Origin of the sequence: Flavobacterium sp. RHBU_3 (assembly GCF_046613565.1) — a bacterium.
In the GTDB taxonomy this organism is placed as follows: Bacteria; Bacteroidota; Bacteroidia; order Flavobacteriales; family Flavobacteriaceae; genus Flavobacterium.
In genome coordinates this window covers 173,015-230,182 of the sequence record NZ_JBKJHC010000002.1, presented here as the reverse complement: position 1 = coordinate 230,182, position 57,168 = coordinate 173,015, and the positions used below count along the sequence as shown (strand labels likewise).

General features: G+C 43.5%; 57 protein-coding genes, 2 tRNA genes and 1 pseudogene (2 of these 60 only partly in view). 41 read left to right on the top strand and 19 right to left on the bottom strand.

What is annotated here, in order from left to right:
- From rnc to pyk, 3 genes are all read left to right on the top strand, one after another.
- A protein-coding gene (gene rnc, locus ACLI1A_RS03370) for a ribonuclease III (RefSeq protein WP_411406477.1) crosses the window boundary here: on the top strand, positions 1-31 show its final stretch. It extends 716 nt beyond the left edge of the window; 31 of the gene's 747 nt are visible here — the last part of the coding sequence; its start codon lies off the left edge, out of view; it ends in the stop codon at positions 29-31.
- 118 nt (positions 32-149) lie between these two features.
- Complete coding sequence (locus ACLI1A_RS03365; protein WP_411406080.1) at positions 150-629, top strand: IPExxxVDY family protein; 480 nt, start codon at positions 150-152, stop codon at positions 627-629.
- Positions 630-633: 4 nt separating this feature from the next.
- Positions 634-2,064, top strand: coding sequence for a pyruvate kinase (pyk, locus tag ACLI1A_RS03360; RefSeq protein WP_411406078.1), 1,431 nt, complete (start codon positions 634-636; stop codon positions 2,062-2,064).
- A gap of 58 nt (positions 2,065-2,122) precedes the next feature.
- Here pyk and ACLI1A_RS03355 read toward each other — a convergent pair whose 3' ends face one another.
- The 6 genes from ACLI1A_RS03355 to rseP all read right to left on the bottom strand — a co-directional run bounded on the left by ACLI1A_RS03355 (position 2,123) and on the right by rseP (position 6,730).
- Positions 2,123-2,716: a short chain dehydrogenase gene (locus ACLI1A_RS03355; RefSeq protein WP_411406076.1), complete on the bottom strand. Its 594-nt coding sequence runs from the start codon at positions 2,714-2,716 to the stop codon at positions 2,123-2,125.
- A 12-nt stretch (positions 2,717-2,728) separates the two neighbouring features.
- On the bottom strand, positions 2,729-3,637 hold the full coding sequence (locus tag ACLI1A_RS03350) for an NAD(P)/FAD-dependent oxidoreductase (protein ID WP_411406074.1): 909 nt from the start codon (positions 3,635-3,637) through the stop codon (positions 2,729-2,731).
- A 75-nt stretch (positions 3,638-3,712) separates the two neighbouring features.
- Positions 3,713-4,585 carry an AraC family transcriptional regulator gene (locus ACLI1A_RS03345; protein ID WP_411406072.1) on the bottom strand — a complete coding sequence of 291 codons (873 nt, stop codon included), beginning with the start codon at positions 4,583-4,585 and terminating at the stop codon, positions 3,713-3,715.
- A 201-nt stretch (positions 4,586-4,786) separates the two neighbouring features.
- Positions 4,787-5,218, bottom strand: a complete 432-nt coding sequence (locus ACLI1A_RS03340; RefSeq protein ID WP_411406070.1) for a GIY-YIG nuclease family protein — start codon at positions 5,216-5,218, stop codon at positions 4,787-4,789.
- Positions 5,195-5,268 (bottom strand) — tRNA-Asn (locus tag ACLI1A_RS03335). Before ACLI1A_RS03335 ends, ACLI1A_RS03340 begins: the two co-directional genes overlap by 24 nt.
- 124 nt (positions 5,269-5,392) lie before the next feature.
- The gene (gene rseP, locus ACLI1A_RS03330) at positions 5,393-6,730 is read right to left on the bottom strand and encodes an RIP metalloprotease RseP (RefSeq protein WP_411406068.1); all 1,338 of its coding nucleotides are present in this window, start codon (positions 6,728-6,730) and stop codon (positions 5,393-5,395) included.
- Positions 6,731-6,932: 202 nt separating this feature from the next.
- Between rseP and ACLI1A_RS03325 the strand changes: the two genes are divergently transcribed.
- The 8 genes from ACLI1A_RS03325 to ACLI1A_RS03290 all read left to right on the top strand — a co-directional run bounded on the left by ACLI1A_RS03325 (position 6,933) and on the right by ACLI1A_RS03290 (position 16,250).
- Positions 6,933-8,000: an NADH:flavin oxidoreductase/NADH oxidase gene (locus ACLI1A_RS03325; protein ID WP_411406066.1), complete on the top strand. Its 1,068-nt coding sequence runs from the start codon at positions 6,933-6,935 to the stop codon at positions 7,998-8,000.
- A 152-nt stretch (positions 8,001-8,152) separates the two neighbouring features.
- On the top strand, positions 8,153-9,193 hold the full coding sequence (locus ACLI1A_RS03320; protein WP_411406064.1) for a Gfo/Idh/MocA family oxidoreductase: 1,041 nt from the start codon (positions 8,153-8,155) through the stop codon (positions 9,191-9,193).
- A 24-nt stretch (positions 9,194-9,217) separates the two neighbouring features.
- Positions 9,218-9,592, top strand: coding sequence for a DUF1304 domain-containing protein (locus ACLI1A_RS03315; RefSeq protein ID WP_411406062.1), 375 nt, complete (start codon positions 9,218-9,220; stop codon positions 9,590-9,592).
- Between the two features lie 7 nt (positions 9,593-9,599).
- The gene (locus ACLI1A_RS03310; RefSeq protein ID WP_411406060.1) at positions 9,600-10,550 is read left to right on the top strand and encodes an aldo/keto reductase; all 951 of its coding nucleotides are present in this window, start codon (positions 9,600-9,602) and stop codon (positions 10,548-10,550) included.
- Between the two features lie 227 nt (positions 10,551-10,777).
- A complete protein-coding gene (locus ACLI1A_RS03305; RefSeq protein WP_411406058.1) occupies positions 10,778-11,764 on the top strand; it encodes a 2-hydroxyacid dehydrogenase in 987 nt (328 codons plus the stop codon).
- 33 nt (positions 11,765-11,797) lie between these two features.
- Positions 11,798-13,561: a MutS-related protein gene (locus tag ACLI1A_RS03300; RefSeq protein WP_411406056.1), complete on the top strand. Its 1,764-nt coding sequence runs from the start codon at positions 11,798-11,800 to the stop codon at positions 13,559-13,561.
- 196 nt (positions 13,562-13,757) lie between these two features.
- Positions 13,758-14,975 (top strand): MFS transporter, encoded by a 1,218-nt coding sequence (locus tag ACLI1A_RS03295; RefSeq protein WP_411406054.1) that lies wholly within the window; start codon positions 13,758-13,760, stop codon positions 14,973-14,975.
- Between the two features lie 279 nt (positions 14,976-15,254).
- On the top strand, positions 15,255-16,250 hold the full coding sequence (locus tag ACLI1A_RS03290) for an aldo/keto reductase (protein WP_411406052.1): 996 nt from the start codon (positions 15,255-15,257) through the stop codon (positions 16,248-16,250).
- A gap of 57 nt (positions 16,251-16,307) precedes the next feature.
- Here ACLI1A_RS03290 and ACLI1A_RS03285 read toward each other — a convergent pair whose 3' ends face one another.
- A complete protein-coding gene (locus ACLI1A_RS03285; protein WP_411406051.1) occupies positions 16,308-16,874 on the bottom strand; it encodes a hypothetical protein in 567 nt (188 codons plus the stop codon).
- A 90-nt stretch (positions 16,875-16,964) separates the two neighbouring features.
- Between ACLI1A_RS03285 and ACLI1A_RS03280 the strand changes: the two genes are divergently transcribed.
- From ACLI1A_RS03280 to ACLI1A_RS03260, 5 genes are all read left to right on the top strand, one after another.
- Complete coding sequence (locus ACLI1A_RS03280; RefSeq protein ID WP_411406049.1) at positions 16,965-18,017, top strand: glycosyltransferase family 9 protein; 1,053 nt, start codon at positions 16,965-16,967, stop codon at positions 18,015-18,017.
- An 84-nt stretch (positions 18,018-18,101) separates the two neighbouring features.
- Positions 18,102-18,173, top strand: a tRNA-Arg gene (locus ACLI1A_RS03275).
- 146 nt (positions 18,174-18,319) lie between these two features.
- Complete coding sequence (locus ACLI1A_RS03270) at positions 18,320-18,631, top strand: hypothetical protein (RefSeq protein WP_411406047.1); 312 nt, start codon at positions 18,320-18,322, stop codon at positions 18,629-18,631.
- Between the two features lie 13 nt (positions 18,632-18,644).
- Positions 18,645-19,352, top strand: a complete 708-nt coding sequence (locus ACLI1A_RS03265) for a hypothetical protein (RefSeq protein ID WP_411406045.1) — start codon at positions 18,645-18,647, stop codon at positions 19,350-19,352.
- 150 nt (positions 19,353-19,502) lie between these two features.
- Positions 19,503-19,808: a rhodanese-like domain-containing protein gene (locus ACLI1A_RS03260; protein ID WP_411406043.1), complete on the top strand. Its 306-nt coding sequence runs from the start codon at positions 19,503-19,505 to the stop codon at positions 19,806-19,808.
- Positions 19,809-19,878: 70 nt separating this feature from the next.
- On the opposite strand, the gene ACLI1A_RS03255 is transcribed toward ACLI1A_RS03260, so the two are convergent.
- A complete protein-coding gene (locus tag ACLI1A_RS03255; protein WP_411406041.1) occupies positions 19,879-20,451 on the bottom strand; it encodes a lipoprotein signal peptidase in 573 nt (190 codons plus the stop codon).
- Between the two features lie 267 nt (positions 20,452-20,718).
- Here ACLI1A_RS03255 and ACLI1A_RS03250 point away from each other — a divergent pair, with 267 nt between their 5' ends.
- The 17 genes and pseudogenes from ACLI1A_RS03250 to ACLI1A_RS03170 all read left to right on the top strand — a co-directional run bounded on the left by ACLI1A_RS03250 (position 20,719) and on the right by ACLI1A_RS03170 (position 36,410).
- The gene (locus tag ACLI1A_RS03250) at positions 20,719-21,207 is read left to right on the top strand and encodes a GbsR/MarR family transcriptional regulator (RefSeq protein ID WP_411406039.1); all 489 of its coding nucleotides are present in this window, start codon (positions 20,719-20,721) and stop codon (positions 21,205-21,207) included.
- A 44-nt stretch (positions 21,208-21,251) separates the two neighbouring features.
- Positions 21,252-22,397, top strand: coding sequence for an efflux RND transporter periplasmic adaptor subunit (locus ACLI1A_RS03245; protein WP_411406037.1), 1,146 nt, complete (start codon positions 21,252-21,254; stop codon positions 22,395-22,397).
- Between the two features lie 18 nt (positions 22,398-22,415).
- Positions 22,416-25,577, top strand: coding sequence for an efflux RND transporter permease subunit (locus ACLI1A_RS03240; RefSeq protein ID WP_411406035.1), 3,162 nt, complete (start codon positions 22,416-22,418; stop codon positions 25,575-25,577).
- A gap of 16 nt (positions 25,578-25,593) precedes the next feature.
- On the top strand, positions 25,594-26,991 hold the full coding sequence (locus tag ACLI1A_RS03235) for an efflux transporter outer membrane subunit (protein ID WP_411406033.1): 1,398 nt from the start codon (positions 25,594-25,596) through the stop codon (positions 26,989-26,991).
- Positions 26,992-27,157: 166 nt separating this feature from the next.
- Positions 27,158-28,207 carry a PA0069 family radical SAM protein gene (locus tag ACLI1A_RS03230; protein ID WP_411406031.1) on the top strand — a complete coding sequence of 350 codons (1,050 nt, stop codon included), beginning with the start codon at positions 27,158-27,160 and terminating at the stop codon, positions 28,205-28,207.
- Positions 28,208-28,302: 95 nt separating this feature from the next.
- Entirely contained in the window at positions 28,303-28,722 is a 420-nt protein-coding gene (locus ACLI1A_RS03225; protein WP_411406029.1) for a DUF1801 domain-containing protein, read from the top strand.
- Positions 28,723-28,764: 42 nt separating this feature from the next.
- Positions 28,765-29,190 carry a VOC family protein gene (locus ACLI1A_RS03220; RefSeq protein WP_411406027.1) on the top strand — a complete coding sequence of 142 codons (426 nt, stop codon included), beginning with the start codon at positions 28,765-28,767 and terminating at the stop codon, positions 29,188-29,190.
- Positions 29,191-29,215: 25 nt separating this feature from the next.
- On the top strand, positions 29,216-29,458 hold the full coding sequence (locus ACLI1A_RS03215) for a hypothetical protein (protein ID WP_411406025.1): 243 nt from the start codon (positions 29,216-29,218) through the stop codon (positions 29,456-29,458).
- 12 nt (positions 29,459-29,470) lie between these two features.
- Positions 29,471-29,851: pseudogene (locus tag ACLI1A_RS03210) on the top strand (hypothetical protein); the annotation flags it as partial.
- 102 nt (positions 29,852-29,953) lie between these two features.
- Positions 29,954-30,688 carry a protein phosphatase 2C domain-containing protein gene (locus tag ACLI1A_RS03205; protein ID WP_411406023.1) on the top strand — a complete coding sequence of 245 codons (735 nt, stop codon included), beginning with the start codon at positions 29,954-29,956 and terminating at the stop codon, positions 30,686-30,688.
- Between the two features lie 85 nt (positions 30,689-30,773).
- A complete protein-coding gene (locus ACLI1A_RS03200; RefSeq protein WP_411406021.1) occupies positions 30,774-32,318 on the top strand; it encodes a glycine--tRNA ligase in 1,545 nt (514 codons plus the stop codon).
- A 107-nt stretch (positions 32,319-32,425) separates the two neighbouring features.
- Positions 32,426-32,908: a hypothetical protein gene (locus tag ACLI1A_RS03195; RefSeq protein WP_411406019.1), complete on the top strand. Its 483-nt coding sequence runs from the start codon at positions 32,426-32,428 to the stop codon at positions 32,906-32,908.
- A gap of 237 nt (positions 32,909-33,145) precedes the next feature.
- Positions 33,146-33,583 carry a hypothetical protein gene (locus tag ACLI1A_RS03190; protein WP_411406017.1) on the top strand — a complete coding sequence of 146 codons (438 nt, stop codon included), beginning with the start codon at positions 33,146-33,148 and terminating at the stop codon, positions 33,581-33,583.
- A 129-nt stretch (positions 33,584-33,712) separates the two neighbouring features.
- Entirely contained in the window at positions 33,713-34,099 is a 387-nt protein-coding gene (locus ACLI1A_RS03185; RefSeq protein WP_411406015.1) for a hypothetical protein, read from the top strand.
- Positions 34,100-34,255: 156 nt separating this feature from the next.
- The gene (locus ACLI1A_RS03180) at positions 34,256-34,804 is read left to right on the top strand and encodes a hypothetical protein (RefSeq protein ID WP_411406013.1); all 549 of its coding nucleotides are present in this window, start codon (positions 34,256-34,258) and stop codon (positions 34,802-34,804) included.
- Between the two features lie 342 nt (positions 34,805-35,146).
- On the top strand, positions 35,147-35,881 hold the full coding sequence (locus ACLI1A_RS03175; protein WP_411406011.1) for a hypothetical protein: 735 nt from the start codon (positions 35,147-35,149) through the stop codon (positions 35,879-35,881).
- Between the two features lie 124 nt (positions 35,882-36,005).
- Positions 36,006-36,410: a hypothetical protein gene (locus tag ACLI1A_RS03170; RefSeq protein ID WP_411406009.1), complete on the top strand. Its 405-nt coding sequence runs from the start codon at positions 36,006-36,008 to the stop codon at positions 36,408-36,410.
- Positions 36,411-36,428: 18 nt separating this feature from the next.
- On the opposite strand, the gene ACLI1A_RS03165 is transcribed toward ACLI1A_RS03170, so the two are convergent.
- Together ACLI1A_RS03165 and ACLI1A_RS03160 are read right to left on the bottom strand one after the other, a co-directional pair.
- On the bottom strand, positions 36,429-38,714 hold the full coding sequence (locus ACLI1A_RS03165; RefSeq protein WP_411406007.1) for a two-component regulator propeller domain-containing protein: 2,286 nt from the start codon (positions 38,712-38,714) through the stop codon (positions 36,429-36,431).
- Between the two features lie 326 nt (positions 38,715-39,040).
- Positions 39,041-40,186: a cystathionine gamma-synthase gene (locus ACLI1A_RS03160; protein ID WP_411406005.1), complete on the bottom strand. Its 1,146-nt coding sequence runs from the start codon at positions 40,184-40,186 to the stop codon at positions 39,041-39,043.
- Between the two features lie 110 nt (positions 40,187-40,296).
- Here ACLI1A_RS03160 and ACLI1A_RS03155 point away from each other — a divergent pair, with 110 nt between their 5' ends.
- The gene (locus ACLI1A_RS03155) at positions 40,297-41,091 is read left to right on the top strand and encodes a DUF3298 and DUF4163 domain-containing protein (RefSeq protein ID WP_411406003.1); all 795 of its coding nucleotides are present in this window, start codon (positions 40,297-40,299) and stop codon (positions 41,089-41,091) included.
- A 121-nt stretch (positions 41,092-41,212) separates the two neighbouring features.
- On the opposite strand, the gene ACLI1A_RS03150 is transcribed toward ACLI1A_RS03155, so the two are convergent.
- Positions 41,213-41,668 carry a DinB family protein gene (locus ACLI1A_RS03150; protein WP_411406001.1) on the bottom strand — a complete coding sequence of 152 codons (456 nt, stop codon included), beginning with the start codon at positions 41,666-41,668 and terminating at the stop codon, positions 41,213-41,215.
- A gap of 200 nt (positions 41,669-41,868) precedes the next feature.
- Between ACLI1A_RS03150 and ACLI1A_RS03145 the strand changes: the two genes are divergently transcribed.
- A complete protein-coding gene (locus ACLI1A_RS03145; protein WP_411405999.1) occupies positions 41,869-43,416 on the top strand; it encodes an aldehyde dehydrogenase family protein in 1,548 nt (515 codons plus the stop codon).
- Between the two features lie 64 nt (positions 43,417-43,480).
- On the opposite strand, the gene ACLI1A_RS03140 is transcribed toward ACLI1A_RS03145, so the two are convergent.
- The 5 genes from ACLI1A_RS03140 to ACLI1A_RS03120 all read right to left on the bottom strand — a co-directional run bounded on the left by ACLI1A_RS03140 (position 43,481) and on the right by ACLI1A_RS03120 (position 47,589).
- Positions 43,481-43,747 carry a hypothetical protein gene (locus ACLI1A_RS03140; RefSeq protein ID WP_411405997.1) on the bottom strand — a complete coding sequence of 89 codons (267 nt, stop codon included), beginning with the start codon at positions 43,745-43,747 and terminating at the stop codon, positions 43,481-43,483.
- A gap of 131 nt (positions 43,748-43,878) precedes the next feature.
- Positions 43,879-44,874 (bottom strand): acyl-ACP desaturase, encoded by a 996-nt coding sequence (locus ACLI1A_RS03135; RefSeq protein ID WP_411405995.1) that lies wholly within the window; start codon positions 44,872-44,874, stop codon positions 43,879-43,881.
- A 6-nt stretch (positions 44,875-44,880) separates the two neighbouring features.
- On the bottom strand, positions 44,881-45,615 hold the full coding sequence (locus ACLI1A_RS03130; RefSeq protein ID WP_411405993.1) for a lysophospholipid acyltransferase family protein: 735 nt from the start codon (positions 45,613-45,615) through the stop codon (positions 44,881-44,883).
- 259 nt (positions 45,616-45,874) lie between these two features.
- Positions 45,875-46,285 (bottom strand): BrxA/BrxB family bacilliredoxin, encoded by a 411-nt coding sequence (locus ACLI1A_RS03125; RefSeq protein WP_411405991.1) that lies wholly within the window; start codon positions 46,283-46,285, stop codon positions 45,875-45,877.
- Positions 46,286-46,449: 164 nt separating this feature from the next.
- Complete coding sequence (locus ACLI1A_RS03120; RefSeq protein ID WP_411405989.1) at positions 46,450-47,589, bottom strand: lycopene cyclase family protein; 1,140 nt, start codon at positions 47,587-47,589, stop codon at positions 46,450-46,452.
- Positions 47,590-47,730: 141 nt separating this feature from the next.
- Here ACLI1A_RS03120 and ACLI1A_RS03115 point away from each other — a divergent pair, with 141 nt between their 5' ends.
- Positions 47,731-48,885: an ATP-binding protein gene (locus ACLI1A_RS03115; protein ID WP_411405987.1), complete on the top strand. Its 1,155-nt coding sequence runs from the start codon at positions 47,731-47,733 to the stop codon at positions 48,883-48,885.
- A gap of 151 nt (positions 48,886-49,036) precedes the next feature.
- On the opposite strand, the gene ACLI1A_RS03110 is transcribed toward ACLI1A_RS03115, so the two are convergent.
- Positions 49,037-51,187 (bottom strand): choice-of-anchor J domain-containing protein, encoded by a 2,151-nt coding sequence (locus ACLI1A_RS03110; RefSeq protein WP_411405985.1) that lies wholly within the window; start codon positions 51,185-51,187, stop codon positions 49,037-49,039.
- A 104-nt stretch (positions 51,188-51,291) separates the two neighbouring features.
- Between ACLI1A_RS03110 and ACLI1A_RS03105 the strand changes: the two genes are divergently transcribed.
- Positions 51,292-52,020, top strand: coding sequence for a metallophosphoesterase family protein (locus ACLI1A_RS03105; protein WP_411405983.1), 729 nt, complete (start codon positions 51,292-51,294; stop codon positions 52,018-52,020).
- A 1-nt stretch (position 52,021) separates the two neighbouring features.
- Here ACLI1A_RS03105 and ACLI1A_RS03100 read toward each other — a convergent pair whose 3' ends face one another.
- A complete protein-coding gene (locus ACLI1A_RS03100; protein WP_411405981.1) occupies positions 52,022-52,750 on the bottom strand; it encodes a hypothetical protein in 729 nt (242 codons plus the stop codon).
- 167 nt (positions 52,751-52,917) lie between these two features.
- Here ACLI1A_RS03100 and ACLI1A_RS03095 point away from each other — a divergent pair, with 167 nt between their 5' ends.
- The gene (locus tag ACLI1A_RS03095) at positions 52,918-53,202 is read left to right on the top strand and encodes a hypothetical protein (protein WP_411405979.1); all 285 of its coding nucleotides are present in this window, start codon (positions 52,918-52,920) and stop codon (positions 53,200-53,202) included.
- Positions 53,203-53,317: 115 nt separating this feature from the next.
- On the opposite strand, the gene metG is transcribed toward ACLI1A_RS03095, so the two are convergent.
- Positions 53,318-55,378: a methionine--tRNA ligase gene (gene metG / locus ACLI1A_RS03090; protein WP_411405977.1), complete on the bottom strand. Its 2,061-nt coding sequence runs from the start codon at positions 55,376-55,378 to the stop codon at positions 53,318-53,320.
- Positions 55,379-55,605: 227 nt separating this feature from the next.
- Here metG and ACLI1A_RS03085 point away from each other — a divergent pair, with 227 nt between their 5' ends.
- From ACLI1A_RS03085 to ACLI1A_RS03075, 3 genes are all read left to right on the top strand, one after another.
- Positions 55,606-56,502, top strand: a complete 897-nt coding sequence (locus ACLI1A_RS03085; RefSeq protein WP_411405975.1) for a S66 peptidase family protein — start codon at positions 55,606-55,608, stop codon at positions 56,500-56,502.
- Positions 56,502-56,861 carry a YraN family protein gene (locus ACLI1A_RS03080; RefSeq protein ID WP_411405973.1) on the top strand — a complete coding sequence of 120 codons (360 nt, stop codon included), beginning with the start codon at positions 56,502-56,504 and terminating at the stop codon, positions 56,859-56,861. The genes ACLI1A_RS03085 and ACLI1A_RS03080 overlap by 1 nt, the downstream gene beginning before the upstream one ends.
- A 78-nt stretch (positions 56,862-56,939) precedes the next feature.
- Positions 56,940-57,168 carry the 5' end (the start) of an aspartate kinase gene (locus ACLI1A_RS03075; protein ID WP_411405971.1) on the top strand. 434 nt of this gene lie beyond the right edge of the window, so only the first 229 of its 663 coding nucleotides appear in the window; its start codon is at positions 56,940-56,942; its stop codon lies beyond the right edge, outside the window.

Sequence of the window (57,168 nt, the reverse complement as noted above, 5' to 3'; positions counted from 1 at the left end):
CGCATTTCAGAAAAAAATTAACAAAAATTAAATTAAGTTTCGATTATCCTAAAACGTTTTCGTGCTGAAAATAGCATAAACTTAATTTTAAGATTATTTTTTATAATTTTTAAGTCATATATTTACGACTTATTTGGAGTGTTAGTACTATGGCTATCCATAAGTTATTAATTGATGATTTTGAAAGTGCCGATTATACACTAATCGCAATACATTCATCGTTAGAAGACTACCGGTTAGCTTATTTTGTAAACAAGGAACTTGAAATTAAGCTGGAAAGATGCCCTAACGACCTGGGTGTGAAACAAAAAGAAGGATTGGCTTTGTTTTCACGTTATTTTTTCGACTTCGAGGATCAGGATGAGGCCTGGCACCTTATACAGAACAAAACCAGTATTAGCCCTGTCCAGACAAGCAATGTGTCGCTTTTTAGCGCAGATGGGTTTGACTTTAACTACAGCGCATTTTTTTTGCCGGAACTAAAAACGGCCGATTATGTACTAAAAGTAGAGAATGCTGCCGACGCTGATTCTACCATAGTACAGCAGCTGCTGAAGATAAAACAGGTAACCACTGCCTACACTGTAGACCACTATAAACTAAAATCGAAGAACAACTTAATTTTTTAAGAGAATGCCGACAAACAAGAAAACTAAAATTGTGGCCACGCTGGGTCCTGCGTGTAGCACCAGGGAAGTTATCAAGAACATGATAGACGCTGGTGTAAACGTATTCAGGATCAACTTTTCACATGCTGATTATGCTGACGTACAAGAGCGTATAGACATTATCCGCGGCCTTAACGAAGAGTTTGGCTACAACACATCAATACTTGCCGACCTGCAGGGGCCAAAACTGCGTGTGGGTGTAATGAAGGAAGACGTGGTGGTAAACCCGGGCGATATCATTACCTTCCAGACTGCCGAGGATGTTCCGGGTACTGCCGAAAGGGTATACATGAACTACAAGGCGTTCCCTAACGACGTAAACCCAGGCGAAAGAATACTGCTTGACGACGGTAAACTTATATTTGAAGTTGTTGAAACTGACAAAACTGCCGAAGTAAAAACAGTTGTTATACAAGGTGGCCCGCTTAAATCTAAAAAAGGTGTAAACCTTCCTAACACTAAGGTATCGCTTCCTGCACTTACAGAGAAAGACATCCGCGATGCTATCTTTGCCATTAAAGCACAGGTAGACTGGATAGCGCTTTCATTTGTACGTACACCTCAGGATCTTGAAGACCTTCGTGTACTTATCGATGAGCACTCAGACCATAAAATTCCTATCGTAGCTAAAATAGAAAAGCCGGAAGGTGTAGAAAACATAGATAAGATTGTAGCTTACTGCGACGGCCTTATGGTAGCGCGTGGCGACTTGGGTGTGGAAATGCCTGCTCATGAGGTACCACTTATCCAGAAAAAGCTTATCAACCGTGCTAAAACTGCACGTATCCCTGTAATTGTGGCTACACAGATGATGGAAACCATGATTACAAGCCTTACACCTACACGTGCCGAGGTAAACGACGTAGCTAACTCTGTAATGGACGGTGCTGACGCGGTAATGCTTTCGGGTGAAACATCGGTAGGTAACTACCCTGTACAGGTTATTGAGAAAATGACACAGATCATTGAAGCTGTAGAAGATTCTCCACTAATCACAGTACCGCAAAACGTACCTACAGTACGTACTAAGCGCTACATTACTAAATCTATATGCTACCACGCTGCTCAAATGGCAGGTACCATACAGGCAAAAGCTATTTGTACGCTTACAAACAGCGGATACACTGCATTCCAGATTTCTGCCTGGAGGCCAAACTCTCGTATCCTTGTGTTTACAGACAACAAGAAAATTATTACCCAGCTTGGCCTGCTATGGGGTGTTACAGCTGTATACTACGACAAATCACTTAGTACTGATGAAACCGTAGTAGACGTAAACGCTATAGCTGTAGAAAAAGGTATTGTAGAAAAAGGTGATATCGTTATCAACCTTGCTGCTATGCCGGTTGCCGACCGCGGTATGGTGAATACCCTAAGGGTTTCTGAAATTGAATAGTATAATCAACACTGTTGATGTATATAGTAATGGCTGCCCGTGGGCAGCCATTTTTGTTTTATACTTTTATAACCTCGCCTGTTGCCGGCCCGAATATGCTTTTCCTAAACGCGTATTCCAGGTTTTTCATGGTTGTGGGTGCCTCGCCCGGAAAGTACGGAAAATAATGCGGAGAGTTCTCTATAACGCCCGGTGCTACCGCATTTATCCTTACTCCCCTGTTAAGTTCAATGGCAGCACCACGCACAAATCCTTCAACGGCTCCGTTTGCTGCAGAGGCGTTGGCAAAATTGCGCTGCGGCGTATAGGTTAAAGCACCCGTTATAAGCGTAAAAGAGCCACCAGGATTAACGTAATGTTGCCCAATGAGCACAAGGTTTACCTGCCCCATCATTTTGCCCTCTACCCCTATCCTGAATTTTTCATCATTCAGGGTTTCCCATGGCCCTACATAGGTTGGGCCCGCAGTACATACCAGCGCATCAAACGACCCTACCTGATTGTACATATTTTCTATAGATGCTACCGATGTAATATCTACAATAACATCGCCGCTACGCGAACCGGCAGTTACGATTTCGTGTTCCGTTTTAAGTTGCTCCACCAAGTATTGGCCCATGGTACCCGATGCGCCTACAATAAGTATTTTCATGTATAAATCTGTTTAGTAATTCTCAAAAATTAGTTCCTTACTGGCGCTGATTCCAGCCATGGTACCGGTAAAAACCGCGTGCGCCACCGCCCTCATAGGCCCCGAATTATCGCCACAGGCAAAAACACCCGGCACTGTGGTTTGTTGCATAGGGTTAATCATAATATATCCTTCGGGTGTAATTTCACAGCCCAGTTTTTCAGGTAAGCCGCAATGCTGCTGAAAGGGTGCGCGTATGTAGGCCGCTTTTACCGGAATAGATGTGTTATTGTGAAACACTATTGCCGAAATATAACCTTCGTTGTGCAAAATATGCGAAACCTCAGCTTCAGCCACACCTATGTTTTGCTGTTCTAAGAACTGCCATTGCTCCTCTGAAAAATCAGCACTCCCGTTAGTAACTATCACCAAATCATCCGTCCAGTTGCGTATTAATTTTGCCACCTCAAAGGCCGTATCACCGTTATTAAGTATGGCAGTTGGTACCCCCTTAACCTCGTATCCGTGGCAATACGGGCAGTGTAATACCGATATACCCCAACATTCAGCAAGTCCAGACACATCGGGCAAAATGTCTTTTATCCCTGTTGCAAAAATCAGCTTGTGTCCTAAAAATGTTTCACCACCTTCGAGTGTTACGGTAAATCCGTCAGCCGTCTTTACGGCATCTGCAACCTTATCACCAAAAAAAGCCACAGTAGGATATGCCAGCACCTGCTCTTTTGCTGTTTTAGCTATTTCTACGGGAGTTTTTCCGTCGTTAGTAAGGAAGTTGTGCGAAAATGGCGTTTGTCTGTTACAGGGCAGTCCTGAGTCCAGCACAAGCACGCTTTTTAATGCACGCCCCAGCGCCATGGCAGCAGAAAGGCCGGCATAGCTGCCGCCAATGATTATTACATCATAAATGTTATTATTTTTCATAGGAATTACTTTTGTAAAACAGTTCAGCAAAAGTAATATGGCCTATAACCAATAATGCAGGACAATAATGGAGTACTACAGGACTTCTTTAAAGTTGTTTCGAAAGGCTTCGGGTGTATATCCTGTATGCTTCCTGAAAAACCGTATAAAATACGATACATCTTCGTAGCCCAGGCTAAAAGCGATATGGTTTACCTGGTTTACAGTAGCCAGCAATTGCCTTTTGGCTTCAAGGACAATTGTACCTGTCATAAGTTCGGAAAAGGTTTTACCCAATGTTGCCTTTATCACAGCGTTTAACTGGTATTGGGTAAGATTCATTTTATCGGCATAAAAACCCACCTGCTTGTGCTCCGCAAAATGAATATTTACCAGATTGAGCAGCTCTTCCAGCTTTAAGCGGTTATAATCGCTACCGCCTTGTTTACAATTACCGCAATTACACCCCTGCCTGAATAAATCGATAAACAAAATATCAAGCCATGAGCGTATGGCCTGCGGGTGTAGCGCTTCTTTAGCGGAACATTCGTTGTAAATACCCTGCAAGATCCCAAATGTATTGACCCACCTGTCGTCATTCAGCTTGCAATAAGTGCGATTACCTAAATGGTTCAGCACCTCTTTTACAGATTTTTCCTGAGGGTTGTAAAAAGCACTGTCAAACTGCATCAGGTAGCCCGTGGTACCGCTTTTTAACTGAAGTTTGTGTACCTGCCCCGGACGCATGAAGAAAACCGAACCGGGCGTTACAGGATATGAAATAAAATCAACAACATGTTCGCCGCTGCCCTGATGTATTACCAATACAAAATAAAAACTGTGCCGATGGAGCTCCTGTAAAAAAGACCCTCCGGAAAGCACCTCTTCAATTTTGCGAATACTAAAGTTGCCAAAGAATTCGGGTTCCTTCACTATTCCGGTAATATGTCGCACAAGTATTTTATCCATACTGCTAAGGTATGTTTTATTATAGAATATGTCGCAACAGTATTCCGAATGAGTAAGCTGCTACTTACAACAAGATAAACAAAGCATATCTTTCTTTTAAAAGGGCAAATAAAAATGGAAAGACCTAAAAACAAAAAAGCTCCCCCTCTTGGGCTCGGCCAACCCCGATAGCTATCGGGGCTCTGATTAACAACAGATGCTCTAACCAACTGAGGAATATTTTTTCAGTAACTTATCCCGAATATCGGTGTACTTTATTAGGTTTTGCACATACACTTTACTTTTCATTGCCTTAATATGTTTTTCTATCGCTAAAGCCTGTTTCTTTGTTTCACAGCTAAGAGTAAACACTATTTCCCAGTCATCCGCCTTTGCTGTAAATTTTCTTGCCTCGGCATTATTGTAAAAATCCATCCGGACATCAATATCCGAGGTATAACCTATGTAATAGCGGTTCAGTTTTTTTGAAGAAAGGATATATACAATATGATTTTGCACAGATTGGTTGTGAAGTAAGACAAAAAAGCATAATACTAAAGTAGTAAAAATAAAGAAACTCATAAAACCAATATAAAACAAAAAAGCCAGTCTTACGACTGGCTTTAAAAGCTCCCCCTCTTGGGCTCGAACCAAGGACCCTCTGATTAACAGTCAGATGCTCTAACCAACTGAGCTAAGGAGGAAACTGTATATTTTTAGTTTCTGAAAAATCGCTATTTTTAAGAGCTTTCGGCGACTTAGTGTGTTGCCTTTATTGCGGTGCAAATATACACCCATTTTTAAATTCCGCAAACATTTTTTTAAAATTTATGCAAAGAATTTTTCCTTCACTAAAATCCACACATCCTTACCGATAACCAACACCATGAGACTAAGCAAAATAACCATCCCTACAGTCTGTACCACACCGGCCGCTTTATCTGAAAGTTTTTTCCCTGTTATCATCTCAGCAATGGTAAAAATGGCATGACCGCCGTCTAATCCCGGTATTGGCAATAGGTTCATAAACGCTAATGCCACCGAAAAGAACGCCGTAAAGTTCCAGAAAAATTCCCAATCCCATGTAGTAGGCAGCTTGCTGGCTATGCCCACCACACTTTGCACCTGTGTGTATGCGCCGGTATTAGGGCGCAGAATAAGCTTAAACTGCTTTATGGTATAGTACAGCTTAGAGTACGACTCATCCATAGCGGCAGGTATAGCACCAAAGAAACTGTACTTTTCTGTAACCAGTATATCTTTTTCATACGGTGCTCTCTGCACCATGCCTATAGTACCGGTAGAGTCTACACCTGTAGTTATATCCAGTTTTTCACCGGCTCTTTTAATATTAAGTACAAGCTTACCTTTTTTATGCTTGAAGGCTTCTTCACTCACCTGAGCCATATAGCGTAGCGGCTTACCCTCCACTCCTACAATGCTGTCTCCTTTTTTAAGCCCAGACTTTACTGCAAGCCCTTTAGGCAGCAGGCTGTCCACAACCGTTTGGGTTGCCTTCAGATGCATAAAATCACGCCCCTCCTTTTCAAGAATGTCGTGCAGGCTTTTATCATTAAGGTGAATGGTTACTTCTTTACCATCGCGTAATACTTTTATTTCATCTCCCAGCAGTACGTCCAGCTGCATACGGTCAAATTGAGGCTGAAATTTACCGTCTACGCTAAGTATTTTATCGCCATCCTTAAACCCGGCAGCAGTACCTATAGGGCCAAAGGCAAGGCCGTTTTTCATTACGGCTTCGGTACTGGCATATTTTTTCCCGTAGGTACAAAACACCATCGTATAGATAAACCAGGCCAAAAGCAGGTTTACTATAATACCACCCAGCATTATCAACAGTCTTTGCCATGCCGGCTTAGAACGAAACTCCCACGGTTGTGGTTCGCTTTTCATGGCCTCGGTATCCATACTTTCGTCTATCATACCGCTCAGCTTTACGTAGCCTCCCAGCGGAAGCCAGCCTATACCCCATTCGGTTTCGCCTATTTTCTTTTTTATTAAAGAGAAGCCCGCATCCATAAAAAGGTAGAACTTTTCTACGCGAACTTTAAACATCTTTGCAGTAATATAGTGCCCAAATTCATGCAATACTACAAGTATTGACAACATTAAAACAAGTTGGGCAATCTGAATAAGTGTATCCATTGATCAGTTTTAAAATGTATATGAAACGCACAAAAATAGTGTTTTCTGATTTACATACTCCCAAATTATTACATCGTTATACCAATTAAAAGTTTGTTAATAATGACGAATGCAATTCATATTTGCATACTCTGCGGTAATTTTACATTGAAAACCCTTACCTTTCTGTAAGGATTAGCTTGTAAAAACACCTTATAAATTTATGTCACAATTATTCTCCATACACCAGTTTAAAAGCATCATCCTGAAGAACCGCATTGTAATATCGCCCATGTGCCAATACAGCGCCGTAGATGGTTTTGCAAACAACTGGCACCTGGTACACCTGGGGGCACGCGCTGCGGGCGGTGCCGCACTTATTATTCAGGAAGCCACAGCCGTATCGCCCGAAGCACGCATTTCGCCCGCCGACCTGGGCTTGTGGGATGATGCCCATATCGAAAAACTACAGGAAATTAACCATTTTATACTGGAACAAAACTCGGTTCCCGGCATACAGCTGGCACACGCCGGCCGAAAGGCAAGTTGCGCCGCACCATGGCAGGGTGGGCATAAACTTACCGAAGCCGAAGGCGGCTGGCGCACCGTAGCCCCAAGCCCCATCCGATTTAGCGACAGGGAAGAACTGCCACCACTGGAACTGGATAAAGAAGGCATAGCCAAAGTTATAGCCGATTTTAAGGCCGCTACAAAACGCGCCCTGGCTGCCGGATTTAAAGTAATAGAGCTGCACGGAGCGCACGGCTACCTGCTGCATCAGTTTCTTTCGCCGTTGTCTAACGAGCGTACTGATGAGTATGGAGGCAGTTTTGAAAACCGCATCCGACTATTGCTGGAAGTAACTGATGCTGTGCAAACCGAATGGCCTGCCGACCTGCCTTTGTTTGTCCGCCTTTCGGGAACCGACTGGGCCGATGGGGGCTGGACACTGGATGAATCGGTAGCATTAGCTAAAATTTTAAAAGAAAAAGGCGTAGACCTGATTGATTGTTCTTCGGGAGGATTAACCCGCGCGCAGCAAATTCCGGTGGAGCCAAACTATCAGGTGTTTATAGCCGAAAGGATTAAAAAAGAAGCCCATATATGTACCGGAGCCGTAGGGCTTATTACCGAAGCACATCAGGCAGAAGCCATAGTAGCTGAGGGTAAAGCCGACCTGGTACTGTTTGCCCGTGAGTCGCTACGCGATGCGCACCTGGGGCTCACCTTTGCCCACGAGCTAGGTGCCGATGTGGTTTGGCCTAAACAATACGAACGCGCTAAGTTGTAGTTGTTGGTTGTCGGTTGTGGTAGAAACAGTTTTCAGTCACAGTCAATGCGAGGGAGGCACGACCGTGGCAATCTAAATTTGCATCAAAAATAAAAATAGTCTCATTGTGCCCCGCATTTGTATAAGTGCGGGGCACAATTAAACCAGTAAAAATGAAAAAAATAAAAACAGCACTATTATCATACGGAATGTCGGGTAAGGTATTCCACGCACCTTTTTTAACCCTGCACGAAGGCTTTGAACTTACCGGTGCCTGGGAGCGCAGTAAAGACCTTATCCGTCAGGATTACCCCAATGTAAAACGATACGAAACCCTGGAAGAACTCCTTGCCGATGACGTAGACCTGGTTGTGGTAAACACTCCTGTAGACACGCATTTCGACTATACTAAAAAAGTATTGCAAGCCGGTAAACATGCCCTGGTAGAAAAAGCCTTTACCACTACGGCAGCCGAAGCCGAGGAGCTGGATGCCCTTGCCAAAGAAAATGGACTGAAGCTTACCGTGTACCAAAACCGCCGTTGGGATAGCGACCTGAAAACTGTAAAGCAGGTATTGGAATCGGGTGATTTGGGCGAAATAGTAGAAGCCGAAATCCGTTTCGACCGTTATAACCCTAACCTTAGCCCTAAGGCATGGAAAGAAAGTGCCAATGCCGGGGCCGGGGTGCTAAAAGACCTGGGGCCGCACATTATCGATCAGGCATTGTATCTTTTTGGGTATCCGAAATCTGTTTTTGCTGATATTCGTACCCTGCGCCAGGGGTCGTTGGTAGACGATAATATAGATATACTATTGTATTACCCGGATAAGCGCGTGCGTTTGCATGCAGGCTTTTTTAATAAAGAAATGGTGCCCAGCTACATCTTACAAGGGCGAAACGGCAGCTTTATGAAACACCGTGGCGATGTGCAGGAAGATGTACTAAAAACCGGTGCCAAACCTAATCTTACCGATTGGGGTACAGAACCGGAGGAGCTTAGCGGCATACTAAACATAGTTAAAGATGGCGAAACCATTCGTAACACCATACCTACACTACAGGGCAACTACTACGGCCTGTTTGATGGTGTGTACAAAGCCATTACCGAAAATGCTACCGAACCCGTTACCGCCCAGGACGGTGCCCGTGTAATGAAAATAATAGATGCCGCCCTGCTAAGCAGCAATACCGGGCAGGTAGTAACGCTATAACAATAACCATAAATACCAAACCTCATGGAAATTGCAGTAAGTACCCTGATTACCCTCATTGCCCTGTTTCACCTGTACATTATGTGGTTCGAAATGTTTGCGTGGGAAACCCGCGGGCCAAAAATTTTCAGGCAGTTCCCCCGGGAGCTGTTTCCTAAAACCAAGGCGCTGGCAGCAAACCAGGGCTTGTACAACGGCTTTCTTGCCGCAGGCCTCATCTGGACGTTTTTTATAACCGATGACCATTGGCGCACTAATGTAGCCTTGTTCTTTTTGGGTTGTGTGGCAGTGGCAGGGATTTACGGAGCGCTTACCGCTTCCAAAAAAATTCTTTTTGTGCAGGGTATTCCTGCGCTCATAACCATAGCCCTGATTTTAATTTCGGGACTACAACAATAATTAAATTATGGAAAAAAGACCATTAGGCCAGTCGGACTTGCATGTATATCCCATTACGTTTGGCGGCAATGTTTTTGGCTGGACGATTAACGAAAAACAATCCTTTGAAATCCTCGATGCTTTTACAGGCGCGGGGTTTAATTTTATAGATACCGCCGATATGTATTCGCGCTGGGCAGACGGTAACGTAGGCGGCGAAAGCGAAACCATTATAGGCAACTGGCTGCAAAAACGCGGTCGCCGTGATGATGTTATCATAGCCACAAAAGTGGGTAACGATATGGGCGATGGCAAAAAAGGCCTGAAAAAAGCCTACATACTGCAAGCTGTGGAGGATTCCCTAACGAGGCTTAAAACCGATTATATCGACCTGTACCAAACGCATTTCGACGATGTTGAAACTCCTGTTGAAGAAACCCTGGAGGCGTATGCCCAATTGGTTAAAGAGGGTAAAGTACGCTACATAGGCGCCAGCAATATGACTCCCGAAAGGCTGCTGGAATCGCTTCAGGTTTCGGCAGATAAAGGTTTCCCGGTGTACCAAACCCTGCAACCGCACTACAACCTGTACGACCGTGCAGGGTACGAAAGCACTGTAGAACCCATAGCATTAGAGCACAATCTGGGCGTGATTCCGTATTGGTCACTGGCCAGCGGTTTCCTTACAGGCAAGTACCGCAGTGCGGCTGACTTTGGCAAAAGCCCTCGCGGTGGCGGTATGGAAAAATACCTGGATGCCCGCGGAAATAAAATCCTTACAGCACTGGACACCGTAGCAACAGAACTAAACACCACTCAGGCTGCCGTTGCCCTGGCATGGCTTATCCACCGCCCGGGTATTACCGCACCTATTGTTAGTGCTACCAGCCTTAACCAGCTCGATAGCATTATACAGGCACCACAGCTTGCCATTACGCCTGCACAGCTTGAGTTGCTTACCACCGAGAGCGGTTACTAATTTGTTTCAGGTTTCAAGTTTCAGGTTTCAAGTTGTGGAGCGGATAACAGCAGAGTGGCATTCCCCTCCTTCGGAGGGGTGCCGTAGGGCGGGGTGGGCTATATAGTCAATAAATAATGAAATACTCCACCCCGGCTTTCAGCCACCCCTCCGAGGGAGGGGAATGCTTACTGAATGGTATCACAGGACTTCGAACCTCCGACTTCCTTTTTTCTAAAAAATACAAAATGAAAATATTCATCACACGACAAATTCCGCAGGCGGGTTTAGAGCTTCTGGAAAAAGAGGGCTACGAAATTACCCAGTGGAATGAAAAACGCGAACTGACCGAGGAAGAATTTATTACCCGTTGCAAAGCTGCCGATGCGGTGCTACTTAGTGGCAGGCGCAAGGCCGATGCGGCGTTTTTTGAACAATGCAGTCACCTGAAGGTGGTGTCGTTATTTTCGGTGGGGTATGATAATGTAGATGTGGAAGCCGCTACTAAGGCAGGCATTCCCATAGGCAACACGCCCGATGTACTAAGCCTTGCCACTGCCGAAACGGCTTTCCTGCTTATGATAGCCACTGCCCGCAAGGCGTTCTATCACCACAAGCGCATAGCGCGTGCCGACTGGGATTTTTTTGAACCCACTGCCGGGCTGGGCACTTCGTTGTTTGGTAAAACACTGGGTGTTTTTGGTTTGGGGAACATCGGGCTGGAAATGGCAAAAATGTGCAAGGGGGCGTATGGCATGAACATTATTTACCACAACCGCGGGCACAACAAAGATGCCGAATGGCAGGTAGGGGCAAAGCGTGTGGAGTTTAACGAGCTGCTGGCACAAAGTGATGTAATCAGCGTGCATGCTAACCTTACTGAGGAATTGAAAGGCCTGTTTAATGCCGATGTTTTTGCAAAAATGAAACCTTCGGCGTTGTTTATAAATACGGCGCGGGGCGGTATGCACAACGAAGCCGACTTAAAGGCAGCGCTTGAAAACGGAACCATTTGGGGTGCCGGGCTGGATGTTACTAATCCCGAGCCGATGGATAAAAACAACCCATTACTGGATTTAGAGAACGTATGCGTACTGCCGCACATTGGTTCGGCGGTAAAAGAAACCCGAGACGACATGGCGGTGCTTGCTGCTCAGAATATTATTACGGCACTTAACGGCAACCCGCTGCCTGCTTGTGTAAACCCGGCCGTATACCAAAAGGCTCAGGGTTAAGTTGTACCTTAGCCGGATAAAATATATTTTGTTTTGAAAATAACCGACTATACACAATTACTGCAACAACACGAGGCAGCGTACCACAAACAGCAACAGCAGTATAACCTGATTGGCACCATACGCCTGGTGCTTGCCGGGCTTATTTTGCTTACCGGGTATTTGGGTATTAAATATGGTGGACAGGGCTATTGGGCCGGGGTTGCCGGGCTTTGCATTGGCTTTGCTTTTGTATATAAAAAACACCAAAAGGTATCGCGCAGGCGCAATTTGCTGCGGATGCTTATTCAGGTGAATAAAGACGAAATCGCGTACCTGAACCGTACGGCTATTCCGTTTGCCGATGGTAAGGAGTATGTAAATCCTGCCCATGCCTACACGTACGACCTGGATATTTTTGGGGGGCGGTCGTTGTTTCATCAGCTAAACCGTACCTATACGTTTATTGGCAAAAAAACCTTTGCACATTTGTTAGGCGGGCTGTTGCCCAATGCGGAGATTCTGCAAAACCAGCACGCCATAGCCGAGCTTAAAGACAAAACCGAATGGAGACAGCACATAGCGGCTTTGGCTCGCAGTAAAAACGACACTGAAAATAAATATTCGCAGTTGTTAGAGTGGGCAGCATCGCCTTTAGAACAATTGAGTAGTGTAGCTAAAGTGCTGAGTATTGCAGGGCCGGTGGCGTTTGTAGCAGCGGTGGTGTACAGTATTGTTACAGGCAGTTACCACAGCGCAGTTACATGGTTATTTCTGTTTAATGTGGGACAGGCATTTTCGCATTTTAAAAAGATACGCGCCATTACCGTGTTCTCTGACGAAATAGACGAGATACTTAAAAACTACGGCGACATACTGCACAGTATAGAGCAGGAAGCGTTCACCGCGCCTAAGAATATAGCCCTGCAACAAAGGGTAGCTAAGGCGAGTACTGAAATCCGAACGCTATCGGGTTTGTTTGCCGATTTAAACAACACGGCAAATCCGCTGGGCGCGATGCTTATAAACGGGGTGAGTATGTACCATGTGCACATACTCCACAGGCTGTACAACTGGAAAGAAAAACACGCAACCCACATGCACGATTGGCTTGCCGTAATGGGCGAGTTTGAAGCCCTGAACAGCCTGGCTAACTTTGCCGCAAATAATGAAGGCTTTGTTTTCCCTGAAATAGCCGAAGACAACCGCATTGAATTTACACAGCTGGGGCATCCGCTTATTGCCGAAACGGTACGGGTGTGCAACGATATACAGTTTACGCAACAGCCGTTCCGCATCCTTACAGGCAGTAATATGTCGGGTAAGAGTACCTTTTTGCGTACGCTGGGCATCAACATGGTGCTGGCAGGTGTGGGTGCTCCCGTGTGTGCCGAAAAGGCAGTGGTGCATCCGCTGCCGGTGTTGGTTTCTATGCGCCAAAGTGATTCGCTTGCCGACAGCGAGTCGTACTTTTTTGCTGAGGTTAAACGCCTCAAGCAGATTATTACCGCCATGCAGGGACAACGCTCGTTTGTGCTTTTGGATGAGATTTTGAAAGGAACCAATTCCGACGATAAGCAAAGCGGTACCATAGGCGTGATTAAAAAGGTGATTGCCCAAAACGGTACAGGTGTTATTGCTACGCACGATATTGAGGTGTGCAATACCAGCAGCGAATACCCGCAGTACCTGAAAAACCAATGTTTTGAGGTGCAGATTACCAATAACGAACTGGTGTTTGACTATACCCTGCGCGAGGGCATTTGCCAAAACAAAAGCGCCACGTTCCTGATGAAAAAAATGGAAATTATTGCGTAACAGTTTACGGTTTTAAAAGTAGCACGGGGATACACTGAGGAAGCTATTACCCAAAGTCTCCCGAAGTAAGCGCAGCGAAATTGAAACATCTCTTTCAAATACGTAAGATTCCTCCACTACGCTACGCTTCGGTCGGAATGGAACGCGACTCGTAAGGAATAAGTGTGTAAATTTGTAAGTAAACACTAGAGCAGGTATGGATATAGAATTAAATAATGCCCGGAAGGTACGTAAACCCTTAAAAGCGTACAAAGAAGCGAAAGAAAGTTATCTTAACCGCATACGCATAGCGGTATCCATGTTTTACTTTACTATGGGGCTTACCTTTGCTACCTGGGCTAGCCGGATACCGGATATTAAGGAAGCCCTGGGCCTTACCGAAGCCGACCTGGGTACGGTGCTCTTTGCCATACCTGTGGGGCAGCTGTGTATGATGCCGTTTTCGGGGAAAATAGTCATCCGTTACGGCAGTAGTAAAACGGTGGTGTTCGGTATTATTTTTTACATCCTTTCTATGGCTACGCTGGGACTTGCTACGGAGGTGTGGCAACTTATGCTGTCGCTGTTCTTCTTTGGTATCTTCAGCAATTTTACCAATATATCGGTTAATACCCAGGGTATCCTTACCGAAGGATTGTTCCGCAGGCCTATAATGTCGTCGTTTCACGGGGCGTGGAGCCTTGCCGGTTTTACCGGGGCGCTTATTGGGTTGGGAATGATGAACTTTAAGTTGGCACCTATTTACCACTTTGTTACGGTAGCGGTGCTTTTGTACATAAACATTTTTGCCAATTTCCGTTACCTTGTAAAAACCAAACGAGCAAAACCAAAGGCCATTGAAGCCGATAAAAAACGCAGTCTTATACCCAAAATTAACCCTGCATTGGCATGGCTTGGCGTAATCGGTTTTTGTAGTATGGTAAGCGAAGGCATAATGTTCGACTGGAGCGGGGTGTACTTTAAGGATGTGGTAAAAGCCCCGGAATCGTTGGTTATCCTTGGTTATACCTCCTTCATGATCATGATGGCAAGCGGCCGATTCATTGGCGATAAAATCACACAGCGTTTCGGGCGCAAAAAAGTACTGGCCTTTAGCGGCTTCCTGATTTCGGGGGGTATGTACATAGCGGTATTTTTTCCGTACATTATACCGGCAGCACTGGGCTTTATGCTGGTGGGGCTTGGGGTAAGTACGGTAGTTCCGGGCGTGTACAGCCTTGCGGGTAAAACCCCGGGCATAGAACCCAGCCAGGCGCTTACGGCAGTATCCAGCATCAGCTTTTTGGGCTTTTTGCTTGGCCCTCCGGTTATTGGGTACATCGCCCACGCGGTAGGGCTAAAAATGTCGTTTGCCATTATTGGGGTATTTGGCGTGTGCATTGCCTTGTTTGTAAATAAGATTAAGGAGGAATAGTTTTAGTGATCAGTGTTCAGTCGCAGTAGGCAGTGCTTACTCCTGGGGGTAAATAAGAAGTCAGAAATTAGTATAACAACTGAGTGGCATTCCCCTCCTCCGGAGGGGTGGCTGAAAGCCGGGGTGGAAAAATGAACAAGATTTTTCTAGTTGAAATTTAACCCACCCCGCCCTGCGGGCACCCCTCCGGAGGAGGGGAATGGGAATGGACGACCATCGGACTTCGGGCATCTTACAAATAAACAAATCCACGAATAAACAAATTAACAGTAAAAAACCATGGAATTTAGAAAAATAGGAAATACCGATTTAGAACTGTCTGTCATCACCTTTGGAGCTTGGGCTGCCGGAGGATGGATGTGGGGCGGAACCGAACGCAACGAGGCTATTGAAGCCATACAAAAATCATTTGACGAAGGCGTAACCAGTATAGATACCGCGCCTATATATGGTATGGGCGACAGCGAAGACATTGTAGCCGAAGCCATAGCGCCACTGGGGCGCGATAAGGTGCAACTGGTAACCAAATTTGGTATGCGCTGGGATTTGGCTCAGGGTACGCTTGCCATGAAAAGTAAGAACAACCAGGGGCAGGACATTGATATTTATAAATATGCCGGCCGCGAAAGCATTATTAAAGAATGTGAAGACAGCCTGCGCCGCCTGAAAACGGATTATATTGATTTGTACCAAATTCACTGGCCGGATGTTACTACCTCTATTCAGGAGACTTTTGAAACCGTAGCCGAACTGATTCAGCAAGGAAAGGTGCGCTACGCCGGGGTGTGTAACTACACTGCCGAGCAGGTAGCCGAAGCCAGCAAATACGTAAACATAGTAAGCGACCAGGTGCCGTACAGTATGGTAAAGCGTGATATTGAACAGGAACTGGTGCCGTATGTGCTGGATCATGGCAAGAGCATATTGGCGTACAGTCCGCTGGAGCGTGGTTTATTAACTGGCAAAATGCAACCGGGACACCACTTTGCCGAAGGCGACCACCGTGCCAATGTGTATTTTTACAAAGACGAAAACCTGAAACGTGTAAATGACGTGCTGGATAAACTACGCCCCATGGCAGCCGAAAAAGGCGCTACCCTTGCCCAGCTTGTACTCCGCTGGACGGTAGAGCAACCGGGCATAACCATAGCGCTTGCCGGTGCCCGTAATGCACAGCAGAGCGTGGCGAATGCCAAAGCACTAAACATAAAATTAGCCAAAGATGAAATAGCGTTTATTAATACGCTTTTGGCTGATTTGCATTTAGTAAAGTAATTGCTTGTTTTAATTATATAGGTAACCCCGCGGCTTTTTAGTTGCGGGGTTTTTATTCTATTTTACACTATCCCTTTGCAGATAAATGATGTATTCGGATTTCGGTTTTTCAACAGGGCGTTTGGGCATTGCAAACATTCCTAAAAATAATACCGTAAAATATATTCCCGTACACAGGAAATCTACCCAGGTTGGTTTTCTTTCGTCAAATAAATCTTTGCCACCCCTGTTGGGTGCCACAAATTCTTCACCCTGTAATTGCAAACTGATATACCGTATTACTTGCATCACCAGAACAAGTATAAAAGTATTTGCCATCGGTACACTTAGATGCCCGGCAGGAAACTGAAACAACAGAATATCTTTTATAAAGTAAGCGGTTACGACATGACATATACCTATCAAAAGCCAAAACAGGCACATGTACAGGTTACGTACAGCTCTGTATTGTGAAGTCAAAAACATCTGTGTTGCAAGTATGTATATTAAAAGATAGTCACGCTGTGGATCCGGCTCATAAACATAATAGTACAACAAGCCCGTTGATAATAGGATATATCCTATTATGGTTAATATGTTCCAGATGGTTAGCGGATACGTCCTAAAGAAAGGTTGGTTTTTCATTGGTTTGGTTTGTACAGCATTTTCAATGTAAAAGTAATTAATACAACTTATATTTGCACATTCGTTGGCTTATGCCGTATAACTTTAGAAATGAGCTTTAAAAGTGAAGTAAATAAAATAAGGCGTGCCCTAATGCGTGGCCTTACCAAAGATATAGGTACTAACCACACTAACCCGCCCGCAGGCTCCGAAGGCAATGCCGATATAAAACGCATACTGGTAAGCCGTCCTAACCATCGTTTGGGTAACCAGCTGCTGCTTACACCGCTTGTAGAGGAGCTGGAAAACACCTTCCCGGGGTGCACTATAGACCTTTTTGTACGTGGCGGGCTCAGCCATGTATTGTTTAAGAACTACAGCAGCATAGGCCGTGTAATTAAGTTGCCCAAACGCCCGCTGAAACAGCCCGGCGAATACTTTGCTGCCTGGCGCGCGGTAAAAAGCGGCAATTACGACCTTGTGATTAACGTGGCAAAAGGCTCGTCGAGCGGACGTATGTCGGTACAGAAAAGCAAAGCGAAATACAAACTGTACGGCGACCTGCCCGAAGAAGCCATTGCACAATATGCCGACCATATGCACATGGCCAAGCACCCTGTATATGTACTGCGTACAGAGTTGGCCCAACTGGGGTTTACCACCCAAAAGGGTGATGTTCCGCCAATGGATTTAAGGTTGGATGCCGCCGAGCTTGCCCACGGTAAGGCCGAGCTTGACAAACTGGTGCCTGCCGAAAAGAAAACCATTTGCATATTTACCTACGCCACAGGTGCCAAGTGCCACAAACCGGAATGGTGGCTACCGGTATATGAAAAACTGCAAAACAGTTTCCCTGATTATAGTATAGTGGAGGTGCTGCCCGCCGAAAATGTAAGCCAGATAAACTTTGCTGCACCGTCGTTTTACAGTAGTGATGTGCGCGAAATTTCGGCATTTATACACGCATCGTCTGTGTTTATTGGTGCCGACAGCGGTATTATGCACCTGGCCAGCGCCGGTAAAACACCTACCGTAGGCTTGTTTAATATTACAGACACCCTTAGGTACGAACCTTACGGAAACGGCAGTGTAGCTGTAAATACCACAAAAACAGACGCCGACGCACTGATAAATATTGTAGCAAACATACTGGGAGAAGCATAAAAATAAAAGGGTTTTAAAAATTTAAAAGCTTTTGTTTTTGAAAATTGCGAATTTGTTTATATTTGCACCCTGAAAATAACGGCTGGCCTCGTAGTTCAACGGATAGAATGGGAGTTTCCTAAACTTTTGATCCAAGTTCGATTCTTGGCGAGGCTACAAAACAAAACCCTGCTTTACGGCAGGGTTTTATTATTTTACATAGAACTCTATGTAAAATAATAAAAGTGAAGAGTTTTTTAGTAAAAAAAATATTGTTAAAAATAAAAACAATAGATTTGTAAAAAACAAATTAACCATTTTTTATGAAAAAAATCTTCTTGGCAGTAATACTGCTATGTTCCTTTGCAGGACAATCTCAAGGGCTAATCAACAAAGTTACCGGAAAAAAATCGAAGGTAGAACTTTACGAGGAAGAACCATTTAATACAGAACTGTACCAAAAATATGTAGGGAAAGTTGTGTTTGCTAATTCAGAAATAAATCGAAATGACCCCGATTCTAAGTACCTTACAACCTACAACACTTGGCGACGTATTGCACATAAGGGGATTTTACCCACACTCTGTATCAAACAGTATTCTACTAGGATTAGAGGAAAATGGGGAAAAAATTAAAGACATCAATGACATGAAAAAAAGCGGGTTTGACGGCGTAACTAAGCTGATTACAATCCTGTACCTTGATGGAGAATACATAGATGAAGTAGCTATTGAAGACTTAAATGACCGTGAACGATCAGGACAGAGATTGTTAACAATGCGCCTGCCTCTAAATGATGGCACAGATGAATTTTACAGAGGAGAAAGCGTTTACCGTGCACTGCTGGGACACCAGGAAAAACTAACTCCCGGAAAGCACAAAATCCGTATAGAACAATTTCCTCTTACAAGTTACGGACTCGGTCATAGGGTAAAATTTAAGCCTATGGCAGTAGGAGAAATTGAACTAATTGTACCCGCCACTGATATTAAAGTAAGTGAAGGAGACTGTTTGCCAGCAAAAAAACTTAACGACCCGAAGCTTGAGACCGAAGCAATGAAAGCTGTAAAAAGCTATTTTAAAGATGGGGCACCGAATGCTTATAAGATTATACTTACAGAAAATGATATGACCGTAGTTCGTGACGAATATGGCAATATTATAAGAAAGGCTTTTTTTGCTACAGTTGTTTATAAAAAAGGTAACGAAGTATGGTATGAAAACCATGTGTTTGAAAAAATGTGGGACGGTTTAGAATACCTCCCTCTACGTGTTTCGAGCAGTAAAACTATAGGCGATTACACTGCTAAAGAAGGTAGGAAGGTAAATGCTGCCTGCCTTAAATACCTGAAATAATATCCGTTTAGATTTACCACTATAACTAGTCCTAAAATAGTAAACGTATTTTAGGACTAGTTATACATTTCTAACTTACCTCCCTTATGTAACAAAAGTAACTGAACCCCATAACGAATTGGTTTACCTTTGCTAAAAAATAATACAATTATGTTCGGATTTCTTAAAAACATATTCGGGAGTAGCGAACCCGTAGAGATAAAAACAAACGCTTTTATAGTAGATGTACGCTCGCAGGGAGAATTTGCTTCGGGTAGTGTAAAAGGGGCTGTAAACATTCCTTTAGACAACATACGAAGCCAGATAGCCAAATTTAAAGGCAAAGAACAGGTAGTAGTGTTTTGCCGTAGCGGCATGCGCAGCGCCCAGGCAAAATCGATACTTGAAAGCAACGGCATAGAAAACGTAGTCAATGCCGGCGGACTGGGCCAGGCGCAGGCACTACTAAACAAATAACAATGTTACTAAACAAAAACGGCTGCCTTATTTTTAAGGCAGCCGTTTTTGTTTTTATATCTTAAAGCCCCTAGCTCTTAGGGAATGCTTTTTTATTAAACAGGATTAATATACCTACCCCTACCGAAATAGCGGCATCGGCTACGTTAAAAATCGCATTGAAGAAAAGGGTGTTGCCTTCGCTGTCCTTTACAATCGGGAAATAGAACATGTCTACTACCTTACCATGAAACCATGTACCGTAGTGGTGCGCACTATCAAAAGTGGCCACTTTACCCGGCAGGCTATGGTCGAAAATAACGCCGTAAAAAACAGAGTCGATTATATTACCGAAAGCACCGGCAAGAATAAGTGCTATAGAAACAACCAGGTAAGGCGAAGCGTGTTTTTTAACCGAATCGGCTAACCACCATCCTATACCCCCTACCGCTATAATGCGGAACAAGGTAAGGATAAGCTTACCATAAGACCCCGGTAGCTTAGCGCCCCAGGCCATACCGTCGTTTTCTATAAAACGGATTTGGAACCAACTAAACACATTTACACCTTCGTCTAAGCCGAAATGTGTTTTTACATATATTTTAGAAACCTGGTCTATCAATAAAATTACAATTGCTATCAGGTAAGCTTTCTTTAACGACATTATCTCAAATTTTCAATGGCAAAAATAAATTATTTTCTCAAATTAAAAGCTTTAACGCCACATCTTCATAAATGTTTTAATAAAATATCCTCTTTTGTTTACATTCTTCCCTTTTCCAAAAATCTAAAAAAACAAACAATCCAAACGCCCGCTCCTTTGCTTCAAAATAAAACATTAACAAAATATTAACGCTGTGTTCGGTTCGGAAACAACCGAACTAAACGAACTAACACTTACATTTGCATAAAATTTCTACATCATGGCACAATGGACGGTTTAAAACAACAGCGCGAAGAACTGATAGAACTATTTGGTGTTCACTTCGAGAATATAGGCCACCTTCCTCCACTGGGGTCGCGCATATTGGCTACGCTGATATTGGATTCGTGTTCAAGACAGTACACTTTTGAAGATCTTGTTGAAGAAATGTCGGCCAGTAAAAGTTCGATTTCAACAAACCTGAACCTGTTGCTAAAAATGGGCAAGATAACCTACTACACCCTGCCGTGCGACCGTAAAAAGTACTACCGCCCATCAGAGTTCAGTGAAAGGTTTGACAACTACCTGAAAATGATAGCCTTTGAAAAAGGTATTATGGAAAAAATGCTGGATTACCGTAGCAAGACTGTAAGCTGCCAGGCCGAAAAGTTTGAACTGGAAAAATCAAAGGCATATAAAGAGCACATCCTGGAAATGGAAGCACTTCTTAACAAAAGCATAGAACGTTTTAAGGAAATAGAAAAAGGGCAAAAATAAACATCACCTTGTTTAATAAACAATCAATTACACACACAATCATCATGAGAAGATCATCTGCTATTGGCGCATTAGCCATTACGATATTACTCGCAGCCTGCGGCAAAAAAGAAGAGCAGGCACCGCAACAGGCAGGCCCTGTACCCTTTCCGGTACAAACGGTAGCCCGCGAAAACGCTGTGGTATATGAAGAATATACTGCAAACCTTGAAGGCCAGCAAAATGTAGAAATCCGCCCTAAGGTTACAGGTTTCATCACCCAGATACTGGTAGACGAAGGCCAGGAAGTACGCAAAGGCCAGGTGCTTTTTAAAATAGAAACCCAAACCCTTAACCAGGATGCCGCTTCGGCTAAAGCCAAAGTAGCTGCTGCCCAGGTAGAGGTTAACCGACTGAAACCGCTGGTAGACCGTAAGATTATCAGCAACGTACAGCTGGAAACAGCCCAAGCTAACCTGGAATCGGCTAAAGCTGCCTACAGCAGTATTGCGGCTAATATAGGTTACGGTACCATTACAGCACCTGTAAGCGGTGTTATAGGCAGCCTGCCTTACAAAGTAGGCGCACTGGTAAGCCCTACAGTAACCGATCCGCTTACTACTGTAAGCGACAGCCACGTTATCCGTGCGTACTTCAGCATGAACGAAAAACAGGTAATAAGCTTTGCTAAAACTTTTAAAGGTGCTACACTTCAGCAAAAGCTAAAAGCAGTACCGGCAGTAAGCCTGCTACTGGCCGACGGTAGTGAGTATGATGTAAAAGGTAAACTGGAAACCGTAAATGGCCTTGCCGATGCAGTTACCGGTACTACGCAGTTCAGGGCAGAGTTTAACAACCCACAGGCTGTACTAAGAAGTGGCGGAAAAGCTACCGTACGCATTCCGGTTACTTACGAGAATGCTGTAGTAGTACCTCAGAATGCAGTGTTTGATATGCAGGGCAAAAAGATGCTGTATGTGGTAAACAAAGACAACACCGTAAAAAGCAAGGTAATTACCGTGACCAACACCAGCGGTACAAACTTTATTGTAAGCGAAGGCTTGGAGCAGGGCGAGCTTATAGTGGTAGAAGGCGCAGGTAAGCTGAAAGACGGTACTGCCATAGTACCACAGCCTGTAAAACAGGAAACTCCGGCCGTTGATACTGCCGCAGCCCCTGCTAAAGATTCAACTAACGCACAGGGTAAATAATAAACCTACACATCATTTATGCTAAAGACATTTATAGAAAGGCCGGTACTAAGTACCGTAATTTCGATATTGATAACCATATTGGGTATACTGGGGCTTACCTCGCTTCCGGTAGAGCAATACCCCGAAATTGCCCCTCCTACCGTACAGGTTACCGCTACCTATACGGGTGCGAATGCCGAAACGGTACTAAACTCGGTTGTAATTCCGCTTGAAGAAGAAATTAACGGCGTAGAGGGCATGACCTACATGACCAGCTCTGCCGCAAACGACGGTTCGGCTAACATTACCGTGTACTTTGAACTGGGTGTTAACCCCGATATTGCTGCGGTAAACGTACAAAACCGTGTATCGCGTGCTACAAGCAAGCTGCCACAGGCGGTTATAAACACGGGTATCACCACGCTTAAGAGCCAAACGAGCGCCCTTATGTTTATGGCGCTTTACAGCAAAAACAAGGAGTACGACGGTACGTTTGTACAGAACTATGCCAAAATTAACCTGGTGCCTAAGCTGCAAAGGGTTAAGGGTGTGGGCCAGGTAAACGTATTTGGCGCCAAGGACTATTCTATGCGTATATGGATAGACCCCGAAAAAATGGCTGCCTACAACATTACCCCGGCCGATATACAGGCTGCACTACAAGAGCAGAACGTAGAGGCTGCACCGGGTAAGTTTGGTGAAAACGCAGCAGGCATTTATGAATATGCCATTAAATACAAAGGCCGCCTTAACAAGACCGAAGACTATGAAAACATAGTGGTAAAAGCTACCGGCGGCGGTAACTTTGTACATCTTAGTGATGTAGCCCGCGTAGAGCTGGGCGCCTTTAACTACGGGCAAAAGAACTTTGCAATGGGTAAAGATGGTGTGGCCATAGGTATCTTCCAGACTTCAGGGTCTAATGCCAATGAAATTATTGAGGAGATAAACTCAATAATGCAAAGTGCCAAACCTAACTTCCCTGAAGGTATAGACTACGTAGTACCGTTTGACACCAAAGTGTTCCTTGATGCCTCTATAGACAAGGTTATCCACACGCTTGTAGAAGCCTTTATACTGGTATTCATTGTGGTATTCCTGTTCCTTCAGGATGTAAGGAGTACGCTAATCCCGGCCATTGCGGTTCCGGTAGCCATCATTGGTACGTTCTTCTTCCTTAACCTTTTTGGTTTCTCTATAAACATGCTTACGCTGTTTGCAATGATCCTTGCCATCGGTATTGTGGTCGATGACGCCATTGTGGTGGTAGAAGCAGTACACGCCAAGCTGGACGAAGGTGAAAAAGACCCTAAAAAGGCTACCCTGGGCGCCATGAGCGAAATTACGGGTGCTATTGTATCGATAACGCTGGTTATGGCGGCGGTATTTATCCCTGTATCGTTCCTTAGCGGACCATCAGGAGTATTCTACAAGCAGTTTGCCATTACCCTTGCGGTATCAATCATCATATCGGCAGTAAATGCATTAACACTATCACCAGCACTGTGTGCCCTGTTTTTAAGAGCGCACAAAGAGCATGATGAACACCATAAAAAGAACCTGAAAGACCGTTTCTTCTCGGCGTTTAACACCGGGTTTGATGCCATGAACAACAAATATGTGGGTTCACTAAAACGCCTTGCAAAACGCAAATGGGTAACAGGCATTATACTTACAGTATTTATCGGTATTACTTATTGGCTGTTTACCACAACACCAAGCGGCTTTATACCAAACGAAGACCGCGGTACCATTATGGCCGACATTACTTTACCACCGGGTACCACACTTGAACAAACACAGAAAACCGTAAACAAACTGGACAGCATCCTGGGCAGCATGGACATTGTAGATGCCCGTATGAACATTGTAGGTTTCAGCCTGCTGAACAGGGTAAACGGTGGTAGCTACGCCTTCTCGGTTATCCGTCTTAAAGACTGGAGCCAGCGTACAGAGCCAAACCAAACGGTAGATGCTGTAGTAGGCGAACTGTTTGCCAAAACAGCAGGGTTTAAAGATGCACGTGTGCTGTTCTTTACCCCACCAAGTGTACAGGGCTTTGGTAGTGCCGACGGTTTTGAATTTAAGATTGAAGATACCGGAGACGACGATTGGGCTACGGTAAGTAAGGTAAGCAACGAGTTCCTTGCCGAACTGAGCAAGCGTCCTGAGATACAGTATGCGATTACCAACTTTAACCCGGGCTTCCCTCAGTACCAAATGGATATTAATGTGGAAAGGGCTAAAGATGCAGGCGTATCAGTAAGCACCATATTTAACACCATGCAGGGGTACTATGGTGGTTTGTATACTACCGACTTTAACCGTTTTGGTAAACAATATCGTGTAATGATACAGGCCGAGCCGGGACAACGCGCTGATGAAAATTCGATAAACAACATATACGTACGAAACGATAAAAACCAGCAGGTAGCCATAAGCCAGTTTGTAAGCTTTAAGCGTATTTACGGACCTGAAGCCGTAGCACGTTTTAACATGCTTAAGGCGGTTAACGTTAACGGTAAAAGTAAACCGGGCTACAGTAGTGGTGATGCTATTAAAGCCATACAGGAAACCGCTGCCCAGCACCTGCCTAAAACCTACACTTATGAGTTTAGCGGTATGACCCGTGAAGAAATTATAGCAGGTAACCAGGCCGCGGGCGTATTCTTACTGAGTTTGATATTTGTGTACTTCCTGCTTAGTGCGCAGTATGAGAGTTATATAGTGCCTCTATCGGTACTGCTATCACTTCCTGTGGGTATAGCCGGAGCCATTGGCTTCGTGAAGCTGGCAGGGCTTGAGAATAACATTTACTTCCAGGTAGCACTTATCATGCTTATAGGTCTACTGGCCAAAAACGCCATACTTATTGTGGAATTTGCCATGCAGCGCCGCAAGCACGGCATGAGCCTGGTAGAAGCCGCCATAGAAGGTGCACAGGCACGTTTAAGGCCTATCCTTATGACCTCGTTTGCATTCATCTTTGGTCTTATGCCACTTGCCATAGCCAGCGGTGTAGGTGCTGTGGGTAACAAGAGTATAGGTATGGGTGCCGTAGGCGGTATGCTTGTAGGAACCATATTTGGGGTGTTTGTAATCCCTATCCTGTTTATCGTATTCCAGGGCATACAGGAGCGCATTTCGGGTAAACCGAAAGATAAAGGCCAGGAAGAAGAAACAATACCTGTTGTGTAATCAAGCTGAAATCATCATGAGAAATAACCTATATAAAATAGCTTTTGCCATAACCGTGGGTGTGCTGCTGCAATCGTGCTTTGCAGCCAAAGAATACAAACGCCCTAACGTAAAAGCAGAAAACCTGTACCGCACCGAAGCCGTGGCACAGGACAGCGCATCATTAGCCGACATAAAGTGGGATAAGATGTTTACCGACCCTATCCTTCAGGGGCACATAAAAAAAGGCCTTCAAAATAACTTTGATGCCCGTGTGGCCTTACAAAACATAGCTTCTGCCGAGGCGTATATGAAACAAGGCAAGGCAGGCTACTTCCCTACCCTTAGCGGTACGGCAAGCTGGCAGCACCAGGAGCTGGCAAAAAATAGCCAGTTCGGTTCGTTCTTTAACGGATCTCTGGATACGTACCTGCTTACAGGAAACCTTAGTTGGGAAGCCGACATTTGGGGTAAAATACGCAGCAACAAGCGCGCGTATAATGCTACTTACCTGCAAACCATAGCAGCAAACCAAACCATAAAAACTACGGTGATAGCTAATGTGGCTTCTATGTACTACCAACTGCTGGCGTATGACGAGCAGCTTAAAGTAGCCGAAACCACACTGCAAAACCGTGTGGAAAGCATAGAAACCATTAAGGCCCTTAAAGATGGCGGCAGCACTACCGAAGTGGCTGTAAAACAAACCGAAGCACAAAAGTATGCTACGGAAATTACCATAGCCGATATTAAGAACAACATTATCCTTACCGAAAACAGCCTGTGCCTGCTGCTGGGTGAAGCGCCACACAAAATAGAGCGCAGCACTTTTGCAGCACAAGAGGTAAACCCGGAGATTAAACTGGGATACTCGGCATCGCTGTTAAAAAACAGGCCTGATGTAATTAGTGCCGAATACGGGCTGGTAAATGCTTTTGAACTTACTAATGTGGCACGCAGTGCGTTTTACCCTTCGCTTACTATTACGGCTCAGGGTGGCTTACAGAGTATCGACCTGAAAACATGGTTTAGTACCAACTCGCTTTTTGCAAGTATACTTTCGGGGCTTACACAGCCAATATTTAACCAAAGGCAGATACGTACCAAATATGAGGCAGCCAAAGCTACGCAGGAAGCTGCTTATGTAAGGTTTGAACAATCAGTAGTAACGGCCAGCCGCGAAGTAAGCGATGCACTGGCAAACTACAACAATGCCGATGAAAAAATAGCGTTGTATGAAAAGCAAACCGATGCCCTAAAAACAGCAGCCGACTATAGTGATGAGCTATTAAACTACGGTATGGTAAACTACCTTGAAGTACTAACCGCTAAGGCAACTGCGCTTAGCAGCGAACTAAGCCTTATAGACATGAAGTACAGAAAACTTTCGGCTACCATAACGCTTTACAAAGCGCTTGGTGGCGGCTGGAAGTAACAGCAGAGTTAAGGGAGTCCCTTAATTTCATATAGATTAATTGTTTGTTTTATGTAGCCGCCCGGGACAGGTAACTGTTTCGGGCGGTTTTTGTTTAAAACTATTTTCTTAAATCATAAGATTATTTTCTTCTAAAGATTTAACTTGCACCCAAAAGGCAGGAACCATGAAGAAGGAAATAAAAGGCCAGGGCGCCGTTCAAAACATTCATAACCATTTTATAAAACATCGATACGAAAAGTCCATTTACGATGATGACTTTGAGGAAACCGTAGCCAAAACCGAAATACTTGAGGTATACCCCAAAACCATAGTAAACCAGGTAAAAAGCCCCGACCTGCCCATGATGTACAGCATGAACCCTTACCAAGGCTGCGAACACGGCTGCGCATACTGTTTTGCCCGGCCTACTCACGAATATTGGGGTTATAGCGCGGGTGTAGACTTTGAACGAAAAATTATGGTTAAGAAAAATGCTCCGCAATTACTGGAGCAGTTTTTCAGGAAAAGAGGCTATAAACCCGAACCGATATTACTTTCGGGGAATACCGATTGTTACCAACCCATAGAACGCAAGCTGGAAATCACCCGAAACCTGCTTAAGGTATGCCTGGACTACCGCCACCCTGTACACATCCTTACCAAAAATGCATTGGTAACCCGCGACATTGATATTATAGCGCCGCTGGCAGAGAAAAACCTGGCAAGTGTATCATTAAGCATCCCTACCATAAACGAGGAACTAAGGCGCAAGCTGGAACCGCGAACTTCATCGGTAAACAACAAGCTACAAGGCATAGAAACACTCAGCAGTAACGGCATACCTGTAAACGTTATGGTGGCGCCTATAATTCCGGGTATGAACAGCATGGAAATACTGAACATACTAAAGGTAATAAAAGAGAAGGGAGCCAAAAGCTTCGGGTATACGCTGGTGCGGCTTAATGATACTGTAGAACCCGTATTTGTAGACTGGCTGGAGGAGCACTACCCAGACCGTAAAGAAAAAGTACTGCACCACATACAAAGCATGCACGGCGGCAAGCTGGGCGAAAAAACATTCTTTAAACGACGTAAAGGTGAAGGCAATATAGCTGAGATGATACACACTACCTTCAGGATAGGACGGCAGAAATACTTCCCGTATGAAAGTTTCCCGGAACTCCGCACCGACCTTTTTGACGGTACTAAAGGAGAGCAATTAAGCCTTTTTTAAACATCATTTATACCTAAGGGCTTGCCCATCCGCACCTGAATTTTCCATATTTTTGTTTGAGCTTTAATCAAAAAGTACTCTCCAAAACTCAGAACATGACAACCGAAGACCAAATACAAGCCTACATTAACACACTTCCCGACGCCAAGCGTACCGACATGGAAACACTGCACACTACCATTTTGCAACTGTTGCCGGGGTGTACACTATGGTTTTTGGATGGTAAAAATGATGAGGGCAAAGTAGTATCTAACCCAAACATAGGTTACGGAGATTTAACTATGCAGCTCGCAGGTGGTAAAACGCGTGAGTTTTACCGCATAGGGCTTAGCGGTAACACAACCGGGATTTCGGTATACATTATGGGTATTGACGATAAGAAATACTTAGCCGAAACGTATGGCACTACCATAGGCAAAGCAAGTGTAACAGGCTATTGCATTAAGTTTAAAACGCTAAAGGACATAAATATTGAGGTGCTAAAAGCCGCGATATTGTTTGGGGCGGAGCAATAAGTATTTTTTGTACCTTCATCAAAACAAACAAAATCTACAATTATGGCACACTTAAATCCTTACATTCATTTTAACGGCAATGCCGAAGAAGCCTTTACGTTTTATAAAGCAGCTTTTGGCGGCGAGTTCGCGGCATTTGTACGCTTTAAAGATTTTTCGACTCCCGAGTTTACAGCACCCGAAAAAGAAGCCGAAAAAATCATGCACGTTTCGTTACCCATTAGTGGCGACAGCGTACTCATGGGCAGCGATGTACCCGAAATGCTGGGCACTGTAAACGAAAATGAAAACCGCAGCAAAATTTCTATAGCCTGTGCGAGCAAGGAAGAAGCCGATAAACTGTACAATGCACTATCGGAAGACGGCACGGTAGAAATGCCCATAGCCGACAGCCCGTGGGGTTCGTATTTTGCCATGTTCAGGGATAAGTTTGGGATTGAGTGGATGGTGAGTTTTGATTATAAGTAATATTAAGATTTTCATATATTTGTAAATGCTAAACCTGCTTAAAGATGAACTACACAATATCCTTTCAGGAAAGAGCGAAGTTAGCTTTGGAAGAACTATCCAGTCAGTCGCCCGTTACCTTAAAAATGGCTCGCAAACAGGCAGAGGAACTGAAAACACAAAGCAGCTCCGAGAACAAGAAACAAAGAGTTTAGAAGAATACATTTCTTTAAACGATTTTTGGATTACCGACATTGACTTATCTCAATATGTTAGCGAAGGAGCATAACAAAAAGTTTACCTAAATGGTACAGATCACGTTATCAAACTGAACGATGCCATATATTACACCTGCTGGGTCGATTACTTTCACAACTTACTGCTTCACAATTTCTTTTTTCCGGATACAGCCTACGAGTTGAGAGGTTTTACTAAACAGGATGATGTTCTTTATGCAGTGGTTGCACAATCATTTGTTTCGATAACCCAACTTACCGACTTAAATGAAGTTCGGCTGTTTTTAAATTCAAATGGTTTTGAGAATACAAGAAACAATGATTACCAAAACCACGAACTCGGGATAATTTTAGAGGACTTACACGACGAAAATGTATTAACCCGAAATGGAGTACTCTACTTTATAGATACTGTTTTTTACATAACCGATACATTTTGGGGATAACAAAAATTGTTATATCTCATCCAAAAAAGACATTTAATACATTTTGACAGCCTCTTTTCTTCGGTTCCTTTGAAATCTAAAAAAGAAGCATAATATTGCAACATGAAAATCCGTACTGCCTTACAAATAGGCGATTACCACACCAACCACTGCGAAGACTATTCATTTACCGGAAAAATTGGCTCAGATAAAATACTGTGTGCTGTAATGGATGGCTGTACTACAGCTATAGACAGCCATTTTACCTCTACCCTTGTAGGCAAAATATTACGTAAAATAACAATTGGAAAAGGATATGAAGAACTTTACAATACGGGGGCTTATTCTGATATTGATGGTAACCTAAAATCAATACTGCGGGAACTTTTTAAGGAATTAGTCATTGTAAAAAACCAACTCATGTTGGAAAGAAACGAGTTGCTTACCACGCTAATAATCCTTTTGGCGGACACCAAAGTAAATGCCGGAATTGTTTTAGTAGTTGGAGATGGGCTTGTGAGCATCAATGGTCAGGTGACTGAATTTGACCAAGATAACAAACCTGACTACCTTGGTTTTCATCTTTCAGAAGATTTTGATAGCTGGTACGACAATCAAAACCAGAAGATTCTTTTTAACAACATTCAGGATATAAGCATAGCTACTGATGGTATTTTCAGCTTTGAGCAGGTAAAAAAAGTATCCGGAGAATCCGCCATAAACGCCACTATATTTCTTACAACAGATACACTGGGCGCAGAAAACAACGAAATGCTTGCCCTGAAGCTGAAAACACTGGAACACCAATACGGCTTAAAGCCCACAGATGATTTGGCTTTAATCAGGATAATGAAGTAGACCCTACACAATCTTTCAATTTTCAATCCCCAAATAAACAAATCAACAAATTACCGCATTAACAATCTTTTCCTATTTTTGCACCATGGCAAAACAAGACGATATTTTTAAGAATGTAATCTCGCACGCTAAGGAGTATGGTTATATATTCCAGTCGAGTGAAATATACGACGGCCTAAGCGCCGTATACGACTACGGCCAAAACGGTGCCGAGCTAAAGAAAAACATCCGCGAGTACTGGTGGAAAAGCATGGTGCAAATGCACGAAAACATTGTGGGCATAGACGCCGCAATTTTTATGCACCCTACCACCTGGAAAGCATCGGGACACGTAGATGCCTTTAACGACCCGCTTATAGACAACAAAGACAGTAAAAAACGCTTTAGGGCCGACGTGCTTATAGAGGATTATGCCGAAAAGCTGAACCTAAAAGCCCAGAAGGAAATAGATAAAGCCCGTGCAAAATACGGCGATGCCTTTAACGAAGATGAGTTTAAGGCTACCAATGCACGTACTAAAGAATACTTGGAACGCAAGGATGCCATACTGCAACGTATGGCGCGCAGCCTTGAAACCGAAAACCTGGCCGATGTAAAAGCCCTTATTGAGGAGCTGGAAATAGCCGACCCGGATACTGGTTCTAAAAACTGGACCGATGTACGCCAGTTTAACCTGATGTTTGGCACCAAGCTGGGTGCTGAGGCGGCTAACGCTATGGACCTGTACCTGCGTCCGGAAACGGCTCAGGGTATTTTTGTTAACTTCCTTAACGTGCAAAAAACCGGCCGCATGAAGGTGCCGTTTGGTATTGCACAGACCGGTAAGGCGTTCCGTAATGAAATTGTAGCCCGTCAGTTCATTTTCCGTATGAGGGAGTTTGAACAAATGGAAATGCAGTTCTTTGTTCGTCCGGGTGAGGAAATGAAATACTACGAGTTCTGGAAAGAAACCAGGCTGAAATGGCACCTGTCACTGGGTCTGGGTAAAGAAAACTACCGTTTCCACGACCACGAAAAGCTGGCGCACTATGCTAACGCCGCTGCCGATATTGAATTCAACTTCCCGTTTGGCTTTAAGGAGCTGGAGGGTATCCATAGCCGTACTGATTTCGACCTTAAGGCGCACGAACAATTCAGCGGTAAAAAACTACAGTATTTTGACCCTGAACTGAACGAAAACTACGTGCCTTATGTAGTAGAAACATCGGTAGGTCTTGACCGTATGTTCCTTGCTGTGTTTGCCACATCGCTTAAGGAGGAAACCCTTGAAGATGGTTCTACACGCACCGTGCTTAGTCTTCCGGCTGTACTTGCACCGACTAAGGCTGCTGTACTTCCGCTTATTAAACGTGATGGACTTCCGGAGCTTGCCCGCGAAATCATTGAAGACCTTAAGTGGGACTTCAACGTGGCGTATGACGAGAAGGATGCCGTAGGCCGCCGTTACCGCCGTCAGGATGCCCTGGGTACGCCGTTCTGCATCACCGTAGACCATCAGACCCTGGAGGACAAAACCGTTACCATACGCCACCGCGATACCATGAAGCAGGACAGGGTTGCCATAACCGAACTGCGCGGTATTATAAACGACGAGGTTTCGGTACGCAACTGGCTGCTGAAAATGAAATAAGATTTTTATTTTAGATATATGAAACGCCTCACTTTGTGGGGCGTTTTTTATTTGGGAACAGTATACTTTCTTTATATTTACCTACTAGTATACTTATCTGACAAGTAATGAGTTTAGAAATCAAGACGGTAAAAGACATTTACATATCTCTCGAACTTGAATTAATACGGGCAGATGAAATTCCTGATTTAGTAATTGAATATCTATTTTCTAATCCGGAAAATTATAATGACAAACATTTAATTGAACTTGCTTCTTTTCATAAGCCACAACTCTCCGATATAGAAAATCTATTTTTTGAAAAACTAGGTATTATAAAAATAGATCCATACGAAAAACTATTAATTATCATCAATCAGTATGAAAAGGGCAGCATGAGTACTGCAAAAACATATGACTTAATTTCGCATTTTGCTTTCAATTACACCATAACATTAAAAAGCTACGACAATTTTTTAGTAGACTTCTACAATTGTATCATTTTAAAAAGACCTGTATATGGGGGTGACTGGGATGAAGATTTTTTAGAAATTAAATCCGAATGTAAATCTAAAATTGATGTATATAATTACTCTGAATACTTAACATGAGCCTTATAAACATTACACTACAACACCGGAGCAAAAGGCTGAACAGGAATATTTTAATGAGTTTGTCAGAAAACAGAGAATGAGTCGCTAATTGGTTAAATTCACTGAACTGCGCGGTATTATAAATGACGAGGTTTCGGTAAGGAACTGGTTGCTTAAAATGAAATAATTTTTTATTTTAGATATATTAAACGCCTCACTTTGTGGGGCGTTTTAATTATTATAAATATGAAGCCGATGAAATACTTTGTTGTTATTGCACTGCTGTTTTTTAACCTTGGCAATGCGTGTTCGTGCATTGGTAAATCAAAAATAAAACCGGAAATAAAAGCATCATCATTAATTGTCAGTGGTGTAATTATAGGCAGCAAGATGATGCAGGACCATTCCAATAATTATACTTCGTCATTTATGGAATATTCCGTTTTGGTCCAAAAGGTATTTAAAGGGAGTATCTCAAATGACACAATAAAAATTTACACCGGCGTAGGTAAAGGCGATTGTGGATACCGGTTTGTTATAGGGCAGAAATACATTATCTATGCTAATATTCCAACCGAATACAAATACAGTCCTTTAACGGATACCGAATATTTTTATACCGATATATGTATGCGGACAATGTCGTATACCGTTGATGAGGAAAAGAAAATAAAACGCTACACAAAAACGTGAAGATTCGCAGCCTGTACCCACTTTATAAACCAGAAACAAAAAAACGTTATAAGTGAAAAGGTTTCGGATAAAAGCCAGTTGCTTAAAATGAAATAAGATTTTATCTTAGGGTTTATAAAACTTACAAAATTGACACCGGAAGCTACATCTGAAATATTGAAACAATTTGAAATGTCCTGGGATAAGACCGAGCAATTTTATAATACGCTTGTTTACGAATATAAAGGCTGGGGCAGGCTCATGCCTCTTTTACAATTTATCAGGGACAAACGTAGCGAAGGGGAACAAAGGCATTTCAGGCTTGGCACATCGGTACACCATTTGATAATATCTCGCTCGGTTGACCATGGGCTAAGGCCGGATCAAAAAAGCATACAAATCATATCCGAAAATGATAAATTCAGGGTGGTTTTTATTAACGGCGACGTTTTGCATAGCGATTTCACAGTTGAATCTTTAGAGGATGAAAGGCTGTCAAACCTATTACTGATTTTGAAAAATACACTTTTAGATTAAGACTGCCACGCTCCGTACCTCCGCTCGCAGTGACGTGCCGGTAAACGCGGCTTTCTTCACGAACCGTCTTTGCGAGGAGGAACGACGAAGCAATCTGAAAATAAAAGTTTATTTATGTATTTTAGCATCAAAACTTAAAAAACCAAAATTTCAACCATGGAAACAACCACTATTATCTATTTGATTACAACCTTCGTAATTACATCGTTACTATGGTATGTGTATATGCAAAAATTAGTCAATAAATATAATATTCTAAAAAACGACTTCGAGAAAGTTAACACTAACATCTCTAAAGAAGTAGAATATAAATCAGATGAAGTCATAAGAAATTTTGAAAAACAAATATCAGAACTTCACCTCAAAGTGTCGGAAGAACAACAAAAAAGCTATAAAGCTGGTTATGCCACAGCTCAAAGCGAATACTCTGTTTCGATTAGCCCATATAAAGAAGAGTTCAGGCATGGGGATAACGGCTGGATTGTAAATAACATTTACCATCGGATTGAGGTAGGATATCAATATCAGCTTTTCATAAGAGATTTACCAGTATTAGCACCCGCGGTGATTGTCAATGAAGTACTGGAAGAAAGTAAACGAGAAATAGACCAACAAAAGGTTAAGGCTGTTATGGATTTTATAGAATCGAATATTAAAACATTAATTGAAAACTCAAATGGACTCTTGAAGTTTCAAAAAAATTAAAGTCATTTACCCTATTCAAATTTCCCTATCTTTATTTTCAATATCACATTATAGGCAGGGACAACCCAATACTATGGTGCGAATTGTGCCAAGCATAGTGACACAATAATAGTCTAGAAATTATATTATTTTCTTCACGTTCCTTTGTACAGACGCATTCCGTTCATCTCGCATAATATCAAGACGCATGCAATGCGTCTCTACAGGCAAACTACCAACCCTACTCAAATGATCCCCTACAAATCAGCCCTGCCAAAATGTGTGTTTTCTAACCAAAAAAGTTGCATTTGTTAAAAAAACGTCATTATTTAGCAGCCGGACAATTTAAAAGACTAACCACCAATGAAAAACAGATTCCTTGCCGCTATTGCGGTTATTGCTCTTGTTATGTCTGCATCATGCAGCAGCGACTCTTCAGACAGCGTAGATAATGGCAATACCACCAAAAAATACGTAAAAACCATTACCACCACTACATCGGCCAGCGGTGTACAACCCACAACCCTTACTATTAATTATGACAGTGCCGGCAAAGTAACCAGCGCTACAGATGGCAGCGAAATAAGCTATTTTGCGTATGACAACGGCCATTTGCAAAACGTAAGCGGGTCAAATGATGTGTTAAATGTTTCAGATATGCTTTCTACCCCTCAGGATGCTTATGAAGTGGGTGATGTACTTAACTATGATGCCAACGGCAATCCTATTAAGGTACTAATCTATGAGCGCGACTGGGATGGCAGCATTTACGAACAGTATGTAGGCGAAATTACCTATGACGATAAACCAAACCCTTATTACTACACCCTTGAGGCAGCAGGTATTATAGAAGTACTGAACAACCTTGACCTTAACTTTAGCCTTACTCCTCAAAGCGAAGAGCTTATTAAGGCAAAACTGTTGTTACCTGCTAATAACCCCAAAAAGGTGGTTATAAAGTATGAAGACGGTACTGTAAAGAAAACGGTGGTTACAGACTATGTGTACGATGATAAAAACTATCCTACATCGGCTACAGCTACAGAAACCAGCGAATACGGCACATGGATATACAATACTACCTATACTTACAAGTAAAATTTGTAAAATAGATTTCGGGAGAAGGGATGCCAAAACACTTGGCATCCTTTTTTTATTTTTGCCGATTTTCATATTGCTGTTTTTTGTAAATTAGATACATCTAACTAAAAAACAATCAATTATGAAAAGTATTCTTTACCTGTTTGTAATTTTTTCGTCGTTATTAGTTAACCCAAAAACCGGTGCAGACGACTGGACAACCATAGCCGAAAAAACGGTAAACTTTAAAGCCGAAAAAGATGTAATAACACCGCGAGGCAACGAAAAAAGCTTCAGTAAAATACGGGTTAAATGCGTAGAAGGCACAGTAAAAATTAAGAAAATGCATGTAGAAATGAGTGATGGAACCCAGAAAGACTACAATGCAAAAACCGTGGGTGTACTTACAAAAGGCATGGCTTCTATGGCATGGGACCTGCCCGGAAAAAAAGGCGAACAAAAGATTAAAAAGATAGAACTGGAATACGATTCGGCCGGGGTTGCCGTAGTTTCTAAACGGGCCAGGGTAGAAATACAAGGGAAATAACTAAATACCCCGTTAGGTTTAATTACCGCGTATTACCATCACCTTCCGTACTGCCGTAGCAGAGGCATCTTCAGTAGAAATAAACACCATATAAACGCCGCTACGCACTTTATATTTACCAAAGGCAGTTGTATCCCATAATATGGTTCCGCCTTCGCTGGTGGCCTCATAAACAAGGTTTCCTTCTATATCGGTAATCTTCACGTTAGCGTTATCCGTAAGGTTGGCAATTTTTACGTCGCCGTCAAAGCCCGGACGCACAGGGTTAGGGTATACATATACTTTACTAAGGTCATCAGCCCCCTCAGTAGAAGTTCCTTTATAAGACACCATACCTTTGTCTGTAGCAAAGAAAACCTCACCGGTGGTATTGTCTATAGTAATATCGTTAACGTTGTTGCTGGGCAGCGGAGAATTTTCTTTGGTAAAATGGTATAGCGTACGCTGACCGTCTGATGAAACCAGGTAAGCTCCGGCTGCAGCTGTGGCAAACCATTTGTTATCGGCTCCGTCTACTTTAATATCCAGTATGGCCTGTCCGTACATCAGCTCTTGTGCTACGCCGTCTTCCTCAAAAATTACCGAAGACACATCAAGCGATTCTTCTGTCAAAAATCCTTCGGTAGTATACAGCACGCGCAGCCCGTTATTGGTTCCTATCCACAACCTGCCACTATTGTCCTGAGCCAGGCTGCGTACATAGTTATCGGGCATATTATTATCAGTAGAAATTTTTATAAACTTAGGCCCCATGGTTTCATTATATGCTACAAGCCCGCTTTTGTAGCAGCCTATCCACTTGGTACCATTCCGGTCTACTACAACATCACCATACTCCTCGGTTTTAGGATCTGATACTATATTTTCAAAACTATAAGAATTCCAGCTACTGCCTGTATATACTTTTAACGGACTTAAGTTCCTACTGTTCATCATCCAAAGCTTGCCACTGCTGTCAAAAACGCCACCGCGCACACGTACATTGTAATACGTTTCATATCCGGGGGTTTGCAAACTTAACAGGCTGCTGTTAGTGGGATTATAAAGTACCTGTGGCACCATATCGTTTAACCGTAATACCCCATCTCCTGCAGAAAAAAGATAGACCTGTTTTTCATCGTTAGGATTATAGGCAATATCCGTTAAAGACCTCAGTTGCACCTGTGTGCCATTTACATTGGTAAGATCGTCATAAGCTATGTTATCCCATCCGCCCGATGTTGTGTATTTACTGGCGCCATACATAGCATTGTCAGGGGTGTAAAAAAAGTTGTATTTACCATACACCGCCCATAATCCCAAAGGTGTTTTTTCAAGTGAAAAAATATTACTGCGCAACGGACCGTTAGGCGTAATATTCAGCGGCGTAAAAGTATTAATATCTATACTATAGACACCTTTTTCGGTAGTACCCACGTATATTTTTCGGCTAACATAAGTTGCTTTTATAAAGGTTGCCGTTTCGCCCACCGTATTTATCTGTGCAATAGATGTCAGGGTACTGTCATAAAGCAATACCTTAGTTGCGCATGTTATAACCATGTAACCGTTTGCCTCTCTAAAGTCGGTAATTTGTGTAGGCAATGTAGTAAAAACTGTGGTTGTATTACCGCCGTTTACCGTATACACCGTGTTCCAGTCAGACACTGCAAAAAGCACTCCTTCATACGGCAATACCTTGCGCCATATACCCGAAGAAACCACGCTCCATTCACTAAAGTTAATAAGGTTAGCTGTAAGCGGCGCCCTTTTTAAACCTTCCTGGGTGGCGGCAAATATATATCCATTGTGCACGGCACACTGGTTTACACCTATCTGGCCACCTGTACTCCCTATGTAGTAAGTATCGCCAAACTGAAGGGTTTCAAGGTTAAAAACCACTATCCCGAAACCACAACTCAAGTACGCCATACCATTGTACTCATAAATGTTGTTTATGTTTTTTACATTGGTAAGTACATTTGTTTCCTGAACTATATCTATCTTGGTAACTATAGAGCCATCCTGGTTTACTACAAAAAGTAACCCGTTGCTGTTACCTACTAAAAAGCGTTGTGTAGAGGAACTGTAGTAGACCGAAGTAATTGTTTCTGCTTTAAGGCCGTCTACCGAAGTAAGGGTTTTAAGCTCTCCCGAAATAACATTCTGAGAAAAAACAGCACTTTCGGATGCTGAGTATACACGGCTGTTGTTTTGTGCCATATCTACAACACCAGTGTAAGAAAAATAACTGCCCCACTGCTGGTTTTGGGCAAAACCAAAGCAGCATATAAAAAGTAAAAGAAAAGTATGACGAATGTTCATTGGGCACGTTTATTTGCGCAAATATAGCTAAAACGCAGTTATTGCCGTTTTTGTATATCCTCTGTAAAAATAGTTGCCACGAATTAACCCCTGACTTTTAGTTTGAGAGTCTGTTAAAAGTTATGTTTTTACCACAAAGTTCACAAAGTTTTTTCGCAAAGCACACAACGGAAACCGCCTACGGCGGGAGACCACAAAGCTTTGTGCCCCTTAATCGTAACTTCTTCTCCCAACCCGCTTAGTGCCCATGGTGAAAAACTTTGTGCCCTTTGTGGTAAAATATTTTAATAGCGTCTTACGTGCATTTGTGTTTTTCTAACCCTCACCTAAACCGTAAATGCCTGTTCTATATCGGCAATAAGATCATCTATATCCTCTACCCCTACGCTAAGGCGCACCAGGTCATCGGTTATACCTATTTCCTTACGCTTAGGTTCAGGAATCGATGCATGCGTCATTAATGCAGGGTGGTTAGCCAGCGACTCTACGCCCCCAAGCGATTCGGCCAGGGTAAATACTTTTACGCTTTCCAGGAATTTAATAGCATCGGCCTTCTCCCCTGTTTTAAAGGTAAATGACACCATACCGCCAAACCCGCCTTTCATTTGCTTTTTGGCAATCTCGTAATACGGATGGCTTTCCAGCCCCGGATAGAATACTTTATCCACTTTAGGGTGACTTAGTAAATACTCAGCTACTTTCTGTCCGTTAAAACTATGGCGTTCCATGCGCAGGTGCAGCGTTTTTATACCGCGCAGCACCAGGTAGCTGTCCTGCGGACCAAGCGTACCGCCTGTGGCAAACTGTGCAAAGTGCAGTTTTTCGCCCAGAGCTGCATCTTTTACTATAAGGGCCCCGGCTATAACATCACTGTGTCCGCCCAGGTACTTGGTAGCACTGTGCATTACAATATCGGCACCCATATCCAGCGGACGTTGCAGGTATGGCGTAGCAAAAGTATTGTCTACCGCAAACAGCAGGTTGTGCGCTTTGGTTATTTTAGCTATGGCTTCTATATCGGCCAGCTTCATCAGTGGGTTGGTAGGCGTTTCTACCCAAACCAACTTTGTATTTTCATTGATAAGGCTTTTAAACTTCGCCTCATCATTCATATCCACGAAATGGAATTTAATGCCGTAGTCCTGGTAAATACGGGTAAACATACGGTAGGTGCCACCATAAAGGTCGTCCATAGCTATAACCTCATCGCCGGGCTTTAGCAGTTTCATTACCGTATCGGTAGCAGCAAGCCCACTGGCAAATGCAAGGCCGCGTGTACCGTTTTCTATACTGGCAAGGGCATCTTCAAGCGCAGTACGCGTAGGATTTGCCGCACGGCTGTACTCATAGCCGGTGTGTACTCCCGGACTCTTTTGCGCAAACGTAGACGTTTGGTACACCGGTGGCATTACCGCCCCTGTAGAGGGGTCGTGGTGCTGACCGCCGTGTATGGTTTTGGTGTTAAATTTCATATAAACTTGATTTTCTTTCTAAAACTATCCGGCAAATTTACTGTAATTTAGTTACAAGCATATCACCCATTGCGGTAATTAACCTTTACAAACCCAAAGCAAAATACCTTATGAAACGCATTATTATAGCTGCCGCGCTACTGGCCACACTTGCTTCATGTAAAAACGAAAAACAGGAAACTGACACTGAAAATAATGTAGATACCACAGCTGTATCTACTACCGAAACCGCTGCAGTTTCTTTTGACAAAAAGGTATATGAAAAGAAATCGGCATTAAACACTAAAGACCCACATACTTCAGTAACCATAGACGTACCCGAAGCCACTGGCACGGGAGCCGACAGCATTAACAATAAGATTTTCCGTACCGTACGGGAGATTGTGCATTTTGGCGAAAACCCTTCGGATGCTAAAAGCTACGAGGAAGTAATGGCATCGTTCATAGGTGCGTATGAGGAACTGGCTAAGAAATACCCGGACGAAGATGTGCCGTGGGATGCAAAGGTAACCGGCGAAGTGGTATACAAAACAGACAGCATTGTAAATGTAAAACTTACGCACTATACATTTACCGGTGGTGCGCACGGTTACGGAGCCGACACATCGCTGTTGTTTGATGCTAAAACAGGCCGCAGCATTACCCAAAACGATTTGTTTAAGGACAAAAAAGGATTTACTGCTCTTGCTGAAAAGAAATTCAGGGCGAAGTACAAGATTGCCGGAGCCAATATAAACAGTACCGGGCTGTTCTTCCTGAACGATAGATTCTCATTACCAAACAACATCTTCTTTACTGATAAAGGGATATTGCTGCAATACAACAGCGATGAAGTAGCCGCCCACGCCGAAGGCACTAAAGACGTACTGATTACCTATGCGGAAGCGAAGCCGTTTTTAAAATAGTTTTCAACGTTCTTCTTCCATTTCGAGCGAAATGCAATGGAGCCGAGAAATCTCAGATTATAATGACTAAAAAGATTTGAGATTTCTCAATTCCGCTGCGCTGCATTCGAAATGGAAAAACCTAAATAAACTTCTTCAATTGCATCATGATACCCAAATGCAGAGCTTCGTGGTGGTTGTTAAACGCTATGGCATCTTCTACCGTAGCCAAGTCAAACCCCATTTCACTCTTGCGGGCATTGTAAGTGGTAAATACACCATCGTTATAATCATCTTCTGTTTTTTGCACAAGGGCGTGTAGCAGGTTGCGCAACTCTACGGCCTCGCTTGGCGAAATATCACGGTGTGGTGCCGTGCCACGTGCATACAGGCTTACCAGCTCATCACTTACCAATACCGGAAGTCCGCTGCCTTTATACACCAGTGTCTGTTGCGATACTATGATATGCCCTATGTTCCATATCAGGTTATTTTTAAAGCCTTCGGGTATTTTATTCAGGTCTTCTATCGAAAAATTCTCAAAATAACCGTCCAGCAATTCATGGGTACGGCGGGTAATTTTAAATTCGGTTTCCATGTTGTTTTTTGTTTGCTACTAATTTCACCAATTTACCTAATTTATCAAACTCTTTTGGCAAGGCATTTTGAAAGAAATTCATTTTTTTAAGCCCACCCAACAAATTATTATATAATTCTCGAAATTTAAACCACATAGCCGAAAATATTTAAAAACCGCTATATTTGTAATATAACAACAAACAGCAAAAAAGTTACAAAATGGCTACACTCACCGATACATTCGGCATACAAAAAGCCCTTACCGAACTGGGCATAATCGAAATTAACGCGGGTACTTCTACCGGCATGCACAGTTTTGCTAGCGGACAATTGATTTCATCTTACTCGCCCGTAGACGGCACGCTTATAGCAAAGGTACAGGGATCTACCCCTGAGGATTACGAAAAAGTAATGGCTAAGGCCGAAGAAGCGTTTAAAGTATGGAGGCAGGTACCGGCACCTAAGCGTGGCGAAATTGTACGCCAAATGGGTGATGAACTGCGCAAGCATAAAGATGCGCTGGGCCAGCTGGTGAGCTACGAAATGGGCAAAAGCCTGCAGGAAGGCCTTGGTGAGGTTCAGGAAATGATAGACATCTGCGATTTTGCAGTAGGCCTGTCGCGCCAGCTGTATGGCCTTACCATGCACAGTGAGCGCCCTAACCACCGTATGTACGAACAGTATCACCCTATAGGTATCGTGGGGATTATTTCGGCGTTTAACTTCCCTGTAGCGGTATGGAGCTGGAATTCTATGCTTGCCTGGATTTGCGGCGATGTGTGCGTATGGAAACCGTCGAGCAAGACTCCACTGTGCGCAATAGCCTGCCAAAACATAATGAAATCCGTTTTGGAACGTAACAACCTTCCGGAAGGCATTTGCGGCCTTATAACCGGCGAGGAGTGTAACGATATACTAACTAACGATAAGCGCATACCGCTGGTATCTTTTACAGGCTCTACACGTGTGGGCCGCCACGTAGGCCAGGTAGTGGCAGGGCGTTTTGGCAAAACAATATTAGAGCTTGGCGGTAACAACGCCATTATAGTAAGCGAGCATGCCGACATAAGCATGGTGCTTGTAGGTGCGGTGTTTGGCGCTGTGGGCACCGCAGGTCAGCGTTGCACCACTACCCGCCGACTAATTGTTCACGAAAGTGTGTACGACAAAACCATAGAGGTGCTTAAAAGCGCGTATAGCCAACTGAAAATAGGCAACCCACTAGACAGCAACAACCACGTGGGCCCGCTTATTGATACCAACGCAGTGCAGCAGTACCTTAATGCCATAGAAAAAGCAAAAGCCGAAGGCGGTAATGTAGTGGTAGAAGGCGGTGTATTGGACGGTGATGGTTACGATAGCGGCTGCTACGTAAAACCATGCATCATTGAAGCAAAAAACCATTTCGAAATTGTACAGCACGAAACCTTTGCGCCGATACTGTATGTAATGAAATATACTGATATTGAAGATGCCATAGCCATGCAGAACGATGTACCACAAGGGCTTTCATCTTCAATCTTCACTAACAACATGCGCGAAATGGAACTGTTCCTTAGTGCGCAGGGCAGCGACTGCGGTATAGCCAACGTAAACATTGGTACTTCGGGTGCTGAGATAGGCGGTGCCTTTGGTGGTGAAAAAGAAACCGGTGGTGGCCGCGAAAGTGGTTCCGATGCCTGGAAAGCCTATATGCGCAGGCAAACAAATACCATTAACTACGGCACACAGCTACCGCTTGCACAGGGTATTAAATTTGACTTGTAATCAGAAAAGAAATTTCTTTATACAAAAACTCCCGCCACTGGCGGGAGTTTTGTTTTTAAGCAAACTATCGGTGGCTCTTGCCGCCAAAACGCCTTAGGTAAGCTTCCCTTATTTTACGCTTTTGTATTTTAGATTCGTCTTCCCTATCAATTTCAAGATCTTCCAACCGCTTTTTTTTAGACCGTACAAATTCGTAATATGACCATACCGAAAATAGCAAACCACAAATACCAAGCCCTAAAATACCATTTGCGCTTAGTGTAGTTGTAACGGCACCTCCGGTACGTAAATAGGCGAACCCCGAAGAAGAGTTCATTGCAAAATATTTCATTAACAAACCTATGCTTAATATAATAATGGCACAGACTAATGATACTATGAAAAATATTTTCTTTCCGTACATGAAGCTTGGGACGTAAATGGTAAATATAAAAAAAATCCGCTCTTTATGAGCGGATTATATTACTTAATCAAAGCAGGCTGAACCCACTTGAATATATGTGGCTGTTCCGGTATTGTAAGCCTGTCGCTTATGCGCGCCATCCTGTCCGGTAGCTTCATAAGGTAATCACGGGCTTTTTCGGCTTCAGCTGTAAGGCCGTCTATCTTGTCTATCTGCCATTTTTCTATCAGCTTGCGTAGTATGTCTACATAGTCGTGTGCTGTGTATACACCTATACGCTGTGCAGCATTTGAAAATTCTTCAAACGCGGTGCTTATCTTGTCGCCACTTTCGCGCAAAAAGTGCGCGGGCATGGTTATCTTAAGCTTCATCATGTGCTGAAATGCCAGCATCATTTCGCTTGGGTCTATCTGGAAAATACGATTTACAAACTCGCTGTATGCCAGGTGGTGGCGCATTTCGTCGCCCGCTACCAGCTTACACATTTTACTCAGTTTTTTATCACCATATTGTTTTGCAAGCTGCGAAACCCTGTTGTGTGATATGTATGTAGCCAACTCCTGAAAGCTTGTGTACACAAAGTTTTTGTACGGGTCGCGGTCGGTACCAATATCAAAACCGTCGTTAATAAGGTGCTGGGTAGTCATTTCTACTTCACGCATATTTATACGGCCACTCAGGTAAAGGTATTTGTTCAGCAGGTCGCCGTGGCGGTTTTCTTCACCCGTCCATTGGCGCACCCATTTGCTCCAGCCGTTACCGCCGTTTTCTACCTGGTTTACACCTTCTACATCCATAAGCCAAGACTCATACGTAGGCAGGGCCTCTTCGGTAATGGTATCACCCACAAGGGTAACCCAAAAATCGTACGGCAGGTCTTTGGCTATTTCGCGTAGCTCTTTTACCTCCTCAAAAAAGTTTTCGTTTTGAGAGTCGGGCAGCAGGTCGGTAGGTTGCCAAATGGTTTCTACCGGTATAAGGTATTGCTCCACATAAGAATCTATGTTCTTTTCCAGGAATTGCATTACCTCCAGGCGGATATTTTTTACAGACATGTCTCTTTAATTTTTAATTCCTTGTATCACTGCATTCTCGGTCCTTGCCATTACTTCTTCAAAAGGGACACCTTTAATTGCAAATGGTTCCTGTACTGTAAAAGTTAAGCGGTTGCCTATGCCAAGCGGAAACTGTCCGAATCGTACTATTTTCCATGAGTTGTTTATGCTCACAGGGACAATCCACGCCGACGGGGCGTATTTGCAGAGTATTTTCAATCCGTTTTCGCTAAATCGCTTTGGTTCGCCGGTTTTGCTCCGGGTACCCTCGGGGAATATAACTGCCGAACGGTTGTTTTTTTCTATATACTTACCAAGGCCTCCTATAACAGGTATGGCCTGTTTAGGGTCTTTGCGGTCTATTAGTACACTACCGCCATGCCTTAGGTTATAAGACACGCTGGGTATACCTTTGCCGAGTTCTTTTTTGCTTACAAACTTCGGGTGAAATTTGCGCATGAACCATATGATTGGTGGAATGTCGTACATACTCTGGTGGTTTGCCACAATAATAAGCGGCACCCCCGAAGGCAATTTTTCCACGCCTTCAAATTTTACTGTAGTGCCCAGCGCCCATAGGCTTCTTACCAGCCAACCGTTTAGTATATCGACGCTTTTTTTGTGCGCCTGGTACCCAAACAGGTTAAAACACACCCACTGTATGGGGTGAAATATAAGTAAGAATATGCCGAATACCAGATAAAAAAGTACTGATAACGGGTAAGACAACAGTTTTTGCATTCTTTAATAAAAAATCACGCAAAAGTAGTGCCTTTTTGTGGAATAATAAAAATTTTTAGTATGCAGGCATTTAATTTCAGATTTCAGAGGGTAGATTTCAGATCTATTGGATTATTGGACGGTTAGATTTTTAGATTCCCTGTAAACTAGATTCCCCAAAAAGCTAAGTAGCTCAGAAACTCAGCAGCTAAATAGCTTAAACAAAAAAACCACGCCGTAAAGCGTGGTCTTCATTATCTAAAATCAAAGATTGAACAGATTAGCAGAAATCGTTGTAAGCCTCTTTAAGGTTTTCGGCGATAAGTTCTGCAGGGCGGCCTTCTATGTGGTGGCGCTCCAGCATGTGTACCAGTTCACCGTTTTTAAACAAAGCCATACTTGGCGATGATGGCGGGAACGGGAACATAAGCTCGCGTGCTGCATCTACAGCTTCTTTATCTACACCGGCAAATACGGTAATGATGTTTGTAGGCACTTTTTCGTTAGCAAGGCTCATACGGGCACCCGGACGGGCATTACGAGCAGCACAACCACAAACAGAGTTAACCACTACAAGCGTAGTACCGTCTTTTTCAATTTCGCTTTTTACGTCTTGTGCAGTAAATATTTCTTTAAACCCGGCCTCAGAAAGTTCGGCACGCATTGGTTTTACTAATTCTTCAGGATACATAACTGTACTTATTAAAGTTTTATGGCTACAAAGGTACGTAATTTTATATCTAAAAATATAAATGTATCAATTTTTGTTACAGAAAGGTTTTAAGGGTTATTTGGTAATTCGGTTATTCGTACATCCTGGAGTATGAGTGGCACTTAAAATTTATAATTCATCATTCAAAATAATCTACCCAGCAGTGCCTTAATAAACAATCCCTTTGGGCAGCTCCATATCACCTTCAGGTCGCCCCACAGTGAGGTTTCTTCATCAAGGAACTTAAACACAGGTGCCGCCTTACCCTTTCGGAACATAGCCGAGAAAATAGCACTGCCTTTTTCATTGTGCTTGGCCAGTATGTCCAGCAGCAGCAGGTCGTAAAACCAAAAACGATTTGGTTTGTAGAACTCCGTAAACGACTTGTCGCTTACCAGAAAACCTGCGAGTTGTTGACTGAATCTATTCGCATTTTTAAAGGTATACCCCGTACTGGCCTTTGTCCACCCTCCGGCAGAGCCTATGTGCATAATATTGGGTGAGTTTACTTCCCAAAACTTATAGCTGGTCATGGGTATGCTGCCTTTTTCTTTATCCAGTATCTCGTAGTGGGTTACGCCCAGGTTGGCAATGTATTCCTGTATAGCGGCTTCGTACTCCTGTTGCGGCAACAGGTCTTTGCTAAACAGTGTGTATTCTACAATGGCTTCGGTTTCGCTAAACGGCAGCACGTACATAAACCGCGTGTTCCCTTTTTGCGGAATGCTGAAGTCCATAAACACCGGCACAGCCGGATTAAATACAGGTTGCTCGGTTTTTATATGCCAACCGATAAAATGTTGTTGCAGTACCGGGTATTTTTTTTGCAGGGCAGGCAATGTAGGGCAATATATGCTGTTAAACAGCTTATCGCAGGTGTATTCTGTATTCTTGGTTTTAACCAAAACATCAGTCCCTAGGTCTTTAAAGGATAACACCATCTCTTGTAACATGGTGATGTTAGGGTGCGCATCTAGCGCTGCTTTTATGAAAGCATAAAAATCGGCGCCACGAACCATTTTGTAACGATAGTCTTCAAAATCCAGTTCGGTACGAAAATCGTCGTTGGCAAACAGTGCCGTGTTCCAGCTTCGGTACAGTATGCTATCCCATTCCCCGGCACCTTCTTCCCAAAAACACCAGGTACGGTCGTTTACCGTTTTAGTATCTGGGTCTATGAGCAGTATTTGCTTATCTGCAAACCGACCCGAAGTGGCCATGCGATAGGCCGTTAACAACGCCGCAAGACCCGAACCGGCAAAAATATAGTGGTAGTGTTTCATTATCCCAAAAATAACAAATAGAAAGCACTATTTTTAAGGGGTTTAACACCAAAAGGGCTTTTATATCCGTTATTTATTTAATAGATTTGTTACCAGAGGGTTTCGTTTCAATCTGAAATCTACAATCTGAATTCTGAAATCATGATCAACAAGCGCCTACTCATAAAAAACCTGCTCGCCCATAACGACGAGAGCAGCTTTTATGATAAAAAGCGCCAGCTGAACCTCCATACCAAAGAGGGTAAGGCCAAATTTGTAAAGCATATTTGCGCCCTTAGCAACAGTAACCCCACCAACAACAGCTACATAGTAGTGGGCGTAGAAGACGGCAGCAATGAAATTGTGGGTACCGACTTTTATGACGACAGCCGCATACAAAACCTGGTAAACGCCTTTCTGGAAAACCCACCGCTGATACAGTACGAAAATGTTCCGTTCCCTAACCTGCCCAAGGAAAACGTGGTGGGATTGGTTACCATAAGTCCTAACGGACGAACATCGTATTTTAAAAAGAACGTGTATACCATACCCGCCGGGGCTATTTTTATGCGCCGCGGCAGCAACTCCATTCCGGTAGATGCGCTGGTGGTGGAAGCCAACAGGCTGAACGAGATTATAGTAAACAGCATAGAAAACAACTCCCGAAACAGCATAGAACATACCCTGGAGGGCGTTATAGACTTTATAAACAACCGCCACAAAGACATGCCTGCCTACTACAAAGTGTTTAAGGAGCTGTTTATAGTATGCTGGGCTGGGAATAAGAAAGTGGTAAAGGGCAATACATACTATAGCCGGGTAGATATAGAGCTGATAAACGAGCAGATTAAGCTGTTTTATTCGGCATTAGATGAAGTGAGCATAGAGTACACCGACGACACCTTTAGCATAACCGAATATGTAGCCCTGGGACTGAACGACAAAACTAGCTACTACCCCTTGGAAAAACTAACCATTAGCTTTACCGATAAGGGCAGCTACCACATGGACAGCCAACTGTTATTTGACCCGCCGCAGTACAATGAAAAGCTGATGTACCACATATACAACTCGCAACTTGCCCTGCTGCGCAAACTGGAAAAGAACATTTACCTTACCGACCGCGAATATCGCGACGTAAGCAACATACCCAGTACACTGATGATTTGCTACCTCAACGGTTTTGAAGACGCCAAGCAGCGCCTTGCCGATGCGAAGCCGTTATTAAAAGCTTTCCCCGACCCTGCCGTGTATGTATCGTTTAAAGAAGCCATGCGGGTATTGCGTAAAATGAAGTACGACAGGCAGGTAACTTAGATGAAATATTCAAAAAAGGGGTTATTCCATTTCGACCGAAACGTAGTGAATTGGAGAAATCTCAAAAAAATGTGATATTTAAGATTTCTCCCTATCGGTCGAAATGGAACACTCAGTTACAACTAACACTTTTTAGACAAACGCCCGTAATTTATTTCTTTATCAGCTTGTAATTTCCACTGCCTTTATCAGTAACAACTTTTACCAGATAAAGTCCCGGCGCAAGCCCATCAGTTTTAACCGTTGTGGTGTTTGCTGATTGCAGGCACAGCCTTCCGTTAAGGTCGTATACCATTACTGACTGTAATGTACCATCGGTAATGCTTACATTCAGTACATCCTTAACCGGGTTAGGATACAGTTTAATATTATTTAATGCAAAACCATCGGTACCGGAAGTTGCTTCTACTACCTGAGTGCTGCATGTATTGGTAATTATCGGTTCGTTAAAGTCGAAATAGATACTCGCAGTACCGTACATATAATCACCCACAGCTACAGTACTTTTCGGCTTTATACGGTAGGTAATATAGCCATGGCTACCCGGTTCATCGGCGGCGCTGTAGGGCAGGTTTATGTTGTCAAATTTATACACGAGCATTCCGTCTGTGCGACTCAGCTGTGCTGTATGGCTTGTTGTTAGCGGCATAAAAGTATCCCAGTCCAGGTTGGCGTCCAATTGTTGTTCTACCCTTACATAAGTCGCTGCAAACGTACCTGTGTTCTGGAAACGTACAGTGTAGGTAAGGTAACCGTCTGCCTGTTCTGGAGTTATCTCGGCACCCTCGTGTACCGTAATATCATTCGGGTCGAAAGAGTTTACTATTGTCTTGTTAAGTATAGCAGTGTTATCGGCAATATTGTCATCGGAATTGTTAAGTACGGCGGTAAACGTAACCACATCGCCACTGTTATTTACAGGAGGAATCTCCGCATGAAATTGCAGTACATGGCTTTCATGCCCAAACAATGGCACATTACCAAAATCCACGTTTACACTACCCGAAGCCGTAGCTGCCGCACCATCATAAGAAAGCAGAGTAAAACGCGTTGCATCATAGGTAAAGGCTGCTGTAGCAGCAGCCGGTATAGTATTACCGGTATTTGCGGCGCTTACACTAACATAAAAATTGAATCCCGGAACGATAGTAGTACTCGCATTAAACATCAAAGCAAGATTGTCTACCGATTCCCCTGACAGGCCGAAACAAAAATCAGGGCCGTACTCTATACCTGGTGCGGTAAAATTATAAGTAGCCGTTACGGGATCAGGTGCGGTAAAGCCTGGCAACGCTATCGGCGTTAAAGTTATGGTATAGGTATCTTGTAAAGGAACATACAAAACATAGTAACCGTTAGCATCAGTATAAACAGACCCCGCGGCTGTACCGTTAATAGCCACTTGTATTTCCATATTAGGTGCTAAAGGATCATTGGCATTACAAACCTCGTCGCCATTCGCGTCTATATGGGCATTACCGGCAAGGTAAGAATAGCCTTCCTCAGGTATCGTACAAAATGTTAGCGGCCCGGTCCAGGTACTAACAGCACCGATATCGCAAATGGAACGGACATAAAAATCATAGCACATGCCCGGTGTAAGTCCGGTTATAATATATGGGTTTGCTGTAGTTGGCATCCCTAAACCTGTAGGTGTTTGCCCGGCAAGCACAACCTCTACTTCCCAGCTTCCGCTAGCAGGACCCGTCCATCCCAACTGAGCAGTTGTAGCGGTGATATTTGAAATATACAATTGTGCAGGCTCAGTACAGACACTTAAAACGGTAACATTATCTATTATCCAGCCTTCGCCGCCATCGCCCATCATTACAAATGCTACATACAATGTTTGCCCGGTATAGGCAGTCGGAATATCTACAGTAACCAGATTAAAATCTCCCTGTACAGGGTTAAGCTCCAATTCGGCCCATTGCTGCAACGGCACAAAGGAGGCTATATCATTCGGGGTTGTACCAACCATTACTTTATAGGTATTGCCCTGGTCACCTACCTGTATCATGCGGGAAGCAAAACTAACTTGCCCCCCTACGGGAACCGTAAACTGAGGAGTGATTAACCAGTCTTCGCTTTGCGTACCGGCGGCCATATTCTCACCATTAATAATTGCTGATTTGTTTCCCTGGTAAGGATTGTTGCTTTGCTGCCACTGCTGGGTAGGCCCGGCAACATTTAATGTAGACCAGCCTTGTGGCAGCCACGTGCCTTCAAAACCCTCAACAGGTATCTGCGCAAAGGCAGAAAAAGAGATTAAACTTAAAAGTGTAAGTAATGTTTTTTTCATGTAAATTGGCTTTTTTAGGTTTTGGTGAATCTGATTGGAATTTCTCCCTGCAAAATACTAAATTTACGCTTTACTTGCACCTAAATACTTAAAAACCATATTAAATGGGCAGAACCCTTGTTATTGGCGACATCCACGGCAGCTTACTGGCTTTACAGCAAATATTAGAACGCGCTGCGGTAACAAAAAAAGACCACCTGATTTTTCTGGGCGATTATGTAGACGGCTGGAGCCAAAGCCCCGAAGTAGTTGAATTCCTTATTCAACTGAAAACAACACACAACTGCACCTACATACGCGGCAACCATGACGATTTACTAATGCAGTGGCTGCATACCGGCCAGTATAACGAACAGTGGTTTAACCATGGCGGACGCATTACCATGGAACGCTACAATGCGCTTACCGAAGATGAAAAACAACTGCATATACTGTTTCTGGAAAGCCTGAAAGATTACTACCTAGACGAAGACAACCGCCTTTTTGTTCACGCGGGTTTTACTAACCTCAACGGTATACACCACGAGTATTTTACCCGTATGTTTTACTGGGATCGCACCCTATGGGAAACCGCACTGGCACTAGACGCTTCATTAAGCACAGAAGACCCGCTGTACCCTAAGCGCTTTAACAACTACAGTGAAGTGTTTATAGGCCATACGCCTGTAACCCGCATAGGGCAAACCGTACCGGTACAAAAAGCTAATATATGGAATGTAGATACGGGAGCCGCTTTTATGGGGCCACTTACCATTATGGATGCCGACACTAAAGAATACTGGCAAAGCGAACCCGTGTATACGCTGTACCCCGACGAAGCAGGAAGGAATTAAGTTATTTCAATGTAAGGCTTAAGTATTCTGTGCGCACCAGGTTATTAGCCTTTTCGTCTGCAATTTGTGCTTTTACAAAAAGCGTATGATTGTCTTTCCATTTTATTTCTTCAGGGCCCCAGGTGTTGAGTTCACGGGCAGCAATTGGCTTGATAATATTACGGGAATCTAAGAGTTCTATGCCGTTGTAAGTAAACGTAGCTATAAGGTCTACGTTACCAGAAACAATCTTTTTACCATCGGGCGAAACCACCGGAAGGCCGCAAACCCGGGCTATATCTCCTGTCTTGTTATCGATTAGCAGATAGTCGTATTCTTCCCAATAGGTTCCGAATACTACAAATTTACCCACATTCTTCAGGTAGCCGTAGTAGGTGTAATTAGCATAGTTTTCTGCTTCACCCTCATTTTCCTTGTCATTGTTAACCAGTTTCACAGTTTTACTTAAGGTTTTAAATGCAAGGGTGTCCCCTACCCTTTTTACATAACTGCTGTCTGCAATAAGCAGTTTATCTTCAGGGGTATCAAAGTTTACAGACGGCAAAGCATCAAAACCTGCTTTTGTAACGCGGGTAACGGTAACCGGTATTGTCCCCAGATTAAAAGTATCGAGCTCAGAGCGTAGTGTTTGTTCGTTTTTAATAATCTGTGCCGAAGGTTCTTTTTTATCGGCTTGGCAACCAAACAAAAGGGGAAACAGAGCTGCAATACAGTAAATGTAGTATTTCATATAATGATTATGATTGGTAAGGCTAATGTACAGGATTTTATTTTTCTCCTTAAAAAAATTTGTTGTAATAAATACACACAAAATAGTTACCTCAACATGATAAAAATCATACCCTTAAGGATATAGCAGCCGTAATTTTGACTCATAATAATAAAGGTTTTTTAGTTATGAGCACTTATCAATATTATCTACAAAGTTATACCCGCGGGTTTTTAGGATTTTCTACCCTTAGCGTAATGATACAAAGCTGCTTGGGCGGTCTTGCAGCTATGGCAATATTAATGAACGGCAATTCGCCTTTACAAATGTACCAGCTGTTTGTAGCTGTGGTGCTGTGTGTAGGCTACAACGGCGCACTGCTGTCTCAGCAAACTGCCAAAACTTCGTTTAACCTGCTTTTAGTAAGCATATTTGTAAACGCTACGCTGTTTATTGTAAACTGTTTCTATTAGCATCCTGCTAAGTAATATCCATAAAGGAAAAAGGGCTGCCTTTCGCGAAAGACAGCCCTTTTTTGATGTATTTGCGAAGCCAAAGTTTTACGACTGTAGGCTTTCAACTTTAAAACTAAGAAATCACTTCCCCGTTTCCTACACCGTCGGTATCCGGGTTAAGGAATACAAGCTTGCCTTCGGCATTTTGGGTCATAAGTATCATACCCTGGCTTTCTACGCCGCGCAGTGCACGCGGAGCAAGGTTAACCAGTACAGTAACACGCTTGCCTACTACTTCCTCCGGAGAAAAACTCTCTGCAATACCCGATACTATGGTACGCACATCAATACCCGTATCTACCTTAAGTACCAGTAGTTTGTTGGCTTTTGGCATTTTCTCTGCCTCGATGATGGTACCCGTACGGATGTCCATTTTAGCAAAATCATCAAACTGAATTAAATCCTTTTGCGGCACTACGGCTTTATTAGCCGCCTTGTTAGCCGTTTTTGTAGCTTCCAGCTTCTCTACCTGCTTCTGTATGGTTTCGTCTTCTATTTTAGCAAAAAGAAGCTCAGCTTCACCTATAACATGCCCTGCTTTAATCAGGTCGGCTGAAGTATTAATATCATTCCAACCAAAATCGCCTTCCAGTTTCAGTATGCTTTTCAGTTTAGCCGCTGTAAACGGCAAGAATGGCTCGCTTAGTACCGCAAGGGCAGTAGCTATTAGTAACGCTACGTACATTTGGGTTTTTACACGCTCCGGGTTTTCCTTAATCATTTTCCAAGGCTCCTCATCGGCAAGGTACTTGTTACCAAGGCGGGCAAGGTTCATCAGTTCGCTTAGCGCCTCACGGAAACGGTAGCGCTCTATACTTCCTGCAATTACGGCAGGGTACGCGCGCATTTCGGTAAGGGTAGCTTCATCTATTTCACTAAACGCGTTAGGGGCAGGTACTTCGCCGTTGTAATACTTATTGGTAAGCACCACCACACGGTTAATAAAGTTACCAAATATAGCCACAAGCTCGTTGTTGTTACGCGCCTGGAAATCTTTCCATGTAAAGTCGTTATCCTTGGTTTCAGGAGCAGTAGCGGTTAGTGAATAACGCAGTACATCTTGCTGACCCGGGAAATCCTGTAGGTACTCGTGCAGCCATACCGCCCAGTTTTTACTGGTGCTCAGCTTGTTACCTTCCAGGTTAAGGAATTCGTTTGCCGGAACGTTATCAGGCATTATATAAGAACCCTCTGCTTTAAGCATAGCAGGGAATATTACACAGTGGAATACAATGTTGTCTTTACCAATAAAGTGCACCAGCTTAGTGTCGTTACTCTTCCAGTACGGTTCCCAGTCCTTGCCTTCGCGCTGTGCCCACTCTTTGGTAGACGAAATGTAGCCAATAGGTGCATCAAACCATACGTAAAGCACTTTGCCTTCGGCGCCTTCTACAGGTACGGGGATACCCCAGTCCAGGTCTCGGGTTACGGCACGCGGCTTAAGGCCGTCTTCCAGCCATGACTTAACCTGGCCGTAAACATTAGGCTTCCAGTCTTTTTCATGGCCTTTCAGTATCCATTCGCGCAGAAACGCATCGTATTGGTCCAGTGGCAGGAACCAGTGCTTGGTAGATTTTAGTACCGGTGTAGTACCGGTTATGGTAGACTTAGGATTAATAAGATCAGTAGCGTTAAGCGATGTGCCGCAATTTTCGCACTGGTCGCCATAAGCACCTTCATTACCACACTTAGGGCAGGTACCGGTTACAAAACGGTCGGCAAGGAACTGGTCTGCCTGAGCATCATACAGCTGCTCGGTAACTTCCTCAATAAACTTGCCTTCGTTGTACAGTTTCTTAAAGAACTCCGAAGCTGTATCGTGGTGTATCTGTGCAGATGTACGCGAATAATTATCAAACGATATCCCGAAATCCTCAAACGAGGTTTTAATGATATGGTGGTATTTATCTATAACCTGCTGTGGTGTAATGCCTTCTTTTTTGGCCTTCATAGAAATGGCCACTCCGTGCTCATCGCTTCCGCAAATAAAAGCTACGTCGCGCCCCTGAAGCCTCAGGTAACGGGCATAAATATCACTGGGTACATACACCCCTGCAAGGTGGCCTATGTGTATAGGGCCGTTAGTGTAAGGCAATGCAGCGGTTATGGTATATCGCTTAGGATCTTGTAACATGACTTCTGTTTGAAATTTACCTGCAAAAGTACGAATAAATTGCAGTAGTACCACAGAGAGGTTGTTGGTGAAATTTAAGGCAATTGCAAGGAGGTGTTGTTATTTTTAATTAATTTTGGGCATAAGGAAAATAGATGCCGATGCCTGACGGACGATTTACAGGATTACAGAAAATATTTTTATTTGCCACTATATTGTTTATCAATACAATACAAGCACAACGCGTTATGAAAACTCCTCCATACCTTACTAAAGGAGATACTGTAGCCATACTGGCCACTGCCCGTAAAATAGACCACGAGCCACTGGAGCCGGCTATAAAACTGCTTAAAAGCTGGGGACTGAACGTAATTGTAGGCAAAACCGTAGGGCTGGACAACAACCAGCTGGCCGGAGCCGACTGGCAACGTGCTACCGATTTTCAGGAAATGATAGACAACCCTTCTATTAAGGCCATTTGGTGTGCCAAAGGAGGCTATGGTACTGTGCGCATGGTAGACCGTATAGACTTTACCAAGTTTAAAAAGAACCCTAAGTGGTTTATAGGCTTTAGTGACGCTACAGTACTGCACAGCCATATAAATAATATGGATATATGCACCATTCACAGCATTATGTGTGTAAGTGTAGCCCATGCCACACCCGAGGCCATAGAATCGTTCAGGAAATCGCTGTTTGGTGAAAAGATAAGCTACAACATACCTGCACATAAATTTAACAAGCCCGGCAGGGCTACGGGCGAACTGGTAGGAGGTAACCTATCTGTACTATACAGCATTATGGGTTCCAGGTCTGAGGTAGATTACAAAGGAAAAATACTGTTTATAGAGGACCTGGACGAGTATCTGTACCATATAGACCGCATGATGATGAACCTGGAACGAAACGGTTATTTCAAAAACGTAAAAGGTATTATTATAGGCGGTTTTACTAAAATGCGCGACAATGACATTCCGTGGGGGCACGACGCCCTGGAAATTATTCAGGATATTACCAAACAATACAACATACCCATTTGCTTTAATTTCCCGGCAGGGCATATAACGGATAACCGCGCGCTGGTTTTTGGCAAAGAAATAACAATGGAGGTAACTGCAGGCGGAACAAAAGTTACCTTTGAATAATGGCAGAGCATAACGAACTGGGCAAAGAAGGTGAAAAAGCTGCCGTAGACTTCCTGAAAAAGGAGGGCTATACCATACTGATTACAAACTACGTGTGGCAAAAAGCCGAAATAGATATTATTGCACAAAAAGACAACATTCTGGCATCGGTAGAAGTAAAAACCCGCTCGACCCTGGAATACGGCCTGCCGCAGGACTTTGTGAAGCCAAAAAAAATACAACTACTGGTTAAGGCCATGAACCAGTATGTTGAAGACAACGACATTGACGCCGAAGTACGTTTTGATATTATTGGCGTACATAAAAACGGCAGCTCATTTGAAATAGAGCATATTACTGACGCTTTTTTTCATTTTTAGCGTGTTAAATTTTTAACAATTTGTTTAATTTTATATATTTGCCCTCAGAACTATAACACACACAACTATTTAACTCTTATGAAAACCATTTCTTCTGTAGTAGAACACTACATTAAAACTAAACCGTTCTTATTAAGTGCTCTCTCCCAGGGCATCATTAACCTTACGTCGCTTGCCCGTACCATGATGCCTGAACTAGAGCAGGAACTGGGTAAAGACATAAAGCAGGGTGCTGTGGTAATGTCACTTAAAAGACTATCTGAAGACCTTGATTTTCGTGTAAACCACAAAATTGTAAAAGTGCTTA

What these genes read in the sequence shown, in the direction of transcription:
- ACLI1A_RS03365 (WP_411406080.1), top strand. Translation starts at nt 150, where the DNA reads ATGGCTATCCATAAGTTATTAATTGATGATTTTGAAAGTGCCGATTAT.
- pyk (WP_411406078.1), top strand. Translation starts at nt 634, where the DNA reads ATGCCGACAAACAAGAAAACTAAAATTGTGGCCACGCTGGGTCCTGCG.
- ACLI1A_RS03355 (WP_411406076.1), bottom strand. Translation starts at nt 2,716, where the DNA reads ATGAAAATACTTATTGTAGGCGCATCGGGTACCATGGGCCAATACTTG.
- ACLI1A_RS03350 (WP_411406074.1), bottom strand. Translation starts at nt 3,637, where the DNA reads ATGAAAAATAATAACATTTATGATGTAATAATCATTGGCGGCAGCTAT.
- ACLI1A_RS03345 (WP_411406072.1), bottom strand. Translation starts at nt 4,585, where the DNA reads ATGGATAAAATACTTGTGCGACATATTACCGGAATAGTGAAGGAACCC.
- rseP (WP_411406068.1), bottom strand. Translation starts at nt 6,730, where the DNA reads ATGGATACACTTATTCAGATTGCCCAACTTGTTTTAATGTTGTCAATA.
- ACLI1A_RS03325 (WP_411406066.1), top strand. Translation starts at nt 6,933, where the DNA reads ATGTCACAATTATTCTCCATACACCAGTTTAAAAGCATCATCCTGAAG.
- ACLI1A_RS03320 (WP_411406064.1), top strand. Translation starts at nt 8,153, where the DNA reads ATGAAAAAAATAAAAACAGCACTATTATCATACGGAATGTCGGGTAAG.
- ACLI1A_RS03315 (WP_411406062.1), top strand. Translation starts at nt 9,218, where the DNA reads ATGGAAATTGCAGTAAGTACCCTGATTACCCTCATTGCCCTGTTTCAC.
- ACLI1A_RS03310 (WP_411406060.1), top strand. Translation starts at nt 9,600, where the DNA reads ATGGAAAAAAGACCATTAGGCCAGTCGGACTTGCATGTATATCCCATT.
- ACLI1A_RS03305 (WP_411406058.1), top strand. Translation starts at nt 10,778, where the DNA reads ATGAAAATATTCATCACACGACAAATTCCGCAGGCGGGTTTAGAGCTT.
- ACLI1A_RS03295 (WP_411406054.1), top strand. Translation starts at nt 13,758, where the DNA reads ATGGATATAGAATTAAATAATGCCCGGAAGGTACGTAAACCCTTAAAA.
- ACLI1A_RS03290 (WP_411406052.1), top strand. Translation starts at nt 15,255, where the DNA reads ATGGAATTTAGAAAAATAGGAAATACCGATTTAGAACTGTCTGTCATC.
- ACLI1A_RS03285 (WP_411406051.1), bottom strand. Translation starts at nt 16,874, where the DNA reads ATGAAAAACCAACCTTTCTTTAGGACGTATCCGCTAACCATCTGGAAC.
- ACLI1A_RS03280 (WP_411406049.1), top strand. Translation starts at nt 16,965, where the DNA reads ATGAGCTTTAAAAGTGAAGTAAATAAAATAAGGCGTGCCCTAATGCGT.
- ACLI1A_RS03270 (WP_411406047.1), top strand. Translation starts at nt 18,320, where the DNA reads ATGAAAAAAATCTTCTTGGCAGTAATACTGCTATGTTCCTTTGCAGGA.
- ACLI1A_RS03265 (WP_411406045.1), top strand. Translation starts at nt 18,645, where the DNA reads ATGAAAAAAAGCGGGTTTGACGGCGTAACTAAGCTGATTACAATCCTG.
- ACLI1A_RS03260 (WP_411406043.1), top strand. Translation starts at nt 19,503, where the DNA reads ATGTTCGGATTTCTTAAAAACATATTCGGGAGTAGCGAACCCGTAGAG.
- ACLI1A_RS03255 (WP_411406041.1), bottom strand. Translation starts at nt 20,451, where the DNA reads ATGTCGTTAAAGAAAGCTTACCTGATAGCAATTGTAATTTTATTGATA.
- ACLI1A_RS03250 (WP_411406039.1), top strand. Translation starts at nt 20,719, where the DNA reads ATGGACGGTTTAAAACAACAGCGCGAAGAACTGATAGAACTATTTGGT.
- ACLI1A_RS03245 (WP_411406037.1), top strand. Translation starts at nt 21,252, where the DNA reads ATGAGAAGATCATCTGCTATTGGCGCATTAGCCATTACGATATTACTC.
- ACLI1A_RS03240 (WP_411406035.1), top strand. Translation starts at nt 22,416, where the DNA reads ATGCTAAAGACATTTATAGAAAGGCCGGTACTAAGTACCGTAATTTCG.
- ACLI1A_RS03235 (WP_411406033.1), top strand. Translation starts at nt 25,594, where the DNA reads ATGAGAAATAACCTATATAAAATAGCTTTTGCCATAACCGTGGGTGTG.
- ACLI1A_RS03230 (WP_411406031.1), top strand. Translation starts at nt 27,158, where the DNA reads ATGAAGAAGGAAATAAAAGGCCAGGGCGCCGTTCAAAACATTCATAAC.
- ACLI1A_RS03225 (WP_411406029.1), top strand. Translation starts at nt 28,303, where the DNA reads ATGACAACCGAAGACCAAATACAAGCCTACATTAACACACTTCCCGAC.
- ACLI1A_RS03220 (WP_411406027.1), top strand. Translation starts at nt 28,765, where the DNA reads ATGGCACACTTAAATCCTTACATTCATTTTAACGGCAATGCCGAAGAA.
- ACLI1A_RS03215 (WP_411406025.1), top strand. Translation starts at nt 29,216, where the DNA reads ATGCTAAACCTGCTTAAAGATGAACTACACAATATCCTTTCAGGAAAG.
- ACLI1A_RS03205 (WP_411406023.1), top strand. Translation starts at nt 29,954, where the DNA reads ATGAAAATCCGTACTGCCTTACAAATAGGCGATTACCACACCAACCAC.
- ACLI1A_RS03200 (WP_411406021.1), top strand. Translation starts at nt 30,774, where the DNA reads ATGGCAAAACAAGACGATATTTTTAAGAATGTAATCTCGCACGCTAAG.
- ACLI1A_RS03195 (WP_411406019.1), top strand. Translation starts at nt 32,426, where the DNA reads ATGAGTTTAGAAATCAAGACGGTAAAAGACATTTACATATCTCTCGAA.
- ACLI1A_RS03190 (WP_411406017.1), top strand. Translation starts at nt 33,146, where the DNA reads ATGAAATACTTTGTTGTTATTGCACTGCTGTTTTTTAACCTTGGCAAT.
- ACLI1A_RS03180 (WP_411406013.1), top strand. Translation starts at nt 34,256, where the DNA reads ATGGAAACAACCACTATTATCTATTTGATTACAACCTTCGTAATTACA.
- ACLI1A_RS03175 (WP_411406011.1), top strand. Translation starts at nt 35,147, where the DNA reads ATGAAAAACAGATTCCTTGCCGCTATTGCGGTTATTGCTCTTGTTATG.
- ACLI1A_RS03170 (WP_411406009.1), top strand. Translation starts at nt 36,006, where the DNA reads ATGAAAAGTATTCTTTACCTGTTTGTAATTTTTTCGTCGTTATTAGTT.
- ACLI1A_RS03165 (WP_411406007.1), bottom strand. Translation starts at nt 38,714, where the DNA reads ATGAACATTCGTCATACTTTTCTTTTACTTTTTATATGCTGCTTTGGT.
- ACLI1A_RS03160 (WP_411406005.1), bottom strand. Translation starts at nt 40,186, where the DNA reads ATGAAATTTAACACCAAAACCATACACGGCGGTCAGCACCACGACCCC.
- ACLI1A_RS03155 (WP_411406003.1), top strand. Translation starts at nt 40,297, where the DNA reads ATGAAACGCATTATTATAGCTGCCGCGCTACTGGCCACACTTGCTTCA.
- ACLI1A_RS03150 (WP_411406001.1), bottom strand. Translation starts at nt 41,668, where the DNA reads ATGGAAACCGAATTTAAAATTACCCGCCGTACCCATGAATTGCTGGAC.
- ACLI1A_RS03145 (WP_411405999.1), top strand. Translation starts at nt 41,869, where the DNA reads ATGGCTACACTCACCGATACATTCGGCATACAAAAAGCCCTTACCGAA.
- ACLI1A_RS03140 (WP_411405997.1), bottom strand. Translation starts at nt 43,747, where the DNA reads ATGAAATATTTTGCAATGAACTCTTCTTCGGGGTTCGCCTATTTACGT.
- ACLI1A_RS03135 (WP_411405995.1), bottom strand. Translation starts at nt 44,874, where the DNA reads ATGTCTGTAAAAAATATCCGCCTGGAGGTAATGCAATTCCTGGAAAAG.
- ACLI1A_RS03130 (WP_411405993.1), bottom strand. Translation starts at nt 45,615, where the DNA reads ATGCAAAAACTGTTGTCTTACCCGTTATCAGTACTTTTTTATCTGGTA.
- ACLI1A_RS03125 (WP_411405991.1), bottom strand. Translation starts at nt 46,285, where the DNA reads ATGTATCCTGAAGAATTAGTAAAACCAATGCGTGCCGAACTTTCTGAG.
- ACLI1A_RS03120 (WP_411405989.1), bottom strand. Translation starts at nt 47,589, where the DNA reads ATGAAACACTACCACTATATTTTTGCCGGTTCGGGTCTTGCGGCGTTG.
- ACLI1A_RS03115 (WP_411405987.1), top strand. Translation starts at nt 47,731, where the DNA reads ATGATCAACAAGCGCCTACTCATAAAAAACCTGCTCGCCCATAACGAC.
- ACLI1A_RS03110 (WP_411405985.1), bottom strand. Translation starts at nt 51,187, where the DNA reads ATGAAAAAAACATTACTTACACTTTTAAGTTTAATCTCTTTTTCTGCC.
- ACLI1A_RS03105 (WP_411405983.1), top strand. Translation starts at nt 51,292, where the DNA reads ATGGGCAGAACCCTTGTTATTGGCGACATCCACGGCAGCTTACTGGCT.
- ACLI1A_RS03100 (WP_411405981.1), bottom strand. Translation starts at nt 52,750, where the DNA reads ATGAAATACTACATTTACTGTATTGCAGCTCTGTTTCCCCTTTTGTTT.
- ACLI1A_RS03095 (WP_411405979.1), top strand. Translation starts at nt 52,918, where the DNA reads ATGAGCACTTATCAATATTATCTACAAAGTTATACCCGCGGGTTTTTA.
- metG (WP_411405977.1), bottom strand. Translation starts at nt 55,378, where the DNA reads ATGTTACAAGATCCTAAGCGATATACCATAACCGCTGCATTGCCTTAC.
- ACLI1A_RS03085 (WP_411405975.1), top strand. Translation starts at nt 55,606, where the DNA reads ATGAAAACTCCTCCATACCTTACTAAAGGAGATACTGTAGCCATACTG.
- ACLI1A_RS03080 (WP_411405973.1), top strand. Translation starts at nt 56,502, where the DNA reads ATGGCAGAGCATAACGAACTGGGCAAAGAAGGTGAAAAAGCTGCCGTA.